The following is a 55,848-nucleotide window of genomic DNA, read 5'->3' as shown; positions in this document are numbered from 1 at the left end:
CGATGCAGTTCTTCGCGCTCGCCTTGGACGCATAGGTCTCCGACCAGACCATCACTTCCGTATTGTACAGGAACTGGATGCGGAACTGGTCGTTAGCGGCCTTCAGAATCTTGAACTTGTGCATTGCAGATACCCTTCCTGGCTCCGAGGCACGACCTCCTCCGGCCATGCGCCTATAAAGGTGTAGTGGAGACAAATGGGGAGTTCAAGTTGCGGGGAAGGTAAGGTCGCCATGGGATATCGGGCTGTCATCCGCAGGGCCTGTGCAGGCCATTTAAAAGCCTTGGAACAGAAAGTCCGTTGCCGCGGTGACCAAATCAGCGTCGCGTCGCCATGACGTACAATTCCCCATTAATCTGGACGCGCGGATTGAGCCGAGAAATAGACCATGACATGTCCCGCACCGGCTAGAGAGGCACCATCATCCTAGAAGGCAGCTCACTCAATATATTTGCCTCAAGATCGATGACCAGAACAGGCTCCGATTTCAACCTGTAAACATGAAATCTTGCCATCAGAACTGGCGATACCTGGCCAAAGGCATGCCATTTTTCTCTACATATTCAGTCTCTTGCCGGATCGCCTCGGCATTCTCGATCCGCCAGAGACGCTCGCGCTCGCTTCTGACTGCACGTTCGATGCCTTCCTCCGCCGCACGCGACAGATTGATGTTGAGATCGCGCGCTTGCGAAACGAGATTACTATCAAGAGAAAGATTGGCTGGCTTGCGGAGAGGCTGGGGCATCGTCAACTCCATTGGACATGCACCTAATTTATGCGCATGTCCAATGGAAGAAAAGCCCTACTCGTCGCCCATCTTCAGCGCCGCGATGAACGCTTCCTGCGGGATTTCGACCTTGCCGAACTGGCGCATGCGCTTCTTGCCGGCCTTCTGCTTGTCGAGCAGCTTGCGCTTGCGGGTGGCGTCGCCGCCGTAGCACTTGGCGGTGACGTCCTTGCGCAGCGCCGAGATGGTTTCGCGGGCAATGACGTTGCCGCCGATGGCCGCCTGGATCGGGATCTTGAACATGTGCTTCGGGATAAGCTCCTTGAGCTTCTCGCACATCTCGCGGCCGCGCTTTTCGGCGGCCATGCGGTGCACCATCATCGACAGCGCATCGACCGGCTCGCCGTTGACGAGGATCGACATCTTCACCAGATGGCCCTCCTGATGGCTGGTGATGTGGTAGTCGAAGGAGGCATAGCCCTTGGAGATCGACTTAAGCCGGTCGTAGAAATCGAACACGACTTCGTTGAGCGGCAGGTCGTAGGTCAGCATCGCCCGGGTGCCGACATAGGTGAGTTCCACCTGGATGCCGCGCCGGTCCTGGCAGAGCTTGAGGATGCCGCCGAGATAATCGTCCGGCGTCAGGATCGTCGCGCGGATCCAGGGCTCGTGGATTTCCTTGATCTTGACGACATCGGGCATATCGGCCGGATTGTGCAGTTCGCGCTCGGTGCCGTCGGTCATGTAGAGCTTGTAGACAACCGACGGCGCCGTCGCGATCAGGTCAAGATCGAATTCTCGCTCGAGGCGCTCCTGGATGATTTCCAGATGCAAGAGGCCGAGGAAGCCGCAGCGGAAACCGAAACCGAGTGCGGCCGAGCTTTCCATTTCGAAGGAGAACGAGGCGTCGTTCAGGCGCAGCTTGCCCATGGCGGCGCGCAGATCCTCGAAATCGGCGGCATCGACCGGGAAGAGGCCGCAGAAGACCACCGGCTGGGCAGGTTTAAAGCCTGGCAGCGCCTCAGCCGTGGGGCGCTTGTCCTCGGTGATGGTGTCGCCGACGCGGGTATCGGCGACTTCCTTGATGCTGGCCGTGATGAAGCCGATCTCGCCGGGACCCAGCGCATCGACCGTCACCATCTTCGGCGTGATGACGCCGACGCGCTCGACCTGATACTTGGCGTCGGTGCCCATCATGCGGACCGTCTGGCCCTTCTTGAGCACGCCATCGAGAATGCGCACGAGAACGATGACGCCGAGATAGGTATCGTACCAGCTGTCGACGAGCAGCGCCTTCAGCGGCGCTTCCTCGCCGCCCTCGCTCTTTGGCGCCGGCAACTGATGAACGATCGCTTCGAGCACGTCGGGAATGCCGAGGCCGGTCTTGGCCGAGATCAGCACCGCTTCGGATGCATCGATGCCGATGACTTCCTCGATCTGTTCCTTGATCCGCTCGGGTTCTGCGGCCGGCAGGTCGATCTTGTTGAGGACGGTGACGATCTCGTGGTTGTTGTCGATCGCCTGGTAGACGTTTGCAAGCGTCTGGGCTTCGACGCCCTGGGACGCATCCACGACCAGCAGCGAACCTTCGCAGGCCGACAGCGAGCGCGAGACTTCATAGGCGAAGTCGACGTGGCCGGGTGTGTCGATCAGGTTGAGAACATAGGTCTCGCCGTTGTTGGCGACGTAGTGCAGGCGCACCGTCTGCGCCTTGATGGTGATGCCGCGCTCCTTCTCGATGTCCATGCTGTCGAGGACCTGCTCGGACATCTCGCGCGCGGCAAGACCGCCGGTCGACTGGATCAGTCGGTCAGCCAGCGTCGACTTGCCGTGGTCGATATGGGCGACGATCGAGAAATTGCGGATGTGCGAAAGGGGTGTGCGGGTCGAATTTGTGCTCATGCGCCCGCATACAATGGAACCTCCCAAACTGCAAAGAATTTTACCGATTGCGGCCGGCCAAATGCATGGAGGCCGGCCATCTGCCGCAAGACGGCTGCAAAAGTCGAAGCGCGCGATCAACCAGGTGGCGGGCCTCAGAAGATCAGGAAATCGTCGGCTGTCAGTTTGAGGTGGCTGTCGAGCCGCGCGATCTGGATCGCCGCACCGTTGCCCACGCCATCGGCGTCGTAGAGAAGTTCGCCGGTCCGGCTGTCGTATATTACGCGATCGCCAGCATCGGCCGCCTTCGTACCGATGACGAAGGCCGAGGCTTTGAGCGCGCCGACCGGCAGCCTGGAAAAAACGTCATGGTCCAGGAGAAGCCGATCGTCGGCAACGCTGAAATCGACCACCCTATCGATATTGCCGGCGGCGAACCTGGTGTCGAAGACGAATTGATCCTTGCCGCTCCCGCCGCTGAGCGTGTCTTTTCCCGCTCCGCCATAGAGCTTGTCGTTCCCGGCTCCGCCGGAAATCGTGTCGTTGCCTTCACGACCGGCAATCTTGTCGTCACCGCCCAGACCGCCGATCTTGTCGGCGAGCTTTGAGCCGCGCAGGGTGTCCGCCTGCGCAGTGGGCCGTATATAGGCCGGGTCGCCATCATGAGTGCCGACCAGCCTGTCGAGATCGCGCTCGGGGGCGGCAAACGGAATGAACCCGTCTGCCAGGACCATCTTGTTGAACGCGTCGACGCGCGCGCTGCCACTGATATAATCCACAACAAAGACCGGTATGCCCTTGTCGACAAAGTCGCGCTTCAGGATTGCGATCGTCTCTTCGTCGGGCCTCAGTGGATTGTTCTCGTCCTTGTCGCCGCGATAATAAAGATCTTCGACGGCGATGCCGCCGATGACATCGAGATAGGCCTGCTTGCGCGCGCTGTCGTTGCCCAGGTCATTGAGGATCCACGCGCCATTCTGGGGGATGACGAAAAAATCCGGATTGGTTTTACGGGCATGTTCCGTCAGGGCGACGACGAAATCGACCATGCGCTGTGCGGCCTGTTTCTGGTTGACCGGATCACCGGCGTGGCGATCACCCCTGGAGACTTCGGCGCCCCAGAAATAATAGGCGTCGATGATGTCGAGATAGGCCGCATCGAACCCGGCCTTGACGATGGCGTCGAGATCGCCGCTCTTCTGGTCGTTGAACATGGTATTCTGCCAGTCCGGATCCCAGTACCGCACCTTGCGCGATTCCGGCCAGTCGGGATTGACAGGTCCAAGCCAGTCCGGCGCCTCGTCGGTCAGTTTGCCGGTGGCTCTGCCCGTGGTGGTCCAGTCCTTGTCCCAGTAGTCGCGGAAATCGGATGCCTCGCCGATGGAGATATACGACACGACCACGGACCGGCCGCCCATGCCATCCTTCATGCGGGTCACTTCGTCTGCGGTGAAGCGCCCGCTGTTCGTGCCGTCGCGAGAGGAATCGATGACGAGCAGATCATGGGTGGCGGAGACGAGCAGGTCGAGGCTTTGCGGGTCGCCGCCCAAGCCCTGCAACTGATAGCCCCAGGTATCGACATTGACCACCCCGGTAGAAGTCTTGAACGTGAGCATTACGCAGTCCCGGTTTCCTGTTTCCGACGGCATGAGTAGGCGATTTCCGGCGGATGGGGAAAGCGGGTTATGCGATTAGCCTCAACGAGGTCTTTCAGTTTCTAGTTGACTCCACTATAGGATCATTTAATTCTCCTATCATGGAATCAACTTCGGGCACGTTTGAAACAGATATCGGCGCGCGGATGAAAACGCTGCGCCTTCAGCTATCCCTGACACTCGACGAGCTCGCCGGCCGCTCAGGTGTCAGCCGGGCCATGATCTCGCGCATCGAGCGCGGCGAGGCGAGCCCCACCGCGCAGCTGCTTGCCCGGCTTTGCAGTGCGCTCGAGACGACGCTTTCGCGCTTCTTCGCCGGCGAACAGCCGGAAGGAAGGCCGCTTCTGCGGCGCGCAGAGCAGCGCGTCTGGCGTGATCCGGACACGGGTTACCTGCGTCGCTCGGTTTCGCCGGACGGCACCGGCTCGCCCGTCGATATCGTCGAGGTCGAGTTCCCGCCGGGCGCCCGCGTGGTGTTCGAGCAGCAACAGCTCGATCCCGGCTGGACCCAGCATCTGTGGCTTTTCGAGGGAAGGCTCACCATGACCGCCGGTGAGGAAACCCATATGCTGGAGGCGGGCGACTGCCTGTTCATGCGCCTTGCCGAAGCCCACATCTTTCACAATCCGCATGGCTCGCCGGCCCGCTACGCCGTCATTCTCAACCGCAGCAAAGTCTAGCCCATGCCCCAGATCTCGATCCGCACCCTTGCCCCGTCTGAAATTGCTGCTGCCTTGCCGGCGCTGGCCGAGGTTCTCTCGGACTGCGTCGAGGGCGGTGCGTCCGTCGGGTTCATGTCGCCATATTCGCCTGCCGACGCCATGCCCTATTGGGAGGGCGTCGGCCGCGCCGTGAGCGAGGGACAGACGCTGCTGATCGTGGCGGAAAGAGATGGCGATATCCTCGGCACGGTGCAGCTCGGCATCGGCACGATGCCGAACCAGCCGCATCGCGCCGACCTGAAGAAACTGCTCGTGCACCGGAAGGCGCGCGGCCATGGGCTTTCGCGATTGCTGATGGAAGCCGCCGAAAGTGAGGCGGCCAGCCATGGGCGGCATGTGCTCGTGCTCGACACGGCAACCGGCAGCCCGGCCGAATCGATTTATGAAAAATTCGGCTGGCAGCGCGTCGGCGTCATCCCGCAATATGCGCTGATGCCCGATGGCAGCTTCTGCGGATCGACCTTTTTCTACAAGTCCTTAGCAAGGGTTGACCTCGCATCTTAAAGGCGAAATTCGTCGCTTATTCCACCTTTACTTGTTCCCAAAAATGGTGTCGAAAAATCTGCGTCGCCGGCCCCAGTCGACCGTTTCGCAGTTGTTATATTCATGCTAGCTGAATTTTGGCCGCACGGCCCACAATTCAGAGGGGATTCATGAAAACCATTCGTCAACGCGCGGGTCTTGCCGCGCTTTCCATAGTCGTGCTTTTGGGCGGCGTCTGCGCCGCCTCTGCCGCCGACGTAACCTTCCAGATGATGAACAGCCATCCGAATGCCGTCGAAGTCGAGCTTTACAGCCAGGACCGCGATCATGTCTGGCCGGGCAACAATCAGGTCTATCTGCTGGACGACGGCGAAACCAAGCAGATTCCGCTCGCTTGCGACGAAGGCGAGAAGATCTGCTACGGCGCCTGGGTTTCCGGCGACAAGACGACCTATTGGGGCACCGGCCCTGACAATGCCGAGACCTGCAGCGATTGCTGCTACACGTGCCAGGGCGGCAGCACGGAAGAGATCAACCTGACGGAATAGCCACCAGGGAAGCGGGAGCGCTGTCAGCGGCCTTCCCGCGCCTTACCCAACGGATTTGATCCCTGATGAACCCTTGCTCTTCATCTTCCTGCCGCAATCAGTAGTATGAAACAGACAACACCATTGGGGACCCCTGATTCCATGATCAAGAAATTTGCCGTACTGGCCATCGCCGCTGTCTATCTTTCCGGTTGCACCACCACCGATCCGTATACGGGCCAGCAAAAGATGTCGAACACCGCCGGCGGCGCGCTGATCGGCGCGGGCCTCGGCGCCGCGACCGGCCTTCTGGTCGGCGGAAGTGCTGCCGGCCGCCGTGACGCGGCCCTTGTCGGCGCCGGTATCGGTGCGCTCGGCGGCGGCCTGATCGGCAACTACATGGACAGCCAGGAATCCGAACTGCGCGCCCAGTTGCAGGGCACCGGCGTTTCCGTGACGCGCGCCGGCGACCGCATCATCCTCAACATGCCCTCGAACATCACCTTTGCTACCGACCAGGACCAAGTGAACCCCGGCTTCTATTCGACGCTGGACTCGGTGGCGATCGTCTTGCGCAAGTTCAACAAGACGCTGATCGATGTGGACGGCCATACGGATTCGACCGGCAGCGCCAGCCACAACCAGGGCCTTTCCGAGCGGCGCGCCATTTCGGTCGCCAACTATCTCGGCTCGCGCGGCGTCGACCAGCGGCGCATGTCGGCAGTGGGCTATGGCCCTGACCGTCCCGTCGCCTCGAATGCGAGCGAAGCCGGGCGGGCGCAGAACCGCCGCGTCGAAATCTCGATCGCGCCGATCAGGGAAAGCTGATCCGGCTTTTGAATTGCAAATCAGCCGGTCACCGCGCGGTGGCCGGGTTTTTTGTGTTGACCGTCTGGCGGCGGTGCACTGCACCAAAATTGGCTCGCAGGCGCGAGAAAAACCCTATCCTTCGCCATTGACGCACGGAGCAATCCAAACCTAAATTTGGTTATTGCGAACGTGAGCAGATACAAATGCGCGTTAACGCCGGAGCACTCGCACAGGCCCTCGATCACGTCCAGGCGGCGGTTTTCGAGCCGTCGCGCTGGCTGGACACCGTGGAGGCCATCAGCAATGCGACGGGCGCAGTAGGCGCCAATATCATGGAACCGACCGGTCGCGGCGCCTTTGGCGCGGCGTTATGCACCGAGAGTCTCGGCGATCTTCTCGACGGCTATATGCGGGAAGAATGGAACACGCGGGATTTTCGCGCCCAGCTGCTGCCGCAAATCCACCAATCAGGCGTCGTGCTGGAAAGAAACTTCATCTCCACGCAACACTTCGAGCAGCACGAATACTATCGATTCCTGAGAGGATACGGAATCCGCGATTCCGTGCTCATGGATATCTCCTCAGGCACTGACGAGCTCTATTTCGTCCTGCAAAACAAGGCGACGGAAGCGTCTCCGCCTCCGGAAGACACACCGCATTTCCACGCCATTCGATCACGGCTGCTCACAGCCATGCAGCTCGCCAGGCATATCGACGCCAGCAAGGTGATGGGCATGGCGGCAGCCTTCGAGACATCCAGCATCGCCTGCATCTTCTTCAATCGCAAAGGTCTCGTCACGCTGACCAATCGGAAAGCAGACGCCCTGTTTACCGGGGGATTGCGCATTTCGCGAGGCGTGGTGCGGACCTGCCTTGCGAGCGAAACCGCGCGCTTCAACCGCGAACTCAAGATCGCCATCCAGGCAAACGGAGACACCGCTGAAAGCCTGTCTGCGGTGCGTCTCTCACGCCCCGGAAAACGACCGCTGATCGTTCGTTTCGAACGGTTCGGGCCCAATCTCTCCGACGTGTTTTCCCATTCCTGTGCCGTCGCGCTGATCGAGGATCCCGACGAGGACATTCGGCTGAAGCCGGAAACGCTGATGGCGCTGTTCGACCTGACGCCCGCCGAGGCGAGGATATCGCTACTCGTCGCCAGCGGCCTGAGCGCCGTCGATATCGCCGCCCGGCATACGACCGGCTACGAAACAGTCAGAAGCCATATCCGCGCGATCTTCCAGAAAACAGGAACCAGCCGGCAATCCGAGCTGAGCGCCCTGTTCGGGAAAATTCGCCTCTAAGCAGGTTTGGCAAACCCCGGGACTTTTCCGAAACCTGCTTAGTCCGCCGCGACAGGCGGATAGGCGTGCGTCTCGCCCTGGAAATCCGCGACAGTATAGCAACCGCCACCATTGTCCGCGATCGTCGAGGCGCTGATGAGCGTCTTGCCGTGACCCCCGGGGATATCGAGGACATAGGCCGGCTGGCAGAGCCCGGAGACGCGGCCGCGCAGCGATGCGACCAGCGCCTGCCCCTCCTCGATCGTCAGGCGGAAATGGCTGGTGCCGGGCGCGAGATCGGGATGGTGCAGGTAATAGGGCTTGATCCTGTTTTCGACGAAGGCCTGCATCAGCGCGGCGAGCGTGTCGGGATCATCGTTGACGCCTTTCAGCAGCACCGATTGGCTGACCATCACGATGCCGGCATCGACCAGCCGGGCGCAGGCGGCACGGGCATCCATCGTCAGTTCGCGCGGGTGGTTGGCATGCAACGCAAGATAGGCGGTCTTGCCGCTTGCTTTCAGGGCGGCGATCATCGCCGCATCGACGCGCTCCGGCTCGACGACCGGCACGCGGGTGTGGAAGCGCACGATCTTCACGTGATCGATCGCTGCCAGCCGTTCCATGACCGAGGCCAGCCGTCGCGGCGACAGCACTAGCGGATCTCCGCCGGTGAGGATCACTTCCCATATTTCCGGATGATCGGCGATATAGGCGAAGGCTCTGTCCATCGCCTGCGATGCAAGTGTGCCGAGCCCCTGCGGCCCGACCATTTCGCGGCGGAAACAGAAGCGGCAATAGACCGGGCAGACATGCACGGCCTTCAAGAGCACGCGGTCCGGGTAGCGATGGACGATACCCTCGACGGGGCTGTGCGCTGTGTCGCCGATCGGATCGGCGCGCTCTTGCGGCAGGCGGACAAGCTCGGCCGCGTCGGGAATGAACTGGTGGGCGATCGGATCGTTCGGGTCGCCGGGGTCGATCAGTGCCGCCATGGCGGGGGTCACGGCGATAGCGTAGCGGGCGGCAACGTCCGACAGCTGCGCGTTGCGGCTGCCGGCGATCAGGCCCGCCTCTTCGAGATCATCGATCGTCTTCAAAGCGCCTATGATGGTCACGACCGGCCCCCTCTTCGGTCGCTGGTTTCGGCCACGGGCGCCCAGATGACCTGATCGATCCGCGCCGCCCCCGTCGCCAGCATCACCAGCCGGTCGAATCCGAGCGCGCTGCCGCTTGCCTCCGGCATAATGTCGAGCGCCTTGAGGAAATCCTCGTCCAGCGGATAGGTTTCGCCGTAGACACGGCTCTTCTCGGCCATCTCCATGGTGAAGCGGCGGCGCTGCTCGGCGGCATCCGTCAGTTCACCGAAGGCATTGGCGAGCTCGACGCCGCAGGCGTAGAGCTCAAACCGCTCCGCCACGCGCGCGTCATGCGGCGTCGGGCGCGCAAGGGCGGCTTCGGCGACCGGATACTCGTAAAGGATCGTAGCGCGGCCGAAACCGAGATTGGGCTCGACCTTGTCGACGATCACCCGGCTGAAGAGATCAGCCCAGGTATCGTCCCGGGCGACGCGCAGACCGGCGCTGCGGAGACTTTCCGCCAGACGCTCCCGGTCGGTTTCACCACTGCGATCGATCGAGGCGATGAGATCGATGCCGGCGAAACGCTCGAAGGCTTCGGCGACGGTGATCCGCTCCGGTTCCAGATAGGGATCGGCCGCGGCGCCGCGATACGCCAACTGCTTCGCCTGCGCGGTCTCGGCGGCAAGCCCAAGGATATCGGCGCAATCGCGCATCAGCACCTCGTAGCTTTCGCCGGCGCGATACCATTCGAGCATGGTGAATTCCGGATGATGCAGCGGCCCGCGCTCGCGATTGCGATAGACATGGGCGAAACAGGCGATGCGCTGCTCGCCGGCGGCCAAAAGTTTCTTGCAGGCGAATTCCGGCGAGGTGTGCAGATAGAGCGGCACCCGGCTGCCATCATGATTGACAGCCTGCGTCGCAAAGGCATGCAGATGCGCCTCGTTGCCAGGCGACACCTGCAGCGTCGCGGTATCCACTTCGATGAAATCCCTGGCTGCGAAGTAGGCGCGCAGAGCGGCCTGAATCCGGTTGCGGCCGAGGAGGAAACCTCGGCGATCGGCATGGACATCGGGCGTCCACCAGGGGGAGGCAGCGGGCATGAGTTCCTGTATCCAGATTTCTCGAGTAGTCGATCTTTCGCGCAATTCGGCGGTTTCTTCGGGCGGACCCTGCCGTCGCACTGGCAATTTGCACAAATATAGGATAGGTGCGGCCCGAAAACGCATTCTGGCGTCTTTGACGCGCATGTTTCGTGCGCTCCTCTACGACGCATCAAGCTCAGTTACAAGGAAGACTTATGGTCAAGGTAATCGCCTCTTCAGTCCGCAAGGGCAATGTTCTCGAAGTGGACGGCAAGCTTTACGCCGTTCTGACCGCCCAGAACTTTCATCCGGGCAAGGGAACGCCGGTCACCCAGGTCGACATGCGCCGTATCTCCGATGGCGTGAAGGTCTCCGAGCGCTGGCGCACGACCGAGCAGGTGGAGCGCGCCTTCGTCGAAGACCGCGAGCACACGTTCCTCTATGAAGACGGCGAAGGCTTCCACTTCATGAACCCGGAAACCTACGATCAGGTTGCCGTTGCCCCCGACGTCATCGGCGACGACAAGGCCTACCTGCAGGAAGGCATGGCGGTGCAACTGAAGATGTTCGAAGGCGTTGCCCTGGCAATCGAGCTGCCGACCCGCATGACGCTCGAAATCGTCGAGACCGAGCCGGTCGTCAAGGGCCAGACGGCATCCTCGTCCTACAAGCCGGCGATCCTGTCGAATGGCGTTCGTACCATGGTCCCTCCGCATATCGGCGTCGGCACTCGCGTCGTCATCCTGACGGAAGACGCGTCCTACGTCGAGCGCGCCAAGGACTGAGCCTTCTTAACCGCGGCCATGAAAACGGGCGCGGCCTCGGACCGCGCCCGTTTCCGTGTCCGCCGCAAGCTTTCAGTGTTTCAATTCCGGATAGGCCTCGGAAACCTCGCCGAGGTCGCTCAGCGTGTCGTCATAGCCTTCGAGCGTGACGCACACGCTGGAATGCGCATCAAGCACACCGTCACGCCGCACCGCGATGCGCGAACCGTTGCTGCGCACCAGAACCGCATCGCCGGTGAAACCCTGCTTCAGCAGCCAGTCGCGCGGAGCATTCAAGCGAATGCGCACCTGGCTGCTCTGATCTTCTTCGCGCGCCACGATCAACTCGTAGGAAACCGGCTCGGAATGGCCGTTGATTTCCAGCCTGCCCTGGCCGCTGCCCTCGGCTGCGAATGTCAGCATCGTCGCTCTCCTCGGTGACCTACCTTCGCACGGCGCGTCCGGCCGCGATCAGCAGGCAAGCGCCGACGAAGCCGATGACCAGATAGGCGAGCCAGCCGGTGAAACCTATTCCCGCAAACGCCAGAATGGCGTTGAGGACGACGGCGCCGATAATCCCCAGAATGATGTTCATGAACATGCCCATTTCGGATTTCATGAACTGTTCTGCGAGCCATCCGGCAAGACCGCCGATGACGATGGCCGCGATCCATCCTACACCGTTGACATCCATGTGGGTTCCCTCGCTTAAGGTTGCAGTGCGACGATAACGATCCTGCAGCGATTATGTTCCGGTCGTCACTGGCGAGCATCAAATGCGGTGAAGCTAAGCTCCACAAATATGAATTTGCCGGTTGCGCCAGCCTCCATTAGAGCCGACGCCAACAAACGACAGCAACCTGGAGGACGAGGACTTGGATCAGCGGACGGCCACACCGGCCTATGGCAACGAGACGGCGATGCCGGTGGCGGCACCCTTGACGACGGGGACAAGCGCCGCGCTGACTGGCGGCGTCTTGTGCCTTCTGTCGATGTCGAGCGTGCAGTTCGGCTCGGCGTTTTCGGCATCGGCAATCGCCGCCTATGGCCCGTTCGGCACCACCTGGCTGCGGCTGATCTGGGCCGCAGCACTGCTGGCCATTGTCGTGCGTCCGCCGATCCTGCGCTATTCGCGGGCACAATGGCAGACGGCCGGGCTGCTCGGCGCATCCATGGCGGGGATGACGCTGTGTTTCTTCGCGGCGATCGAGCGCATCCCGCTCGGCCTTGCCGTCGCCATCGATTTTCTCGGACCGCTGGCCGTCGCAACCTTTGCCTTCGGCCTCGGCTGGCGGCTTGTCTGGCCGCTGATCGCCGGCGCCGGCGTGCTTTTCCTCGCCCATGACGGGCATAGCTGGGTCGGCGATCCCACCGGCATACTCTTTGCCTTTGGCGCCGCCACCGGCTGGGGGCTCTACATCATCCTGATGAAGAAGGCGGGGAATGCGTTCGAGGGCCTGCAGGGTCTTTCCATGTCGCTGATCGTGGCCGCCATCGTCGCCACGCCATTCGGGCTTCTGGAAGTCTCGCGCCTGACGGTCGAGGGCGTCGTTGCTGTTGCGGGTCTCGCCCTCCTTGTGCCGCTGATCCCTTATGCGCTGGAAATGATCGCCCTGCGGCGGATGAGCACCTCGTCCTTCGGCATCCTGATGAGCCTGGAACCGGCCATCGGCGCCCTTGCGGGCTTTGTCGTGCTCAGCCAGCCGATGACGGCGCTGCAGATCGCCGGCACTGTTCTCGTCGTTGCCGCAAGCGCCGGAGCGACCGCTTCAGGCCGTTGAATATTTGCGAATTTGGGCCGCGCATTTTGCAAACCCGGTGATAGAGTGGCGCGTACCGAGCTGCTTTATCCACCGAGGTGTGCATGTTTCCACTGTCGCATATGATGAAATCCTTCATTCGCAAGGGCAAGCTGACGGTCATAGACGCAAACGGGCAGCCGCATGTCTTTTCGGGCGAGCCCGGTCCCGAAGTAACCATGCGGCTGACGGATCCGAAGCTTTACCGCACTCTTGTGTTCAACTCGGAACTTGCCGCCGGCGAGGCCTATATGGATGGGACGCTGCGGTTCGAGGACGGCTCGAGCCTGCGTGATTTCCTGACGCTGTTTTCGATCAACCGGCTGGCGCTCGGCTCCTACCCGATCCAGAAGGCGTTGCGGGCGATCAAGATGCGCTTTCGCAAGCGCCAGCAATCGAACGTCAAGGGCGAGGCGCAGCGCAACGTCGCCCATCACTACGATCTCGGCAACGAGTTCTACAAGCTCTTCCTCGACGAGCACATGCTCTATTCCTGCGCCTATTTCCGCGAACCGCAAGAAACGCTGGAACAGGCACAGCGCAACAAGCTCAGGCTGCTTGCCGCCAAGCTCTGCCTTCGCCCCGGCATGAAGGTGCTCGACATCGGCTGCGGCTGGGGAGACCTGGCGCTCTATCTCGCCCAGCTCGAGGCCGTCGAGGTGCTTGGCGTGACGCTGTCGAAGGAGCAGCAGGCGCTGGCGACGCAGCGCGCCAAGGATGCCGGGCTCGATGGCCGGGTGCGCTTCGAGCTGCGTGACTACCGGGACGTCAACGAACCCTTCGACCGCATCGTTTCCGTCGGCATGTTCGAACATGTCGGCGTGCATCACTATGACGAGTTCTTCAAGAAGCTGAATGCGCTGATGCCGGATGACGGCCTCGCGGTGCTGCATTCCATCGGTCATATGAGCCCGCCCGGCATGGCCAGCGCCTGGCTGCGCAAATACATCTTCCCCGGCGCCTACTCGCCCGCCCTGTCGGAAGTGTTCGAGGTGGTGGAGAAGAACAGCCTGTGGGTGACGGATCTCGAAATCCTGCGCATCCACTATGCGACGACGCTCAAGCACTGGGGCGACCGCTTCGAGAAGAACCGCGACAAGGTCATCGAGATGTATGACGAGCGGTTTGCCCGCATGTGGGAATTCTATCTGATCAGTGCCGAGATGATGTTCCGCACCGGCAGCCAGATGGTCTTCCACATGCAATTGTCGCGGTCGCGTGACGCCGCGCCGATCGTCCGCGACTACATCACCGACAGGCAAAAGGCCTACATCGTGCGCGAGCAGACGCTCAATATTTCTCTATGAGAGGCCGGTCATCTTTGCTCTCCCACTGCAACCGTTTGGAAGAATCAAGGTCAGTTCCGCCCGGAATTACACGCCGGTATCGCCGGACAGTCACGGCGGCAATCGTTTCGCCGGGGCGGCAGTTCCGTTTCCCTCATCTTGAGGGGCGGGCGGGTCGATGATCGATCCGGTGGTCGAAAATGCAAGAATAGCGGGCGCGAACCTGTCAGGCCATGAGAGGATTCTCGCGCGTTCGATTTTGGGGCGCGTTGCGCGATCGAGAGTCCAGCGCCAAGATGCGTCGGACGCCGCGATCGGTCCTCAGTGGGCCTCGTCCCAGTTATGCGCGGCGCGGGCATCGACCTTGAGCGGCACCTTCATGTTGAGCGCCGGCATCGCGGCGTTCTCCATGACCGAGACGATCAGCGGGATCGAGGTTTCGACATCGCCATCTTCGACCTCGAAGATCAGTTCGTCATGCACCTGCAGCAGCATGCGCACGCGCTGAGAGAGGCCGGCCTTTTCCAGCGCCGGCTCCATCTTGATCATTGCCCGGCGAATGATGTCGGCGGCGGAGCCCTGGATCGGGGCGTTGATTGCCGCGCGCTCGTTGAAGGCGCGGTGCGAGGGATTGGAGGAGCGGATGTCCGGATAGTGGGCGCGGCGGCCGAAAATGGTCTCGACATAGCCGTTCTCGCGGGCAAACGCCTTGGTGCTCTCCATGTAGTCGCGGATGCCGGGGAAGCGCTCGAAGTATTTCTTGATGTAATCGCCTGCCTCCGAGCGCTCTATCGAAAGCTGGTTGGCCAGGCCGAAAGCCGAGATGCCGTAGATGATGCCGAAATTGATCGCCTTGGCGCGGCGGCGGATTTCGCCCGGCATGCCCTCTACCGGCACGCCGAACATTTCCGAGGCGGTCATAGCGTGAATGTCGATGCCGTCGGAAAAAGCCTGCTTCAACTGCGGGATTTCCGCGACATGGGCAAGCACCCGCAGCTCGATCTGGCTGTAGTCGGCCGAAACCAGTTTATGCCCAGGCGTCGAAATGAAGGCGGTGCGGATCTTGCGGCCTTCGGCGGTACGCACCGGAATGTTCTGCAGGTTGGGATCGGACGACGAGAGCCGGCCCGTGGTGGTGGCGGCCAGCGCATAGGACGTGTGCACGCGCTTGGTCTCTGGATGTACGAAGCCGGGAAGCGCATCGGTATAGGTGGATTTGAGCTTGGTCAGTTGCCGCCAGTCGACGATCTTGCGCGGCAGTTCGTGCCCCTCGGCGGCCAGGTCCTCGAGCACCGAGGCCGACGTCGACCATTGGCCAGTCTTGGTCTTCGCGCCGCCGGGCAGGCCGAGGCGGCCGAACAGGATATCGCCGAGCTGCTTCGGCGAGCCGATGTTGAAGCTCTCGCCGACAATGGCGTAGATTTCGTGTTCGAGGCCGGCCGCACCTTGCGCCAGTTCGCCCGAAAGGCGCGACAGGATCTGCCGGTCGATGGTGATGCCGCGCTCTTCCATTTGCGCCAAAACCGGGACCAGCGGCCGCTCCAGCCGCTCATAGACCGTGTTGAGGTTCTTCGCTGCAAGGCGCGGTTTCAGCACCTGCCACAACCGCAGCGTCACGTCTGCGTCTTCCGCGGCGTAGGCGGTGGCCTTGTCGATATCCACATAGTCGAAGCCAAGCACGGATTTGCCGCTGCCGGCGACATCCTTGTAGGGAATCGGCTGGTGGCCGAGCCATTTTTCCGACAGCGTATCCATCCCGTGGGCACCCGCACCCGCGTCAGCCACGTAGGACATCAGCATCGTATCGTCGAAGCTGGTAATGGTCATGCCGTGGCGGCGTGCCACCAGGTAGTCGTATTTGAGGTTCTGCGCCACCTTCAGGACCGACGGATCCTCCAGCAGGTCCTTCAGCCGTTCGAGGGCAAGAGCGGCCGGGATCTGGTCCGGCGCCAGCTTCACGCCGTCGCTGAAAAGATCGTGGCCGCCCGTCTTGTGAAGAATTGGCACATAGGCGGCGCGGATATCGGTGCCGGTCGGGTTCTTGCTGTTGTCGGGGATTGCCAGCGAAAAGCCGACCAGTTCGGCCTGCATGGCGTCGAGCGATGTCGTCTCGGTATCGAAGGCGACGATGCCGCTCTCGCGCGCCATGGCGATCCACGCGTCGAGCGTGGCGATATCCCGGATTGTCACATAGGTGCTGCGGTCGATCTTTGCCGCGGCAAAGGCTTCGGCGCGCGCTTGGGCAAGGGTTTGCGGTGTTGCGGCCGGCTCGGCCGTCTTGACGGCAGCAAGGGTGGTTGCGGCTTCGGCGGCGCTCCCGCGCGCCGGCGATGTTGCCGACGACAGTTCGGACGGCGGCGGGGGTGGCGAGAGCTCGCCCTTGTCGAGATCGGGTCCGTGGGCCGCCGCGCCCCATTCGATAGGCACGATTGCGGCCTCTACCGCATCCGCATCCGTTTCAGTCGCGGCGGCGACGCGACGGGTCAAAGACGTGAATTCCATCGCCTTGAGGAAGGAAATGAGCTTTGGCCCGTCCTGTGTGTGAAGTTGGAAGTCCTCGAGCGGAACGTCGATCGGCGTGTCGGTTTTCAGCATGACCAGCTGGCGCGACAGCCGGGCAAGCTCGGCATTGGCGAGGATGTTCTCGCGGCGCTTCTGCTGCTTGATCTCGCCGGCGCGGGCAAGCAGCGTGTCGAGGTCGCCGAATTCCTCCAGAAGCTGCGCCGCCGTTTTCGGGCCGATGCCGGGGATGCCGGGCACATTGTCGGTCGAATCGCCGGTCATCGCCTGCAGGTCGATCATCTTCTCCGGCGGCACGCCCCATTTCTCGATCACGTCGGGAATCGAGATCTGCTTGTCCTTCATGCTGTCATACATCGACACGTTCGGCGTAACGAGCTGCATCAGGTCCTTGTCGGACGATATGATGGTGACGCCGGCGCCTGCTGCCTCCGCCATTCGCGCATAGGTGGCGATCAGGTCATCGGCCTCGAAGCCTTCCTTCTCGATGCACGGAAGGTTGAAGGCGCGCGTCGCCTGCCGGATCAGGCCGAATTGCGGGATCAGGTCTTCGGGCGGAGCCGTGCGGTTCGCCTTGTACTGCTCGTAGAGCGCGTTGCGGAACGTCTTCGAGGAATAGTCGAAAATCACCGCGAAATGGGTCGGCGTCACCCCGACGGAGGTATCGCGCGCATCGGTCAGCAGCTTCCACAGCATGTTGCAGAAACCGGAAACGGCATTGACCGGCAGGCCATCCGACTTGCGGTTGAGTGGCGGAATGGCATGGAACGCCCGGAAAATGAACCCGGAGCCGTCGACGAGGAAGAGATGATCACCTTTTTTCATGGCGACAAGGGATAGCGTGAGCCGCGTTGGGCGTCCATATTTCATTCCGGAACACGAGGAATTTTATCGCCGGGGGAAAAATTGAGGGCCCTCACGGAGACGTTACCAATTTGTAATGTCGTCTCGACGCAAGTCTCCCTTGAAAAGCCACATTTCACACCACAAATCATGGGCAACGGCAAATTGAACACGCCGTCGTCTGGCGCAAGGCCTGTCCCCCGCCGAAGCCAGATGTTAGGACAAAGGCCTATCCCCCCTCTCCGGGCCTTTGTCCGAATTCTGACAAGACCGCCGTGGCCCCGCCTCCGCCATGGCGGTTTTTGTTTGTGTACGGGAGCCGTCGCATCCTTGTGAACGGCACTCCCGCCGGAGTGCATCGCCTGCAATGTAACTTGTGTTCCAGTTTGGTGAGAGGTACCCATATCCATGGCCTTCGACCGCATGGATTCGGCGACATACCTGGCGAGCCTCCTGGCAAAAAGCTTCTCGCGTGCCTTGCAGCAGAGGGGCCAGAAGCTCGGCTTCGCACCCGGCCAGTTTCCCGTTCTTCTGGAACTCTGGAGCGAAGAGGGCCTCACCCAGAAGCAGCTACTCGATCGCCTCGACATCGAGCAGGCGACGATGGCCAATACGCTTGCGCGGATGGAACGCGACGGGCTGATCCTCCGCAAGAAGCACCCGACCGACAAACGCGCCCAGCAGATTTTCCTGACCGACAAGGCGCGGGCGATGGAGGCGGAAGCCAAGGCGGCAGCGATTGCCGCGGACCAGTCGCTTTTCTCCGGCTTTCGGCACTTCGAACGGGAGCTGATGCTGGAATATATGCGCATGGCGATCGCCAATGGCGCGCGCGATTGAGAAATCGGCCCCGTCGCCAGCCATGATCGGACGATCAAAATATTTTGCTTAAAGCCGCTGCGATCTTTGTCTAGGTTTCGCCCGCACAACAAGGATTCGGACATGACAGACACGGCCAACATTCTCACCCGCGCGGACGATAATCTCCCCCAGAGCCTGGAGCGGCTTTTCGAACTGGTGCGAATCCAGTCGATCTCCACCGACCCGGCCTACAAGGCGGAATGCCGCAAGGCGGCGGAATGGCTTGTGGCCGAACTGACAGGCCTCGGTTTCGACGCCTCGCTGCGCGATACGCCCGGTCATCCGATGGTGGTTGCCCACCACGCAGCCGGCAAGGCCGGCGCCCCGCATGTGCTGTTCTACGGCCATTACGACGTCCAGCCGGTCGATCCGCTCAATCTATGGGACACGGCGCCTTTCGAGCCGTCGATCAAGGAACTGGACGGGGGCCGCAAGGTCATCACCGGCCGCGGAACGGCCGACGACAAGGGCCAGTTGATGACCTTCGTCGAAGCCTGCCGCGCCTATAAGGACATCAACGGTTCGCTACCCTGCGAAGTCACGATCCTGTTTGAAGGCGAGGAGGAATCCGGCTCACCATCGCTGAAGCCCTTCCTGGAAGCCAATGCGGCTGAGTTGAAGGCGGACTATGCGCTGGTCTGCGATACCAACATGTGGGACCGCGACACGCCGGCCATCGCGGCCGGATTGCGTGGCCTGGTGGGCGAGGAGATCGTCATCACCGCGGCCGACCGCGATCTGCATTCCGGCTATTTCGGCGGCGCTGCGGCCAATCCGATCCATATCCTCGCCAATATTCTTGCCGGCCTTCACGACGAGACCGGCCGCGTCACGCTCGACGGTTTCTACGATGGCGTCGAGGAAACGCCGTCTGAGATCAAGGCGGCCTGGGAAACGCTTGGTATGTCGACCGAAAAATTCCTCGGCGAGATCGGTCTTGCCATTCCATCCGGCGAAAAGGGCCGTTCGGTGATGGAACTGACCTGGGCCCGGCCGACGGCCGAGGTCAACGGCATCTGGGGCGGCTACACCGGTGAAGGCTTCAAGACGGTGATCGCGGCGCAGGCGTCCGCCAAGGTTTCGTTCCGGCTTGTCGGCACCCAGAACCCCGACAGGATCCGGGCCGCCTTCCGTTCCTATGTGGCGTCGAAAATCCCTGGCGATTGCTCTGTCGAATTCCACGAGCATGGCGGCTCGCCGGCAATCCAGCTTCCTTACGATTCGGCTCTCCTGAACGCGGCGAAATCTGCCCTGTCCGACGAATGGCCGAAACCGGCCGTGTTGATCGGCATGGGCGGATCGATCCCGATCGTCGGCGATTTCCAGAAGATGCTCGGAATGGAATCGCTGCTGGTCGGCTTTGGCCTCTCGGACGACCGCATCCATTCGCCGAACGAGAAATACGAGCTGCAGTCCTTCCACAAAGGTATCCGCTCGTGGATTCGGATTCTCGCCGCGCTCGCCGGCTGATGGCTGTCATCGGGGTGCGCTGCCGTATTGCTTCCGCGCGCCACAAGGGCTGTTGTTAACGGTTAGCACCCTTGACCCGTTTGGCTGGCGGTGTACTCATCGTCAGGATGATGTCTTGCCTGCAGCCTTCAAGAATTCCTGGCTCATGAACCTGGTGCGTAAATTCGCCTGGCCGGTCATAGGGCTGGCCGCGATTCTGTTTTCGGTCTACGGCCTCTATCACGAACTGCATGGCCTTTCGGCACATGATTTCGTCGAAAGCCTCAAAGCTGTGTCCCTCAAGGGGTGGATGCTGGCCGGCTGCGCAACCCTTGCCGCCTATGCCGCTTTGGCGGCTTATGATCACCTGGCGCTGGAGCATCTCGGTCACAGGATTTCGCTGTGGTTCATCACCATCTGCTCCTTCACTGCCTATGCGCTGTCGCACACGGTAGGCGCATCGGTTTTTTCCGGCGCGGTGGTGCGTTATCGCGCCTATGGCTCTAAGGGGCTTTCCGTCGGCGAAACCGGTGTCCTCGTCGCCTTCTGCTCCTTCACCTTCCTGCTCGGAACCTTGATGCTGGCCGCCATCGTGCTGTTGATCGAGCCGGAGATCACCGCCCGCTTTGCCGCCTTCCTGCCGATCGGTGCGTCGCTCTCGACGGGGCTGATCATTCTGGCGCTGATCACGCTTTACGTCGTCGGCAGCCTCGTCGGCTTCCAGCCATTGAAAACCCGCTGGTTTCAACTGGAATACCCGAAGCCTTCGCTGGCGCTGCGGCAATTGCTGATCGCGCCCGTCGAGCTGATCGCTGCCGCGGCCATCATCTACTTCGCGCTGCCGGAAGCCGGAAATCCGGGCTACATGGTGATTCTCGGTGTCTTCCTCGCCTCCTTTTCGGCCGCACTATTGTCGCATGCGCCCGGCGGGCTTGGCGTGCTGGAACTGGTCTTCATTGCCGGCCTGCCGGAAATGGATCCGGCGGGTGTTCTGGCCGCACTTGCCATTTTCCGGCTGTTCTACCTGATCGTGCCCTTTTTCTTCGCGCTCCTCGTGGTGATCGTTTTCGAGCATTCGCAATTCCTCGCCGGCAGACAGGCAGGCAGCGGGCGCAAGCGGGACGAATAGCCTCCTTTCACGAGGGCGGATAGCAAACCTTCGGCAACGCCTTCTCCAGGGGCCCATCGACCTCCTCCAGTTCGGCGCTCTCGATATGCAGCGGTGCGAAGGGCGGCTCCTGGATCGCGGCGTTGGCGATGCGGGTGACGTAGCAGCCGGCGAAAATGCGTTCCTTGCCATCCTCTTCCGTCGATTTGATCGCGACCGGCACTGGCGCGTAGATGCTTCCCGCCGCACCTTCTGGCGTTACCGTGCCGGTGATCACCTGGACACCCACCGTCTTTGCATAGCCCTGAACAAAGGACCGGTAGTCGGCGAACGGTTTCCGGTCGGCGAAATAGCTGTAGGCGCGCGCATATTCCTTGCGATTGATCGCATTGTAGAGCGAGCGGATCAGCGCCGGCCCATCGGAACGGTCATCGACATAGGCGGTCTTGTCCTGCGCCGTTGCACTGATGCAGAAAACGGTCAGCATGGCCGCGGTCATCAGGGAAGTAGGGATGGTTTTCATCGCATTGCTCCTGGTGTCCAGGGAAGTTTCAATGCGGATACGGCGATTTGAAGGTCGTGGCCGATTTCTGGAGGCGGATGCGCCACTCACAAAGACAAAAAAGGCCGGGAAAACCCGACCTTTCACAACGCGCTTCGACACACCTGCCAGTACATCCGTGGTCAACCGCGGAAGCGCATTTCTCCGGCGCGGATAAACGCGCCAGATTGGTATCAGGCAGCCTGGAGGCCGTCTGCCGACATCTTGCCGGACTTGCGGTCACGAACCAGCTCGAAGCTGATCTTCTGACCGTCGTTGAGGCTGCGCATTCCAGCGCGTTCGACAGCCGAAATGTGGACAAAAACGTCCTGGCTGCCGTCGTCCGGCTGAATGAAGCCGAAGCCCTTGGTGGAATTAAACCATTTTACAGTGCCAGTGGCCATAACGATCCCTTTCTCTAGCAAATTATAGTGAACCAAGCCGTAGATATTACAGCGAGGCTTGATGTTCGAATCTGAAGGAAAGTTCGTCCGATTGCGCTCAATGTCGCAAAAACCAAAGTCATCTAACAAATATCGACCAAGGCTCAGATAGGTTATCGGGAGTGCGCAGTCAAGTTTTATTATTTTTATTTTGCGATGATCGCTGTTTTCGTTTGGCTTTTATAAATCCGGGACCGAAGATCCGCAGAGTTTATTTTCCGGCGCCGGGGAGTCGCTGTTTCTGAAGGCGTCGGGAAGAATGCCAGTTTTTCGGGTCTACCGAATTGATTTCTCCGCGCCGCGCATCATCTTTCTCTCATTGCCGAAGTCACGGGAGGAGAACCATGTCGAAAGTCGTGATCGCCGTTGCCTGCCTGTCGTTATTAACGCTTGCCGCATGCGGCAACACCGCGCGCGGTTTAAAGCAGGACGGCGTGCAGGCCAGCAATGCCCTCGATGACGCAACGCGCCGCGTCGCGAAGGCGGACGCAAACTGAGAAACCTGCGAGAAGCTGCGGTGCACTGCGAACGTGCGGCGCTCGATGGTGCGCGCTGTGCAAACGCCGCGCCATACCCGCATTCGCGTCGGGAGCGCACCGGATACGGTTCCGCGCAAGGAGTTGAAAGAGCACGATTTTATTCGAGCGGAAATTTAACTCCCCCTTAAATCGCCGCAATTACACTTCATCGCACTGTTTGAAATCGGCGTGGCGGCGGAATGGCCGGCCTGGCTTCCCGAAACGCTCATCTGGAGCAACCCTACCCCGGCATGGCAGGAAATCGCAAATCACCGCAGAGAATAGAACCTTCTTTCGAGGGCGGGCGGGGCCGTGACGATGGTGAACTGCGGGTCGATGCCGCGGATCGCGTCGGTGGTGGAGGCCGCAAGTCTGGACACTCCAAATCGGCGGCGAAAACGAACAGATCGAAGAGAGGCTCCGGCCGCGGCGGCTCGCGCGGCGGCGGCGGAGTGACCGGCCTGATCCGCTCGATGATCTATTGGTGTGTCGTTCTCGGCATCTGGGGTGCCATCGGCGTCGGCGGGCTGGTGCTCTATTACGGCTCGCGCATGCCCAGCGCCACGAGCTGGGCAATTCCCGACCGTCCGCCAAACGTCAAGATCCTTGCCGTCAGCGGCGATATCATCGCCAATCGTGGTGCCACCGGCGGCGAGGCGCTGTCGCTCGAAAACATGTCGCCATATATCCCGCAGGCGGTCATCGCCATCGAGGACCGGCGGTTCTATTCGCACTTCGGCGTCGACCCGCTTGGCCTGGCGCGCGCGATGCTGACCAACATCACCACCGGGCGCATGGTGCAGGGCGGCTCGACCCTCACGCAGCAGCTTGCCAAGAACCTTTTCCTCTCGCCGGAGCGCACGCTCGAGCGCAAGGTGCAGGAAGTGCTGCTCGCCATCTGGCTGGAGCAGAAATACACCAAGGACCAGATTCTGGCGATGTATCTGAACCGGGTGTTTTTCGGGTCGAATGCCTATGGCGTCGAGGCGGCATCGCGGCGCTATTTCAACAAGTCGGCGCGGGACGTGAACCTCGGCGAGGCGGCGCTTCTTGCGGGCCTGCTCAAGGCGCCTTCTCGCCTGTCGCCGGCGCGCGATCCGAAGGCTGCCGAAGAGCGCGCGCAGGTGGTGCTTGGCGCCATGCGGGAGGAAGGCTTCATCACCGACGCCGAGATCAAGACGGCCATGTCGCAGCCGCCGACCAAGGCAAAGAGCTTCTGGTCCGGTGCGCAATACTATGTGGCCGATATGGTCATGGACCAGTTGCCGGGCATGGTCGGCGAAATCAGCCAGGACCTCGTCGTCGATACCACGCTTGATCTCGACCTCGAGAAGAAGGCGGAAGAGACGCTTGCCGCGAGCCTCGAGGAATCGGGCGAGAAGCTCAACGTCAGCCAAGCCGCCCTGGTATCGATCGACGGCACCGGCGCCATTCGCGCGTTGGTCGGCGGCCGTGATTATGCCGACAGTCAGTTCGACCGCGCCGTCAAGGCCAAGCGCCAGCCAGGCTCCGCCTTCAAGCCCTTTGTCTATGCCGCCGCCATGGAAATCGGCCGTACGCCCATGTCGATCCGCAACGACGCGCCGGTCAGGATCGGCAACTGGACGCCGGAGAACTATGACGAGAAATATCGCGGCGAGGTCTCGCTTGCGACGGCACTTGCCAATTCGCTGAACACGATCGCCGCCCAGCTCGTCATGGAGGTCGGACCGCAGAACGTCATCAAGCTCGCCCACAGGCTCGGCATCGAATCGGAAATGCAGGCCAATGCCTCGATTGCCCTCGGCACCTCGGAGGTCAGCTTGGTCGAACTCACAGCCGCCTATGCGCCCTTCATGAATGGCGGCTTCAAGGCGACGCCGCACGTCATCAAGCGGATCTCGACGGCCGATGGCACGGTTCTCTACGAGAACACCTATGACAATCCGCCGCGCGTGCTTGATCCCGCCGTCGTCAGTGAGATGAACCAGATGATGGTGGGCGTGATCGAGCATGGGACCGGCAAGAGCGCCAAGCTCAAGGGCTGGCAGGCGGCAGGCAAGTCGGGCACGACGCAGTCCTTCCGCGATGCGCTGTTCGTCGGCTTCACCAGCAATCTGACGACCGGCGTCTGGTTCGGCAATGACGACGGCAAGTCGATGAAGAAGGTGACTGGCGGGGGCCTTCCGGCCAAGGCCTGGCATCACTACATGACGGCTGCGCATGAGGGCCTTTCGCCTGCGCCGATTTTCGGTATGGGCGGCATCCAGCCGACCTTCGATGGTGGTGAGGCATCCCCCGAGAGTATCGAAAATGTCATTTCGGGAGGCTCGGTGGACGAGTTCCCGCAGGCGCCGGTCTCCGATGGCCAGATCGCCACTGGTCAGGGCATGCAGCAACCGGCGGATAGCGCCAATTCCGGCCTCCTGCCGCCGGCCGATGTCGGCGAAACCACCGGCGCCACCCGGCGGACGACCCTGTTCGAAATCCTGACCGGCGGTTGAGCTACCGCCATGCGATTGTCTACCCCCAGGCGATAACGACGTTTTCTGGCTCTGTCGGGTGATCGATCCAGATTCTGATGCGTGTTTTCGCGGATGGCACTTGCGCAATCGCAAATTCAGGCTCGATAGCATCAAACAAAATAGGTTCGTTGTTGGGCGTGTTCAGGATGCCGTCGAAATCAGGTGCCCTTGTGCCTGTAACTTCAGATGCGGGGCCAAGAGTTACGTTCGTATCCCCGTCGTTCCAATAAAGGGCTGGGATATTGATGCAGTCGTCGGAAGAAAGAACGCCTTTTCGATCCATATGCAGGGGAATATCGACATTCCTGCGGCCTGCGACGTAAAAGCTGAGATACTCAGGGGCTATCGACAGATATTGCACGGTCACAGCGTCAAAACCTCCCTTTTGATAGAAGCCCACCTTGTGAGTTGCTGCACCATACGCAGTGTGGATAAATCCTGCTTGGTTTGCCCATCGATTTCGGCACCTGATGGTCGCCGATAAAATGACCTTTCTTGGAGCCTGAGTCCTTGTACCACACCGATGGCATCCGTAAGTACGGCCGATGCGATCGATTTCCGCCTGTTCGGCCCTGGTCAGCCGCCTGTTGGTTCTTGGTGCGACAATCCACTCCTTTCCGTGTGGCCCTATCCCAGTCCGCGGCAACCTCAACTGCAGCGCGCGAAGCATCGCCTCCTGCGCCACAAATTCATTCGCTCGTATCAACCCCTCGACCGTCTCGTAGGCTTGCGGCGTCGGCCGCCAGTTCGGCTCACGTCTGTGGACGGCCCGCATCGCCTCCTGCATCCGGCCGATACTCACCGCCAGCCGCGCCTCCTGCGCGGGCGTGACGGCCTGCCATCGTCCAAGGATACGGACTTGTCCCCCGCCTCGAGGTCCACGGCGACTGACGAGTCGTCGGGCGGGTTTCGGAACCGTCTCCGACTCATTGGCCACCGTAAGGATTGCCTGCCGGCACCCGTGGTTGCTCAGGGCGGAAGCCTGCCTTCAAATGAAGGCATAGAGTCAGAGCGCGAAGCTCAAGGGCGATTGCTGCAAACCTATAGCTGGATTGTAAGATGCTTGCTTCAGTTCGGTCTGTCGAATTCATTGTGGCCGCTGCCCGCTTTCATCTCAGCGGGGCAATTATGCGTGGGCTGGCAGAGGCGGGATAAAAGGGGGACGCACAAAGACATTCGGTCGAATCGGATAAGGTGCGGCCGTTTGATTGAAGATGACGGCTGCGGTATGCGAATTTCCTTCACAAAACACGCTGATTTCGCACGCTTTGCCGTTCCGTAATGCCTTGCAGTCCGAAACGCTGCTCCTTATATACGCCCCATCACCGCGGCTTCCGCTGCGCAATATTCCACAGACCATCCCGTTAGGGGCTGTCAAACGAATGCCTGACCGGGTTCCGACAGTCCGCTGCAAGGAGAGAACGACATGGCTAAAGTAATCGGTATTGACTTGGGAACGACCAACTCCTGCGTTGCCGTCATGGACGGCAAGGACGCGAAGGTCATTGAAAATGCGGAAGGTGCGCGCACGACCCCATCGATCGTTGCATTCAACGATGATGGCGAGCGCCTGATCGGCCAGCCGGCCAAGCGTCAGGCCGTCACCAACCCGGAAAACACGCTTTTTGCAATCAAGCGCCTGATCGGCCGCACGTTCGCTGATCCGACCACGCAAAAAGACAAGGGCATGGTCCCCTACAAGATCATCAAGGCAGACAATGGCGACGCCTGGGTCGAAGCGCACGGCGAGAAGTATTCCCCGTCGCAGATCTCTGCCATGATCCTGCAGAAGATGAAGGAAACCGCCGAATCCTATCTCGGTGAAAAGGTGACGCAGGCCGTCATCACGGTCCCCGCTTACTTCAATGACGCCCAGCGCCAGGCGACCAAGGATGCCGGCAAGATTGCCGGTCTGGAAGTCCTGCGCATCATCAACGAGCCGACGGCAGCGGCGCTCGCCTATGGCCTAGACAAGAAGGATGGCAAGACCATCGCCGTCTACGACCTGGGTGGTGGCACGTTCGATATCTCGGTTCTTGAAATCGGCGACGGCGTCTTCGAAGTGAAGTCGACCAACGGCGACACCTTCCTCGGCGGTGAAGACTTCGACATGCGTCTGGTCGAATACCTCGCATCCGAGTTCAAGAAGGATCAGGGCATCGACCTGAAGAATGACAAGCTGGCCCTGCAGCGCCTCAAGGAAGCTGCCGAAAAGGCAAAGATCGAGCTGTCGTCCTCGCAGCAGACCGAAATCAACCTGCCGTTCATCACGGCAGATGCTTCCGGTCCGAAGCACCTGACGATGAAACTGTCGCGCGCCAAGTTCGAAAGCCTGGTCGACGACCTCATCCAGCGCACCGTTGCTCCCTGCAGGGCAGCTCTCAAGGACGCCGGCGTCACGGCGGCCGAGATTGATGAAGTGGTTCTGGTCGGCGGCATGAGCCGCATGCCGAAGGTACAGGAAACCGTCAAGCAGCTGTTCGGCAAGGAACCGCACAAGGGCGTCAACCCGGATGAAGTGGTTGCCCTCGGCGCCGCCATCCAGGCCGGCGTTCTGCAAGGCGACGTCAAGGATGTTCTGCTCCTCGATGTCACCCCGCTGTCGCTGGGCATCGAGACGCTGGGTGGCGTCTTCACCCGCCTGATCGAACGCAACACGACGATCCCGACGAAGAAGAGCCAGACGTTCTCGACGGCCGAGGACAGCCAGTCCGCCGTGACCATCCGCGTCAGCCAGGGCGAGCGCGAAATGGCGGCCGACAACAAGCTGCTGGGCCAGTTCGACCTCGTCGGCATCCCGCCGGCACCGCGCGGCGTTCCGCAGATCGAAGTCACCTTCGATATCGACGCCAACGGCATCGTGCAGGTTTCGGCCAAGGACAAGGGCACCGGCAAGGAACATCAGATCCGGATCCAGGCATCGGGCGGTCTGTCCGACGCGGACATCGAGAAGATGATCAAGGATGCCGAGGCCAATGCCGAAACCGACAAGAAGCGCCGCGAAGCCGTCGAAGCCAAGAACCAGGCTGAAAGCCTGATTCATTCCTCGGAAAAGTCGCTGAAGGAATATGGCGACAAGGTCACGGAAGCTGAGCGCACCGCGATCTCCGATGCGATCGCCGCATTGAAGACCGCCGTCGAAGCCTCGGAGCCTGATGCTGAAGACATCAAGGCCAAGACCCAGACGCTGCTCGAAGCGTCGATGAAGCTCGGCCAGGCGATGTATGAAGCCCAGCAGGCGGATGCGGCCAATGCCGATGCGGCCGCTGACGCTGCCCGCGATGGCGATATCGTTGACGCCGACTATGAAGAAGTCAATGACGAGGACGATCGCAAGAAGTCCGCATAAGCCTTCTTCGACTGGAAATTATCGAGCCCGGAGCCACCCGCTCCGGGCTTTTCCTTTGCTCAAACCGGTGGCCTTGAAATGCGCCGCGTGCCTTGACAGAGGATGTTGCCGCCGCTGTTTGGCGGCGACAGGTGCTCCGACCGGTGCCGGAGCGCAGATGCGACGGCTTTAATCTGCGCTTTTTCGACAAAAACCTGCACGGATAGTGTATTGCCTATGGTATCGCGCTTGAAGGTTCACTAAATCGTGTTGCAAGGAATTCAGGCGACCAACGGGCGGCCTTTTTCGGCTTGCCTATTCAACAGGACAACCTGCAAGTATGAAACGTGATCTTTACGAAACGCTCGGCGTTGGGAAAACAGCGGACGAGAAAGAGCTCAAGGGCGCTTTCCGCAAACTGGCGATGAAGTATCACCCGGACAAGAATCCCGGCGACGCGGAAGCGGAAAAGAATTTTAAGGATATCAGCCACGCCTATGAAACCCTCAAGGACCCGCAGAAGCGGGCTGCCTATGATCGCTATGGCCATGCTGCCTTCGAAAATGGCGGCATGGGTGGTGGCGGCGGTTTCGGCGGCGCCGGCGCCGGTGGCTTCTCCGATATATTCGAGGACATTTTCGGCGAGATGATGGGGGGCGGCCGCCAGCGGCGGTCGTCGGGCGGACGCGAACGCGGCGCCGATCTGCGCTATAATATGGAAATCTCGCTGGAAGAGGCCTATTCCGGCAAGACCGCACAGATCCGTGTACCCACGTCGATCACGTGTGATGTCTGCTCGGGGTCGGGCGCCAAGCCGGGTACGAAACCTCAGACCTGCGGCACCTGCCAGGGCTCGGGCCGCGTACGCGCTGCCCAGGGTTTCTTTTCCATCGAGCGGACTTGTCCGACCTGCCATGGTCGCGGCCAGACCATCACCGATCCGTGCGGCAAATGCCACGGCCAGGGCCGCGTGACCGAGGAGCGTTCGCTGTCGGTCAACATTCCGGCCGGCATCGAGGACGGAACACGGATTCGCCTTTCGGGCGAAGGCGAGGCAGGCCTGCGCGGCGGTCCCGCCGGCGATCTCTATATCTTCCTGTCGGTCAAGCCGCATGAGTTCTACCAGCGCGATGGCGCGGACCTCTATTGCAGCGTGCCGATCTCGATGACGACGGCAGCACTTGGCGGCAAGTTCGATGTGGCGACGCTCGACGGCACCAAGTCGCGCGTCTCGGTGCCGGAAGGCACGCAGGCCGGCAAGCAGTTTCGCCTGAAGGGCAAGGGCATGCCGGTACTGCGTTCCAGCCAGGTCGGCGATCTCTACATCCAGATCCAGATCGAAACGCCGCAGAAGCTCACCAAGCGCCAGCGCGAGCTGTTGCGGGAGTTCGAAGAGCTGTCTTCGAAGGACAACAATCCGGAATCCGCCGGCTTCTTTTCCCGCATGAAGGATTTCTTCGACATCGAGTGACTGGCCAAGCCGACAATCGGCAATATATCCCGGCCGGAGGCAGCAATGCCTCCGGCTTTTTTTGTCCATTCGCCGGTGCCGCCGGCCTGGCGTTCGCAAGCGAAAGGTTTTCCCATGACCTATGAGCTCTTTTATTGGGACGGCATACCCGGCCGCGGTGAGTTCGTCCGTCTCGCACTGGAACAGGCGGGTGCAGACTACATCGATGTCGCCCGCACGGAGGGCGGCACGGGCCGCATGATGGCGATGATGAAAGGCAAAGCGGGAACATTCACGCCCTTTGCGCCGCCCTTCCTGAAGGATGGAAATGTCGTCGTTTCCCACGTTGCCAATATCCTGCTCTATCTCGGCGGCAGGCTCGGGCTTGCGCCCAAGGACGAAGCGGGGCGGCTCGAGGCAAACGGGCTGCAACTGACCATCACCGACTTCGTCGGCGAAATTCATGACGTCCATCACCCGATCGGCGTGTCGCTCTATTATCATGAACAAAGGGACGAGGCGCTGCGGCGGGCCGAAAATTTCCGCGACGAACGCCTGCCGAAATTCCTCGGCTACTTCGAAAAGCAGCTCGGCAAGAATGGCGACGGGCAGGTCCATGCCGTCGGCGGTGCGCTCACCTATGTCGACCTGTCTCTGTTTCATCTTCTGGAGGGGCTGCGCTATGCCTTCCCGAACGCGATGCAGGCGGCCGAACCGAACTATCCGCTTCTCGTCGCGCTCAACGCGCAGGTCAGCGAACTGCCCCGGATCAAGGCCTATCTGGCGTCCAAGCGCCGGCTTGCCTTCAACGAGGAAGGCATCTTCCGCCACTACCCGGAACTCGACCTTTCCTCTGGCTGACGTGCCCCGCATTGGATGTCCGCTGCGGTGTGTGTTGGCCGCCCGTGCCGGTTGCGATGCAGGCCAAACAGGCGCAAGATCCCGGAGGGAAAAGAGGAGGCTGGTCGATGACTGATCGACGCACACTTGAACTCGCAATTGGGGAAATCTATCGGGCGCGCGATGCCGATGACATCGACGCCTTGATGAACTGGATCGATCCCGCCTGCAGTTTCCGCATCGTGGGGTCTGGCCGCCTGGGACCGATGACCCAAAAGGTGGTTGATCCGGTATCTCTACGCGCAACCTTGACGGCGCTCATGCAGACCTGGGACCTTACGGCTGTCGGAAATACCTGCCTTTGCATTGATGGCGACACGGTATTTGTCCATCGCGCCGGAACGGTTCGGTTCATCCCGACGGATACGCGTTTCGATACCGAGTTCGTGGACAAGTTCACGTTCAGAGACGGACGCGTCACCGAACTGACCGAGTTCGTCGATACGCTGTCGGTGGCCGAAGCTGCTGGCCTCGTTACGCCGGAGCTGGCTCTGACCGTTTCGGCGGCTGGCGCGGCAAATATTCACGCCTGATCCGCGCAAGCCTATCGGCGTTTGTCATTGCCTTCCGGGACGTTCCTGGAGGGGATGTAGGCGCCGCTGGCAATAGTCCGCGCAACGCGCCAGCGGCGTCCGGTCCTGGCCGCGTCGCCCTTTCGTCTTGCCATCCGCCGCTGTTCGGCATAGCTCTCAGCCGGATACGCAACCGGATAAGCCATGCCGCACAAGGTCTTTCTCAGCCGCCTGAAGCTCAGCGATTTCCGCAATTATGCGGGCCTGTCGCTGCAGCTTGATGCGCGCCACGTGGTGCTGACGGGCGACAATGGCGCGGGCAAGACCAACCTGATGGAAGCCGTTTCCCTCCTGTCTCCCGGGCGAGGCCTACGCCGAGCCGCCTATGCCGATGTGGCCCGGGTCGGCGCGGAAACCGGGTTTTCCATCTTTGCGGAGCTGGACGGCATGGATGGTCCGGTCGAGATCGGTACCGGTACGGCCGGGGCCGAGGAGGGGCAGGCGCGGCGCCTGCGCATCAACGGAACAACGGCAAAAACCGTCGATGAGCTTCTGGATCATCTGCGGGTGCTCTGGCTTACACCCGCCATGGACGGGCTTTTCACCGGCGGCTCCAGCGACCGCCGCCGCTTCCTTGACCGATTGGTTCTGTCGCTCGATCCGGAACATGGTCGTCGCGCCAGCGACTACGAGCGCGCCATGCGCAGCCGCAACAAGCTCCTGTCCGAGGGCCGGGCGGATCCCGCCTGGCTGACGGGACTGGAGCGCCAGATGGCCGAACTCGGGATATCGATGGCCTTGGCGCGGCAGGAGATGCTGGGTCTTCTGGCAGCCCTGGTGGACAAGAATGACGCGGGCGGCATCTACCCGGCTGCCGATCTTGCGTTGTCCGGTTTTCTCGACGGCGAATGGCATCGTCCCGCGTTCGATCTGGAGGAACAGTATCTGGAGATGATGAGAAACGGCCGTTATCGCGACGCCGCCGCCGGTCGCACGCTCGATGGCCCGCATCGCAGCGACCTTCTGATCCGCCACCGGGCGAAGAACATGGAAGCCGGGCGGTGTTCGACCGGCGAGCAGAAGGCGCTCCTCGTCGGCCTTGTGCTTGCCCACGCCCGCCTCGTTGCCAACATGACCGGTCATGCGCCCGTGCTGCTGCTCGACGAGATCGTCGCGCATCTCGATGAAGGCCGGCGCGCGGCACTGTTCGATCTCGTCGACGATCTCGGTGGCCAGGCCTTCATGACCGGCACCGACCAGTCGATGTTTTCGGCGCTCGGCGAGCGGGCGCGTTATCTTACGGTTGCCAATGGCACCGTTTCCGGGTGACATTCCGCCATCATGACGACAGAGCCTCTCAATTCCGAAGAAATCCAGCGCTATGCGCGCCACATCATCCTGCCGGAGATCGGCGGCGCGGGTCAGCAGGCGCTGAAGGCCGCGCGCGTACTCGTCATCGGTGCCGGTGGTCTTGGCGCGCCGGTGCTTCAGTATCTGGCCGCGGCCGGCATCGGCACGCTCGGGATTGTCGATGACGATACCGTTTCGCTGTCGAACTTGCAGCGGCAGGTAATCCACGCCACGCCCGATATCGGCAGGCTGAAGGCCGATAGCGCAGCCGAGTTCATTGCCCGCATCAACCCGCATGTCGCGGTGATCGGGCATAACGTACGACTTGACGCCCCCAATGCGCAGGAGCTGTTTTCCCGCTACGATATCGTTGTCGACGGCTCCGACAATTTCGAGACCCGTTACCTTGCAGCCGATACGGCCGAGCATCTGCAGATCACGCTGGTGACCGGTGCCGTCGCTCGCTTCGACGGCTCGCTCACCGTCCTCCAGCCATGGAAAAGCGGGAGCGATGGGCGGCAGAACCCGTCCTATCGCGACCTCTTCCCCGCGCCGCCGCCGCCCGGCGTCGTGCCCAGCTGTGCGGAGGCCGGCATCGTCGGCGCGTTGACCGGCGTGATCGGCACATTGCAGGCGATGGAGGTCATCAAGCTCGTTACCGGCGCCGGCGAACCGCTGGTCGGCCGCCTGCTGATGTATGACGCGCTTTCGGCTCGATTCGATATGATCAGATATGGCCGGAAGGTCAGATGAAGCTCGTGCCGATCGACCGGGGATTCGAGGAATGGGATGCGCTGTTGTCGCTGATCCTCGCCTCATTCGCCTACATGCATCTCCGGATCGATCCGCCCTCATCGGCCCTTCGCCTGACGCGGCAGTCGCTGAAGCAGAAAGCCGAGACCGAGAAGGCCTATGCAGCCGTGGAAAACGGTCATGTGGTCGGCTGCATCTTCTGCAAGCCGGAACCACCGGCATGCCTCTATATCGGCAAACTTGCAGTCGCGCCGGATTCGCAGGGCAGAGGCGTCGGGCGAATGCTGTTGCAGGCCGCCGAGGGTTGTGCCGTCGAATACGGCTTGTCATGCCTGCGCCTGGAGACGCGAATCGAGCTTGAAGAAAATCACCGCCTGTTTGCGCGGTGGGGCTTTGTCAGGACCGCAGAAGCGTCGCATCCCGGCTTTACGCGCCCCACCTTCATCGAGATGCGCAAGGCGCTGTAATCAGACCCTGCCCGGCAGGACGCGATCCGGCGGTCGGTGTCCATCGAAGAAGGTGCGGATGTTGATCACCACCTTGTCGCCCATGTCGATGCGCCCCTCCAGCGTCGCCGAGCTCATATGCGGCAACAGCACGACCTTGCCTTCGGTCGCCAGCTTCAGCAGCTTCGGGTTCACGGCAGGCTCGTTTTCGAACACGTCGAGACCGGCGCCGGCGATCTTGCCCTCGCGCAGGCATTTGATCAGCGCCGTTTCATCGACGATGCTGCCGCGCGCGGTGTTGACGATGTAACTGGTCGGTTGCATCAGCGCGAGCCGCCGTGCCGACAGGAGGTGAAAGGTGGCGGGCGTCGAGGGACAATTGACCGACACGATATCGACGCGGGCGAGCATCTGGTCGAGGCTGTCCCAATAGGTCGCCTCCAACTTCTCTTCGGTCTCGGCGCTGACGCGCTTGCGGTTGTGATAGTGGATCGAAAGCCCGAAGGCCTTGGCGCGGCGGGCGACGGCCGTACCGATGCGGCCCATGCCGACAATGCCGATACGCTTGCCGGATATGCGTCGTCCGAGCATCCAGGTTGGCGACCAGCCCGCCCAATCGCCGCGCGGGTCGGTCAGGATGTTGGCGCCTTCGATCAGGCGGCGCGGAACGGCAAGGATCAGCGCCATGGTCATGTCGGCCGTGTCTTCCGTCAAAACGTTCGGCGTGTTGGTGACGGTGATGCCGTTGCGTGCGGCGGCATCGATGTCGATGTGGTCGACGCCGTTCGAAAAGCTGGCGATCAGCTTCAGCTGCGGTCCGGCCTGTTCGATCAGTGCCGCATCGATCCGGTCGGTAAGGGTCGGAACCAGCACGTCGACCCGCTTTACCGCAGCGACGAGCTCCGGCTGGCTGCGCGGTGTGTCATCGATGTTGAGCTCGGCGTCAAACAGTTCCCGCATGCGCGTTTCGACCACATCGGGCAATCTGCGGGTGATATAGACCTTGGGCTTTTTCTTGTTTGTCATCGCTGCTGCCGAGCCCTTGTTGACGGGTTTTTAACCAAGATGAGTGATCATTCTCCCTGCAGTTCATTTTCTACCAGACCCGGTGTGGAAGACAAACAAAACTCTAGGTGCCCCTGACGATTTGCCCGTCTTTGGCAGAACCGGTCAGAGATTTGGCTGCAAGTCCCTGAATCTTTACGGAAAACGGATTTCGTCATGCGTCAGTTCATTTCCAGGCTCGCTGTCGTCACAGCAGCCCTCCTGTCTGTCGTCGCAAACGATGCAATGCCGGCTTTCGCCCAGGCCGCCAAAGGCGCAAGCGGCCTGCCGCTGCCGCGCTTCGTCAGCCTGAAATCCAAGAGCGTCAACCTGCGTGTCGGACCGAGCGTCGACTACGCTGTCGCCTGGCGTTACATGAAGGCCGGCGTTCCGGTGGAAATCATTCAGGAATATGACAACTGGCGGCGCATTCGCGACGCGGACGGCACGGAGGGCTGGGTCAACCAGGCACTGCTCTCGGGGGACCGCACCGCAATCACGGCGCCGTGGATGCGCGGCAAGGGCCAGGGCATTTTCGTCAACATGCGGCACGATCCGCAGTCCAACAGCGCCATTGTCGCGCGCATGGAGCCGGGTGTCGTCGTGCATGTCGGCGAATGCAACGGCGACTGGTGCCGCGCCGAGGCGCAAGGGGTGGAGGGCTGGATCGCCCAGGGCGAGATCTGGGGCGCCTATCCGGGTGAAGCTTTCAAGTAAACGAGCGGCTGTCGGCCTTCAGAGAAGGCCGGCTTCCTTTGCCGCTGCCGCCAGCGAAACCATCGGGCGCGGGCCGATCTGCTCGATGACGATGCCGGCAGCCAGGCTTCCAAGCCTGCCGCAGTCGGCAAGCGTCCTGCCGGTCGTGTAGCCGTGCAGGAAACCGGCCGCATAGAGATCGCCGGCGCCCGTCGTATCGACGACGTTGGTGATCGTCGTTGCCTCGACCTTGACGCGTTCGGATCCCCTGGCGATGATCGACCCTTCTTCGCTGAGCGTCACCACGGCAAGCTTGCAATCCCTGGCGATCATCGAAAGCGCATGCTCGAAATCGTCCGTCTCGTAGAGTGCCAGGGCTTCGGCGCGGTTGGCAAAGACGATGTCGACGGTGCCGGAGCGCATCAGCTCGAGGAATTCCGCCCGGTAGCGATGGACGCAGAAACTGTCGGACAGGGTCATTGCCACTTCCCGGCCGTTTTCATGGGCGATGCGGGCACAGTCGCGGATCGCGTCCTTGGCAAGCGGCGGATCCCAGAGATAGCCTTCGAAATAGGTGACGGCTGCGTCCGCAACCACGGCGGGTTCGACATCGCCTGGTCCGAGCTCGACGCATGCGCCGAGATAGGTGTTCATCGAGCGCTCGCCGTCCTCAGTCACGAAGATCATCGAGCGGGCGGTCGGCGGATGCGTGTCGAGCGGCGCCGTTTCGAAATGAACGCCCTGCGCGCGTATATCGTGGGTGAAGATCTCGCCGAGCTGATCGTTGGCCACCTTGCCGAAATAGGCGGCCCGGCCGCCGAGGCTGGCGACACCCGCGGCCGTGTTGCCGGCACTGCCGCCTGAGGCTTCCAGGGCCGGTCCCATCCGCGAATAGAGCAGCTCTGCCCGCTCCGCATCGATCAGGTTCATCGCGCTCTTGATGATGCCGTTGTGGACAAGAAATGCATCGTCGCAGCGCGCAATGATATCCACGATGGCATTGCCGATCGTGAGCACGTCGAATCTGGTCATTCGGAACCGCCTGAAGTGTTTGTGTCAGCCGGTGACCGGTAATAGCGGATTTTCCGCGGTTGGGAAGGGAAAAGAACGCAAGAGCGCCACAGTCCGGATTTTGCCCGGATATTTTGACCTGCGCGGCATGTGGCGCCGCCACCGTGTTTCGTCAGACGGGCAAGACGGAGGCGTCAAACTGCGCCGCATATTCCTCGGTCGGCGGGATCGGCTTGATCACGTCGATCAGCACGCCGTTCGGGTCGGCCGTGATGAAGTGCCGCTGACCGAAATCCTCGTCGCGGAGGGTTTGAAGGATCGGCAGGCCTGCTGCCTGGAATTCGGCATAGAGTGCGTCCGGGTCTTCGACCTCGAAATTCAGGAGCAGCCCGGAAACGATGCCGCGGCCGCACTCCGGAATAGTGTGGTGGTTTCCATCGAGGACAGCCAGCGTGACGTGATCGTTAAGGGTCGATTGCAGGTGGACGTACCAGTCGCTGGTAAACTGCGCCTCGAAGCGAAGATGGCTCTTGTAGAATTCGACTGTTGCCCTGACGTCGCCGGTCATGATGACGGGATAGTAGCCGGTGATCTTCATGGCTTTCTTCTCCTTTGAAATCCACATACAATCTGTTTGTATCTTTAAATAACATACATACAGATTGTATGTAAAGGTGAGAAATGCGGCGTAGCAACAGCGAACGGACGGAAATGATGCGGGCAGCGCTGATCGCGGCGGCCCGGAGCCTCTTCATCGAGAAGGGCTATGCGGACACGACGACCCCGGACATCGTCGAGGCGGCGGGCGTCACCCGCGGCGCGCTCTATCATCACTTCGAGGACAAAAAGGCGCTCTTCGCTGCCGTTGTTGCCGACGAGGCAAGGAAAGTCAGTGAAGAAATCGAAGCGGCCTCGGCAGCTTCGGCGACAGCGCGCCAGGCCATTCTCGACGGCACGCGTGCCTATTTCGATTCCTTGGCCGTGCCGGGGCGCACCCGGCTCTTGCTGCTGGAGGGGCCTGCCGTTCTTGGATCAACCGCCATGCGGCAGGTGGACGAGAGATATTCGGAAGCCAGCCTCAGGCAGGGCCTGAAGGAACTCCTCGCCGTCGGCGGCAAGGCCCCGGACCTGCTCGACGCTTTCACAGGTCTTCTCGCAGCAGCGTTTGACCGGGCTGCACTCGCCATCGAAGCCGGCGGAAATCGCGAGGACTATGAAAGGGCGATCGCCGCGCTGATCGACGGCATTTCGGTCAAATGACCTGCGCCGGCAGCTCGACCAGCGGTGCGGGAATTTCGTTGGTCTTTTCCGCCGACTTGCAGATATCGGCAATGACGCAGCGCTGGCATTCGGGTTTGCGCGCCTTGCAGCAATAACGTCCGTGCAAGATCAGCCAGTGGTGTGCATGGTAGAGATAGTGATCCGGAACGATCCGCATCAGCTGCTCCTCGACCTCGTCCGGGGTTTTGCCCGGGGCAAGACCGATCCGGTTGGCGATGCGGAAGATGTGCGTGTCCACTGCCATCGTCGAATGTCCGAAGGCCATCGAAAGCACGACGTTGGCGGTCTTGCGGCCGACGCCGGGCAGTGTGATCAGCTCTTCGCGCGTGCGCGGCACCTCGCCGCCGAAATCGGCGATCAGCTTCTCGCTGAGCGCAATGATGTTCTTCGCCTTGTTGCGATAGAGCCCGATCGTCGTGATGTATTCGCGAACCTTCTCCTCTCCCAGAGCAACCATCTTCTCCGGCGTATCGGCTGCGGCAAACAGCGCCCGCGTCGCCTTGTTGACGCCCGCATCCGTCGCTTGTGCCGACAGGGCCACCGCGACGACGAGCGTGAACGGGTTGACGTGTTCCAGCTCTCCCTTCGGCTCAGGACGTTGGACGGAGAAGCGGCGGAAAATCTCCTCGATTTCCGCCTTGCTGTAGACGGTCTTCGGCTTGGTTCTGGCGCGGCTCGCCGTCGCTGGTCTCGCTTTCACCGCCACAATCGCCGATTTTGATTTCGCGTTTTTCATGATGCATCTATAGTCATTGGTCATGAACGATGGCAACGCCGAGATAGCGACAGACGAGCAGCCGGTTTTCGCCGCCGAGCTGACGCCCCATCGTTCGCTCGGTCTCAAGGGCTTCAAGGTCTTGCTTTTGATCGCCGGCCTGCTCAGCCTCGTCCACATCGTCGTCTTCGTCGTCATCGGCGCCTGGCCGATCGTTTTCTTTTTCGGGCTCGATTTCCTGCTGCTCTTCGGGGCGTTCTGGCTGAACTACCGGTCGGCCCGCGCCCGTGAAGAGGTGAGTGTCTCGCGCACGGACGTGTCCGTGCGCAAGTTCACGCCGGCCGGCCGCATGACCGAGCATCGTTTCAACACCTTCTGGGCGCGGTTCAACATTTCCCGCCACGAGGAGATCGGCATCGTCTCCATGCAGATCAGCGACCGGCGCCGGGCAACCGATGTCGGCTCCTTCCTCAACCGCGACGACCGGGAAACCTTCGCCACCGCCTTTGCCTGCGCGCTGGCGACAGTCAAGCGCCGCTAGAGCAGGATGCCGAGAAGTGTAAGCGGCTTTCGGACGACATCATGCTCAACCGCGTTGATCTGGTGCCGGCTGATTTTAGGTCGATTCCACCGAAAACCATCAGGTACCAGGGCAGGAATCGGGTGGCGGAGACCCGGTTGCGATGATTATCTCTGCCCTTGAGGAGATATGATCATGAATATCACGACATCGCTTGCTGCCGACATAACGCCGCATGGCAGCGACTATGAGATTGTCAGCCGGGTGGTCGAGATGTTGACCGAAAACTACCGCGACCAGCCGTCGCTGGAGGTGATCGCCGCTGAAATCGGCCAACCGCCGACGCAATTGCAGAAGACGTTCACACGCTGGGCCGGACTGTCGCCGAAGGCATTCCTGCAGGCGGTCACCCTTGACCACGCCAAGCGCCTGCTGCGGCAGGAAGAACTGCCGCTGCTCGAAACCAGCTTCGAGGTCGGCCTTTCCGGCCCGGGCCGCCTGCACGATCTCTTCGTGACCCATGAGGCAATGTCCCCGGGCGAATGGAAGCAGCGCGGCAGCGGCTTGACGATCCGCTACGGCTTCCATCCCAGTCCCTTCGGCGTGGCGTTGGTAATGGTGACCGATCGCGGCCTTGCGGGTCTTGCCTTCAGCGATGCCGGTGGTGAAAAAGCCAGTTTCGAGGATATGGCAAATCGCTGGCCGAATGCGCAGTACGTCGAAGACAGCGCAGCGACCGCCGCCTATGCGGCCCGCATCTTTGATTCCCGCGAGTGGCGTCCGGAGGAGCCGTTGCGCATCGTGCTGATCGGGTCCGACTTCCAGATCCGCGTCTGGGAAACCCTTTTGAAAATTCCGATCGGCAAGGCGGTCACCTATTCCGATATCGCCTGCAATATCGGCCAGCCGACTGCCTCGCGCGCCGTCGGCGCTGCAGTCGGACGCAATCCGATCTCCTTCGTCGTGCCCTGCCACAGGGCGCTCGGCAAGAGCGGCGCGTTGACCGGCTACCACTGGGGCCTTACCCGCAAGCGGGCGATGCTCGGCTGGGAAGCCGGCAAGGTTTGACAATGAAAAAGGGCCGCATCGGCGGCCCTTTCGTCATCTGTTGGTCTCTGTGCTCAATGCGCGCCCGACATGTCGCCGAGAACCTCCTTCGAGGCGACGGTGGAGTCGGCGTTCAGCTTGTAGACCATCGGCACACCGGTCGCGAGGTTGAGCGCGAGTATCTGCTCCTTGGTGAGCCGGTCGAGCACCATCACCAGCGAGCGCAGCGAGTTGCCGTGCGCCGCAACCAGGACCTTCTCGCCTCTCAGCACGCGTGGCAGGATGTCGGTGAGGTAATAGGGCCAGACGCGGGCGCCGGTGTCGCGCAGGCTTTCGCCGCCCGGCGGCGGGACGTCATAGGAACGGCGCCAGATATGCACCTGCTCTTCGCCCCATTTGGCGCGCGCGTCATCCTTGTTGAGACCGGACAGGTCGCCATAGTCGCGCTCGTTCAGCGCTTGGTCGCAGATCGTCTCGAGATCGGGCTGGCCGACATTGTCGAGGATGATCTTGCAGGTCCGCTGGGCGCGGGACAGCACGGAGGTGAAGGCGATGTCGAACTTGATGCCGTATTCGGCAAGCGCCTTGCCGCCGGCATTGGCCTCTTCGACGCCGAGCGCTGTCAGGTCCGGATCCTTCCAGCCGGTAAACAGGTTTTTCAGGTTCCAGTCGCTCTGGCCGTGGCGCACAAGGACGAGGGTGCCGCTCATGATAATGTTTCTCCGGGATTTTAAGGTTCAGGACAGCCCGAGCACGTCGAGCATGGAATAGAGGCCGGGCTTCTGGCCACGGGCCCAAAGGGCTGCAGTCACGGCGCCGCGCGCAAAAATCGAGCGGTCCGTGGCGCTGTGCGACAGCGTCACCTGTTCGCCTTCGCCGGCGAGGATGACCGAATGCTCGCCGATCACCGAGCCGCCGCGCAGCGTCGCAAAGCCGATCGTGCCGGCGACGCGAGGGCCGGTATGGCCGTCGCGTACGCGCACGGACTGGCTGGCGAGATCTATGGCGCGGCCTTTTGCGGCAGCTTCGCCGAGTAGGAGGGCAGTGCCGGACGGCGCGTCGACCTTGTGCTTGTGGTGCATTTCGAGGATTTCGATGTCCCAGTCGGCCGGCCCGAGCGCGCGCGTGGCTTGCTCGGTGAGAACGCCGAGAAGATTGACGCCGAGGCTCATATTGCCGGATTTGACGATCCGCGCATGCCGCGCTGCGGCCTTGATCTTCTCGTCGTCATCGCTCGAGCAGCCGGTCGTGCCGATGACATGGACGATGCGCGCCTGCGCGGCGAGACCGGCAAACTCGACGGAGGCTGCCGGTGAGGTGAAGTCGAGCACACCTTCGGCCTCGACGAAGGCCTCGAGCGGCTTGTCGCTGATCGCCACGCCGATCGGCCCCAATCCTGCAATCTCGCCCGCATCGCGGCCGATGAATGCCGAGCCCGGCCGTTCCACGGCGGCAAAGAGTTGTGCGCCGGGCATCGCATTGATCGTGCGGATCAGCGTCTGGCCCATCCGCCCGGCGGCGCCCACCACCACGAGTTTCATCTCCGTCCCGCTCATGCCTGCCCTCAATTCCTGGTTCAAACCTGCGCTTCCACCGCCGGCTGGGCCGTGCTGCCCTGCAGATTGTGCAGTCGAGCGTAAAGACCGTCCGATCGCTTCGCAAGCGCCTCGTGGGTGCCTTCCTCGACCACCAGCCCATCCTTCATGACGATGATCTTGTCGGCGTTGACGACCGTTGAGAGCCGGTGGGCGATGACGACCACGGTGCGGCCGCTCATGGCGTGGTCGAGCGCCTTCTGCACGGCGGCTTCCGATTCGGTATCCAGCGCCGAGGTTGCCTCGTCGAGCAGCAGGATCGGTGCCTGGCGTACCAGCGCGCGGGCGATGGACAGCCGCTGGCGCTGGCCGCCGGACAGCGTCACGCCGTTTTCGCCGACCGGCGTATCGTAGCCCTGCGGCTGGGCGCGAATGAAGTCATGCGCATAGGCGAGCCTTGCCGCTTCCTCGACCTCGGCGTCCGTCGCTTCCGGGCGGCCATAGCGGATATTGTCGCGGATCGAGCCTTCGAAGAGGTAAGGCTGCTGCGACACATAGGCGAGGCCGTTGCGCAGCGATTGCTTGGTGACGTGGGCGATGTCCTGCCCGTCGATCAGGATCTCGCCGCCGGAGGGGTCGTAGAAGCGCGGAATAAGGCTGATCACCGTCGATTTTCCGGCGCCGGAGGGGCCGACGAGAGCCGTCGTCTTGCCGCCTTCCGCAACAAAGCTGACACCCTTCAGAATGTCGTCGCTCTGGTTATATCCGAAGCGGACGTTCCTGAACTCGATCGTCGCCTGCCGGAGCGCGAGATTGCCGGCACCCGGAAGGTCGCGCTGATGCGGCACGGTGTCGAGGATCTCGTAGATCATCCGCGCATTGACGACGGCGCGCTCGAGCGACACCTGGAGCCTCGCAAGGCGGCGGGCCGGGTCGTAGGCCATCAGCAACGCGGTGACGAAGGCGAAGAAGGCTCCCGGCTGGATGCCGTTGTAGATCGACCGGAATGCCGCATAGGCAAGTACGCTGGAAATCGCGAAGCCGGCGAAGGTCTCCGTCATCGGGGCGGTGCGTTCGCTGAGGCGGGCGATGCGGTTGGCGCGGTTTTCGGCCCGGTCGATAATCGCCTCGACCTTGGTTTTCAGTTGCTTCTCCATCGTGAAGGCCTTGACGATGGTAATGCCCTGAATGGTCTCCTGCATGGCCCCGAGCACGTGGCTGTTGATTTCGACGGATTCCCGGGTTGCCTGCTTCAGCCGCCGCGAGATGTAGCGAAGGCCGATCAGCAATGGTGGCGCGATGACGAAGACGATCAGCGTCAGCAGCCAGTCCTTGCTGATCATCACGCCGATCAGCGCAATGAGCGTCAGGAAATCGCGCGCCAGCGATGTGACCGTCATGTTGAGGACATCGCGGATGCCGGAGACGTTCTGGCTGATCTGCGCCGAGATGCGGGCGGAGCGGGTTTCGCTGAAATAGCCGACGCTCAGTGCCATCAGATGCGAATAGAGCCGGCGCTGGTAGCTGGCGACGATGCTATTGCCGATCTTGGAGAGCGCCACGGCCTGGCCGTAGGTGGCAAAGCCGCGCACCACGAACGCAATGAAGATCGCGCCGCATATGTAGAGAACGATATCGGCCCGCTTGTTGGCGAAGGCCTCGTTGACCACCGCTTCCATGATCCAGGCGGTGAAGGCGGTCGTGCCTGCGACAAGCCCGAGGCAGGCGATGGCGAAAATATAGCCGCGCATATGGGCGCGTCCGTTTTCGGCAATGACCCGCTTCAGGACGCTGGCAATGGTCTCGCGGTCAACGGGTGGCAGCTTTGTCTTGGCTTGTTTCAAGCAGGTTTCCTTAAAGCCCGACGCGCTTGCAGGCGCTTTATTTCAGGGCTCTATAGTCCCTTGATCCCGCTTTGGCGAGTCCTTGACGCTGGCTTGCCCTTCAAGTTCTCCAGCGCCGTCCCTCTGTTGCCACACCAAAGCGCGACGGGGTGCGCGAATAGGCGGCAAGGCCTGAAAGCGCGGCCGTCGGATGGGTGACAACGAAAGTCGGGACCGTCCGGAGCAACGCCGAATGCGGCGCCTTGTCTTCGAAGGCGACGCGGAACTGCGGTTTTCTCAAGGCAGGCAGGATTTTCTGGGAAATGCCGCCGGCAAGAAAAACGCCGCCGCGTGCCATGAAGATCATCGCCATGTCACCGGCTACGCGGCCGAGATAGGTGCAAAACAGCGAGATGGTCTCCACCGCCGCCTCATCGCGTTCGGCGAGTGCACCGGTCGTCACGGCCGCCGGGTCGGGCAACTCGGGATACCAGGCTTTCGATTCGCAGACCGCGCGGTAGATGTTCATGATGCCGCGGCCGCAGAGCAGCTGCTCTGCCGAAATGCGGCCCTCGATCGGCTCGAGGAAGGGCCAGATCTGATAGTCGCGCTCCGTGCGCGGACCGACATCGATATGGCCGCCTTCGCCGGGAACCGGAATCCAGCTGTGTTGCGCATGCACGAGGCCGGCCACGCCAAGACCGGTGCCCGGGCCGAGTACGGCGCAGGAGGCGTCTTCGAGAATGCTGCCGGGACCGATCTGCTCGCGGCCTTCCTCGCCGATCGAGGCGATCGCCAGCGCCTGGGCCTCGAAATCATTGATAATGATCACGTCCTCGAGCGAAAGCGCCGTCAGCATGTCTTTCGGCTTGATCACCCAGCCAGCATTGGTGAGCGGAATATCGTCGCCCTTGACCGGGCCGGCAACCGCGATGATCGCCGAGCGCGGCTGCACCGAGGTCTTGTCGAGGATGCTGGTCTGCAGCGCTTCCTCGATGCTCGCATAGCTCGTCGTCGGGATGATCGGGAACATCTTCGGCTCGGCGAAGGCGTCGACAAGCAGCGCAAACCGCGCATTGGTTCCGCCGATATCGCCGATCAGGATCGGAAAGGTGAGGCTGCTTTCGGTGTCTGTGAGCGTGGGCATGGGACATTCCGTTGTGATCGTGCGGGCTCAAAGAGAGCTGTATCAGGGATGATGGAAGTCGATCAACTGTTCTGCCGTTGCCCGGTTCAGCGCCATCGGAATATCGTAGACGGTGGCAAGGCGCATCAATGCCTTCACGTCGACGTCATGTGGCATGGCGGTAAGCGGGTCGGTGAAGAAGATCAGCATGTGCACCTCGCCGGTGGCGATCAGCGCGCCGATCTGCTGGTCACCGCCGAGCGGGCCGCTCTTCATGCGAATGACATCGAGGCTTGGACAGGCATCCTGCACCCGGCCGCCGGTCGTGCCGGTGGCGACGATCTTCCAGCGCGCAAGTACGGCTTCGTTCGCCTTGGCAAAGGCTGCGATGTCGTCCTTCTTCTGGTCATGCGCTATCAGCGCCACGCATTTTTGACTGGTCATCCCCGATCCCCAGCGTCAACCGACCATGACGGTCTCGATTTAAATCGATTTGATCTCCTGTACAGCACAGTTTCGCGGATGGAAAGCGCTTAAGGGCCACGCCCCTACAGCCTATTGCAGGGAGGGGCGCGATAGCGGGATCGGAATCGTGCCATCCGGCAGATCGTTGGTGCCGGCATTGATCACCTGCTGGATCGCTGCATCGCCGGACTTCGCCGCTGGCTGGACCTGGGGCGCGACATAGGCGGTGCCGAAGGTCGCCGACTGCTCGGAGGCTGCCGGAGCGGCCAGCACCGCGGCACAGGCCTTCGGCAGGTCGGAAAGCGTCGCAAACCTTGGCTTCACCGGTTTGTCGCCAGGCTTCTTCACCGGCTTTGCCCAGGGTTCCTTGGTGAACCACCAGGCCAGCGACTTGTCGCAGCCGTCGCCGCCTGCCACCGGCGCCTGCGCCTTGCATCCGGAAGCGCCGGGCGGGCAGTGCATGCGAATGTGGAAATGTTCGTCATGGCCATAGATCGGGCGGACCTTGCCGAGCAGCGAGCGGTCGCCGGTCCATGTGTCGCACAGTTTTTTCTTGATCGCCGGATTGACGAAGACCCGCTCCACCTGCGGATAGCTCGCAGCCTGCATGACGACCTTGGCATGGGTCGGCGTCCAGCGCTGCGGGCTCACGGTCAGGAATTTGCTCTTGTCGAGCATGGAGGTGAACGGCAGATCTTCGCGCGCTTGCGCCGAGAGCCGCTGTGCCGGCATCGGCGTGAACCAGATATCCGCGTCGAGCCCGATCTGGTGGGAGGAGTGTCCGGACAGCATCGGCCCGCCCCGCGGCTGGGAAATGTCGCCGATCAGGATGCCGGAGCCCCAGCCGAGCCGGGCGGCGTCCTTCGAGAACTGTTCCAGAAGCGTGATCATCGCCGGATTGCCCCAGCGGCGGTTTCGCGACAGCCGCATCGCCTGCCACGTCGGCCCGTCCGTCGGGATGGCGACGGCGCCGGCCATGCAGCCTTTGGCATAAAATCCGATCGGGCTCGCAGCCGAGTTGCTGGGAAGCTGAACCTTGCCGAAAATCTGCTTGGCCGGCGTGCCGTCGGCTGCGGTTGCGTCGCCGAGGACGAGGCTCGAGCCTGCCAGCGCCGCCAGTGCCATCGATCCCAGATGCCGAAAGAGTCCTGCCATTCTCACTGCCATTCCCCGCTGATTCCCCGGTCGTCATAATGCCGCATCCCGAAGCACAGCTCCAGTCGCGATTGTCCTCGCCTGGCTGACAAGGTGTCGTTGTGTCGGCCTTGCGCAGGTTGCGATGCTGACCCAAAAAAAATGCCTGATTTGAGGCGGCTTCTGTCAATTGCCCGGATTTTGCCTATTCTGTTATTCAAGCAAGAAAAAAAGGAAATGCTTGGATGCGGCGAATTGGCATGAACTTTAGAGACGCACTGACTTTGGCGGCAGTACTTCTGCCCCTGGCTTCGCCAGCAATCGCTGAGGAGCCGGAATGGCATGGCGGTACCGCGACGGTGGGCGAGTTGAAATACAAGGACGGATTTGCCCGCTTCGACTACGTCAATCCCGATGCGCCGAAGGGCGGCAATGTGAACCTGACGGCTTCGGGCACGTTTGATACGCTGAATTCGTTGCTTGCCAAGGGCGAAATCGCTGCGGGAATGGCATCGCCGCCGGCAGCCAATCTCGTTTACGACAGGCTGATGACGCCCTCTATGGACGAGATCGCCTCGGATTATGGTCTTCTGGCGGAGGCCATCGCCTATCCGGACGATTTCGGCTTTGTGAAGTTCCGGCTGCGGGCCGAGGCCAAATGGGCAGATGGTCAGCCGGTGACGCCGGAGGATGTGGTCTTCAGCTTCGAGAAAACCAAGGAACTCGACCCCCAGAAGGAATTTTACTACAAGCATGTGACCAAGGCCGAAAAGACCGGCGACCGCGAAATCACGTTCTCCTTCGATGAGAAGAACAATCGGGAACTGCCGAAAATCGTCGGCGAACTGATGATCGTTCCGAAGCACTGGTGGGAAGGCAAGGACGCCAAGGGCGTTCAGCGCGACATCTCGAAAACCACGCTCGAAATCCCGATGGGCTCGGGGCCTTACAAGATCGCGGCAATGACGCCGGGCTCAACCATCCGCTACGAGCTGCGTGACGACTATTGGGGCAAAAACCTCAACGTCAATATCGGTCAGAACAATTTCGGTTCCTACACCTATTCCTACTATGCCGACCTTGATGTCGCCTTCGAAGCGTTCCGTTCCGGCAATGCCGACTATTGGGCGGAAAACTCCGCCAAGCGCTGGGCGACAGCCTATAATTTCCCTGCCGTCAAGGATGGCCGAATCAAACGCGAAATCGTTGACAATGATTATCGCAACAGCGGCGTTCTGGTCGGTTTCGTTCCCAACCTGCGCCGTGCGAAGTTTCAGGATCAGCGTGTGCGCGAGGCGCTCAACTACGCCTTCGATTTCGAGGAGCTGAAGCGGACGATCTTCTACAATCAGTACGACCGCATCGACAGCTACTTTTTCGGATCGGAACTCGCTTCCAGCGGCTTGCCGCAGGGCCGGGAATTGGAAATCCTGACTGAGATGAAGAATCAGGTTCCGCCCGAAGTCTTCACCAAGGAGTACAAGAATCCGGTCGGCGGCGACCAGAAAAAGCAGCGGGATAATCTGCGCGAGGCGATCGCCCTGTTCAAGGAAGCCGGCTACGAACTGAAGGGTAACCGGATGGTCAACTCCAAGACCGGCGAACCCTTCGGTTTCGAAATTCTGCTTGACGGGCCGACGATTGAGGTCGTGGCGCTGCCTTTTGCGCAAAATCTCAAGAAGATCGGTGTTCAGGTCAGCGTTCGCACGGTGGATGCGTCGCAATATACCAACCGCTGGCGCTCGCGCGATTTCGACATGATCTATACCGGCTGGGGACAATCCCTGAACCCCGGCAACGAACAGGCGGAATATTGGGGCTCGGAATCTGCCAAGCGCGACGGTTCGCAGAACTATGCCGGCATCAGCGATCCGGGCATTGATGCCCTTATTCGAAGGATTATCTTCGCCAAGGATCGCGATGAACTCATTGCCACGACCAAGGCGCTCGATCGTGTCCTGCTCGCCCATCACTTTGTTGTGCCCAGCTATACCGCGCGCTATTCGCGGCTCGCCTATTCGGCCAAGCTCGAGCATCCAGCGGAACTTCCCAAATACGCCGTTGGCTTCCCGGCGATCTGGTGGTCGAAGACAGCCGGCGCGCAATGAAAGCCTTGCACAGGGCTCGCTGTGTACTCCAAATGCACATATGCGAATCAGGTTGAGCGCCGGAGCCGGTCGCGGCAAGCGGCGCCTTGAGGGAGACCAGCGGATTGATGGATGACAGAAGGGTTGCCGATAGCGCATCGAATCTGACTGCCGGAACAAGCGGCAAGCGGGGGGTTCGCTGATGGGTGCCTATATTCTGCGGCGGCTTCTGCTGATGATCCCGACGATCGTCGGCATCATGGCCATCTCCTTTGCCGTCGTTCAGTTCGCCCCCGGCGGGCCGGTGGAACAGGTCATTTCCGATCTGACCGGCCAAAACCAGGGCGGCGATCGGCTGTCCGGCGGCGGTGGCGATCTCGCTGTCCAGCCTCTCGGTGACGAGTCTTCGGGAAAATATCGCGGCGCGCAGGGGCTCGATCCGGAGTTCATTGCGAAGCTGGAAAAGCAGTTCGGTTTCGACAAGCCGCCGCTCGAGCGCTTCGGCCTGATGATGTGGAACTATGTCCGGTTCGATTTCGGCGAGAGCTTTTTCCGCAACACCTCGGTGATCGACCTGATCCTCGACAAGATGCCGGTCTCCATCTCGCTCGGCCTCTGGATTCTTCTGGTTTCCTACGCGATCTCCATTCCGCTTGGCATCAAGAAGGCCATCTCGGACGGCTCGACCTTCGATGTCTGGACGTCCGGCATCATCATCATCGGCTATGCGGTGCCGGGGTTCCTTTTCGGCATTTTGTTGATCGTGCTCTTTGCCGGCGGCTCGTTCTTCGACTGGTTCCCGCTGCGTGGCATCGTCTCGGATAATTTTGCCCAGTTGAACTGGTGGCAGAAGATCCTCGATTATTTCTGGCACATGACCCTGCCGTTGATCACGCTGCTGATGTCGGCCTTTGCAACGACAACGCTTTTGACGAAGAATTCCTTCATCGACGAGATCAAGAAGCAATATGTCATTACGGCGCGCGCCAAGGGCCTGAACGAGCGACAGGTCCTCTACGGACACGTTTTCCGCAATGCCATGCTGATCGTCATCGCCGGCTTTCCGGGCGCCTTCATCACGGCTTTCTTTACCGGATCGCTGTTGACGGAATACATTTTTTCGCTCGATGGCCTTGGCCGGCTTGGTTACGAATCCGTCGTCAAGCGCGACTACCCCATCGTCTTTGCCACTCTCTACATCTTCTCGCTGATGGGCCTGCTCGTCGGCCTCTTGTCGGACCTGATCTATACCTGGGTCGATCCGCGCATCGATTTTGAGCGGAGGGATGTCTGATGGCAGATGTCATCTCCACCAATCCGGCCCTGGTCACCGGCGCGCCCGGGCGGCTGTCGCCGATCAACCAGCGCCGCTGGGAGAACTTCAGGGCGAACCGGCGCGGCTACTGGTCGTTCTGGATATTCATGGTGTTGTTCGGCCTCAGCCTCTGCGCCGAATTCATCGCCAACGACAAACCGGTCCTTGCCTCCTATAAAGGCGAAATTCTAGTGCCGGTGCTGGTCAACTATCCGGAAGAGAAGTTCGGCGGCTTCCTGGCCGAAACGGATTACCGCTCCGACTATATCCGAGACGAGATCAACGCCAATGGCTGGATGATCTGGCCGCCGATCCGCTATTCCTACCAGACGGCCAATTCCAACATTCCGCATTCGGCTCCCACGGCACCCTTCTGGCTGATGGACAAGGCGGAACGCTGCTCCGGCTATCCTCAAGGGGAGAACGATCCCGGCTGCACGCTCGGCAATCTCAATTGGCTCGGCACCGACGACCAGGCCCGCGATGTGGCGGCCCGGATGATCTACGGCTTTCGTATTTCCGTGCTCTTCGGTCTCGCCTTGACCGTTCTCTCCGCCATCGTCGGTGTTACCGCCGGTGCCGTGCAGGGTTATTTTGGCGGCTGGACGGACCTACTCCTGCAGCGGTTCATCGAGATCTGGTCGTCAATGCCGGTGCTCTATATCCTCCTGATCATCGCTGCGATCCTGCCGCCCGGCTTCTTCGTGCTGCTCGGCATCATGCTTTTGTTCTCCTGGGTCGGTTTCGTCGGCATTGTGCGGGCCGAGTTTCTGCGAGCCCGAAATTTCGAATATGTCCGCGCCGCCCGGGCGCTCGGCGTCAACAACCGGACGATCATGTTCCGCCACTTGCTGCCCAATGCCATGGTGGCGACTCTGACATTCCTGCCGTTCATCCTCTCCGGCTCGATCACCACGCTCACCTCGCTCGACTTCCTTGGCTTCGGCATGCCTCCGGGCTCTGCCTCGCTCGGCGAGCTGATCTCGCAGGGCAAATCCAATCTGCAGGCCCCCTGGCTCGGGCTGACCGCCTTCGTCGTCATGTCCGTGATGCTGTCGCTCTTGATCTTCATCGGAGAAGCGGTCCGCGACGCGTTCGACCCGAGAAAGACGTTCAGGTGATCAGCTCGATGACAGATACCCTCCTCTCGGTCCGCGACCTCTCCGTGTCCTTCCACCAGGGCGGCAAGACGTCGGTGGCTGTGGACCGCATATCCTTCGACATCAAGCGCGGCGAAGTCGTCGCGCTTGTCGGTGAATCCGGCTCGGGCAAGTCGGTCTCGGCCAATTCGATTCTGAAGCTCTTGCCCTATCCGGCGGCAAGCCATCCGAGCGGCGAGATCCTGTTCAACGGCAAGGACCTGATGAAGGCGTCCGAGGCCGAACTGCGCCAGGTGCGCGGCAACGACATCACCATGATCTTCCAGGAACCGATGACGTCTCTCAACCCGCTGCACTCGATCGAGCGGCAGATTGCCGAAATCGTTGAACTGCATCAGGGCCTTACAGGAGCCGCTGCCAGAACCCGTGTTCTGGAATTGCTCAATCAGGTGGGAATCCGCAAGCCGGAGAAGCGCCTCGCGGCCTATCCGCATGAGCTCTCCGGCGGCCAGCGCCAGCGTGTGATGATCGCCATGGCGCTCGCCAACCGGCCGGAGCTTCTGATCGCCGACGAACCGACGACGGCGCTCGACGTGACCGTGCAGGCGCAGATCCTCGAGCTTCTGAAAAAGCTCAAGGACGAGCACGGCATGTCGATGCTGTTCATCACCCATGACCTCGGCATCGTCCGCAAGATCGCCGACCGCGTCTGCGTCATGACCAGGGGCAAGATCGTCGAAACAGGACCGACGGCGGAGATTTTCGCCAATCCGCAGCACGCCTATACCCGCCATCTCCTCGCCTCGGAACCAAAAGGTGTGCCGCCGGTCTCAGACACCACGAAGCCGGTGGTGATCGAAGCGCAGGATGTGAAGGTCTGGTTCCCGATCAAGGCGGGTTTCCTGCGCAGGGTCGTCGACCATGTGAAGGCCGTCGACGGGATCGACGTGACGCTGCGCGCCGGTCAGACGCTCGGGGTGGTCGGCGAATCCGGCTCGGGAAAGACGACGCTTGGCCTTGCCCTGACGCGCCTGATTTCCTCCAGGGGTCGCATCAGCTTTGTCGGCAATGAGATAGCCGGCTACTCGTTCACACAGATGCGCCCCTTGCGCAGCCGCATGCAGATCGTCTTTCAGGATCCCTATGGTTCGCTGAGCCCGCGCATGTCCATCAGCGATATTGTCGGCGAAGGCCTGAAGGTGCACGAGCCCTCGCTGTCTGAAAAGGAGCGCGATGCGCGCGTCGCGGCTGCCCTTGAGGAGGTCGGGCTTGATGCGGCAACGCGGTGGCGCTATCCGCACGAGTTCTCCGGCGGCCAGCGCCAGCGTATCGCCATTGCCCGCGCCATGGTGCTCAAACCGCAATTCGTCATGCTCGACGAGCCGACCTCGGCGCTCGACATGAGCGTGCAGGCGCAGGTGGTGGACCTGTTGCGTGACCTGCAGGCAAAACATTCGCTCGCCTATCTCTTCATCAGCCACGACCTGAAGGTCGTCAGAGCGCTCGCCAACGACATGATCGTGATGCGGTTCGGCAAGGTGGTCGAGCAGGGACCGTCGGAACGCATCTTCACGGCCCCCCAGGAAGATTATACCAAGGCGCTGATGGCCGCCGCCTTCAACCTGGAGGCGGTCAACCTGCCCGCCATCAATCAATAGAGTTCCGTTTCATGCCTGCGAAAAGCCCCGTCATCATCGATCTGAAGTTCATTCCGCAGGAGGTCGAAGACGGCCTGAAAGGTGCCTTTGCCGGCCGCGAGGTCATCAATCTCGCCGATCCCGCGCACAAGGGCCGCGACCTCTCCGGCATCGACTATGCGGTCGTCTGGAAATCCGCTCCGGATCTGTTTTCGCGTGCGCCGGATCTGAAAGTCGTCTTTTCCGGCGGGGCCGGCGTCGATCACGTCCTGACGCTTCCCGGCTTGCCGGACGTGCCGCTGGTCCGCTTCGTCGATCGCAGCCTGACGACGCGCATGAGCGAGTGGGTGGTGATGAACTGCCTGTTGCATCTGCGCCAGCACCGCGCATACGAGGCGCGCGCCAAGGCTCGCGTCTGGGAAGATCTGAGCCAGCCCGAAGCCGCCGAGATCACGGTCGGTGTTATGGGCCTCGGCGTGCTGGGTCAGGACGCCATCCGCAAGCTCGGCGTCATGGGCTTCAAGACCATCGGCTGGTCACGCTCGAAGAAGGAGATCGACGGCGTCCAGACGTTCGCGGGCGATGAGCTGGATGTGTTTCTCGCCAGGACCGATTTCCTTGTCGGCTTGTTGCCGTTGACCGACGAGACGCGCGGCATCTTCAACGCCGTTGTATTCTCAAAGCTCAGGCGCGGCAGCCCACTCGGCGCGCCGGTCTTCATCAATGGCGGCCGCGGTGGCAGCCAGGTCGAGGCCGACATCCTGGCAGCGCTGCAGTCGGGCGTGCTCGGCGGGGCCTCGCTCGACGTGTTCGAGCAGGAACCGCTGGCCAGGGACAGCCCCTTCTGGGACATGGGCAACGTCTACGTCACCCCACATGTCGCTGCCTCGTCAGACGTCAAGGCGCTGTTTTCCCATGTCGAGCAGCAGATCGACCGTTTCGAAAGCGGTCTTCCGCTTCAGCATCTGGTGGATCGCAAAGCCGGCTATTGATCAGGGCCGGCGATACCCCGTCGGCTGATCATAGAGCCAGCCGATGCGGGCGATCGCATCTTCCAGTCCCTCCAGGGCGACGTTCATCGTATGGCCGTTGGCATGCAGCAGTGTCCGCTCATCGAGCATGATGGCCACGTGACCCTTCCAGAAGACGAGATCGCCGCGGCGAAGTTCGTCGCGGGCAATGGCGGTGCCAAGTCCCTTGGCCTGCATGTCGGTGTCGCGCGGTGCGGTCGTTCCAGTCATCATCATCGACAGTTGGACAAGACCGGAGCAATCAATGCCGAAGCCGGAGCGCCCGCCCCAGAGATACGGCGTTTCAAGGAATCGTGCTGCCACGGAGACGTAGTCTCCAAAGGGCGGCTTTCCCAGTTCCGAGCAATGATTGGCAATGACGGCCTGTCCACCTTCCAACAGGAAATAGCGTGTGCCGCGGGTCTCGCGCTCGTCGACCACGGCAATGCGGCTGCCCATTGAAAGTGCCTGCACCGTCGGAAATTTGAGATCAGGGCCGGAATAGAGGAACGTGCGGGGCGCGGTGACGATATGCGTTCGTCTGTGAACCACAGGCGAAACGGCATAGTCCGGAACATACCCGACATAGCCGTCAAAATCGGACTTCACCCAGGCCCAGCCACCCGCGCTGTCGAAGACATGGACCGTTTCTCCGAGCAAAAGTTCCGTGTCGGTGCCGCATTCGAGTTCCGGACGGGCTCGCATCTGCACCACCGGGACGGAGATGACGCCCAGCGAGCCGCTCAGATAATTGGCGGCCTCGACAATGCCGCGCAACCGCTCCTCGGCAAGGTCGGGGCGATAGGCGTTCAGCCGGCGGTCGGGAAGATCAGGCATGCGTCCTCAGATAGACAGTTTGCGTCCCTGATCAATGATCAGATCGCCCAGTTTTTCAAGATAAAGTGCGCCCTCGACCGTGCGTTTGATGATCACATTGCGCTTGTCGCGCTCATCGCGCGCGCGGGCCACGAGGCCGAGATCGCCCATCGTGTCGAGCGCACGGGTGATTACCGGTTTGGTGACGCCCAGAATGGCGGCCAGCCCGCGTACGGTATGCGGTGGCGGCACGAGGTAAATATGCAGAAGAATGGAGATCTGGCGCAGAGTGAGGTCGCGTTTGTCGATACGCACCTGCTCCAGCGAGACGGCATGCCAGAGATTCAGCGCCTGAGAGGCTGTGAGTTCGACAGGCATCCGGCGCCCCCTGGTTGCGAGTGGTCAAATGTACCGGCGGGTTCGTTACGGAAGCGTTTCTTTTCAGGCCTCAGGCCTTTTCAAATCCGCGCGATCGCCTTTTCAATCTTCGCCAGATGTGCCGTGCGCTGCTTGGCAGTCGCTCGGTCCATGTCATGCAGCGAGATCATCCGGAATTGTACATCCCTGGAGCAAAAGGCGGCGATGCCCCGCTTCAACAGGCGGCGGACCGGGTCGCCCATATAGAGTTTGACGACCCACCACGGCGACCCGGTCGTTGTCAGCGCCCAGAAGAGCTTGATATTGGTCAGTCGTGGAATGATGCGGCCGCCGGCATGGTCATGATCGAAGGCGATGCCGGGGGCAAAGACCCGGTCGAAGAAACCTTTCAGGATCGCCGGGAAATTGAACCACCACTGCGGAAACACAAGCATCAACCCGTCCGCCGCCTTGAGCCGTGCGACGATATCATCGACGCCGGACGCATCGTAGGGAACGTCGAAATAGCCGCGGCGTTCCGTCTCGCTCAGGCAGGGGTCGAAATCCTGTCTGTAGAGATCGAGCAGATCGACACTGTGGCCGTTCTTCTCCAGTGCCGCCGTGGCCGCAGCGGCAACGCTCGAGGCGAAACTGCCGGCCAAGGGATGAGCGAGAACAATCAGAAAGCGCACGCGGTTTCCATGCTTAGAACAGGCTCCCTTGCTTCGGCGGTTCGGGCGACGCGTGCTTTTCCGCTCGCTTCCTGGCAGGTTGCGGCGGCGTTGGCGCGCCGCTTTCCGTGGTCATGGCGTTTACAGACCCGTCGGCAAATTCGATCGCGATCGCCTGATTGAGCGATAGGGCCGAGGCTGCCTTGACCGGGGCACCCGTCATGTCGCGGACCAAGGCATAACCGCGCTTCAGCACGTTGCGATAGGACAGCGACTGAAGGATGCGGTCCTGCGCGATGATGGCGCTGCGTCGTCGCCGCAGATCGGCCAGAAGCGCGTTGTCGGCTCGGCCTGCGAGGCCCGTCAGGCGATCCTGGGTACGGTGAACCTGGCTAAGCAGCCGGCCGGGCAGGGTTCTGAGTGAGGCATCAGCCGACGATACCCTGGCAGCCGAGCGATGGATCAGGCGCTCGACGATGCGTTCAGCGCGGATCATATGCTCCGACAGCTTCTGCCGCCGCTCGTAGATCCGGCTCGACAGCACATCCGGGCGCAGATGCGCGGCCGTGCGCTCGAAGGCGCGCCGCTTGTTTGCCGTGTTCATCTGCAACCCGCGCCCCAGCCCTGCCGACGCCTCGTCGAAGCGGCGGCGCGGCAAGGCGAGCAACTGGTCGAGCGAGGGCAGCGCCCGTGTCAGCGCACGAACGTTGTGCCGCCGATTGTCCATCTGCCGTGTCACCGCTGCCTTCAGGCGCGCGGAGAGGCCGGAGACGCTCGCCTCCAGATCGGCCTTCGCCGGCACGGCCATTTCTGCAGCACCCGTGGGCGTCG

At 61.5% G+C, this 55,848-nt stretch carries 54 protein-coding genes and 1 pseudogene (2 of these 55 running past the window's edge); 29 read left to right on the top strand and 26 right to left on the bottom strand.

Annotated elements, in window-relative coordinates; translation table 11 throughout:
• From JNB71_RS24410 to JNB71_RS07730, 4 genes and pseudogenes are all read right to left on the bottom strand, one after another.
• Nucleotides 1-124: pseudogene (locus JNB71_RS24410) on the bottom strand (YegP family protein); its annotated part reaches 29 nt to the left of the window's first position; the annotation flags it as partial.
• 390 nt (nt 125-514) lie between these two features.
• Nucleotides 515-745, bottom strand: a complete 231-nt coding sequence (locus JNB71_RS07740; RefSeq protein ID WP_220372206.1) for a type II toxin-antitoxin system CcdA family antitoxin — start codon at nt 743-745, stop codon at nt 515-517.
• A gap of 57 nt (nt 746-802) precedes the next feature.
• Nucleotides 803-2,629: a translation elongation factor 4 gene (gene lepA / locus JNB71_RS07735; RefSeq protein WP_220371276.1), complete on the bottom strand. Its 1,827-nt coding sequence runs from the start codon at nt 2,627-2,629 to the stop codon at nt 803-805.
• A gap of 134 nt (nt 2,630-2,763) precedes the next feature.
• On the bottom strand, nt 2,764-4,224 hold the full coding sequence (locus JNB71_RS07730; protein ID WP_220371275.1) for an MJ1477/TM1410 family putative glycoside hydrolase: 1,461 nt from the start codon (nt 4,222-4,224) through the stop codon (nt 2,764-2,766).
• Between the two features lie 185 nt (nt 4,225-4,409).
• Here JNB71_RS07730 and JNB71_RS07725 point away from each other — a divergent pair, with 185 nt between their 5' ends.
• From JNB71_RS07725 to JNB71_RS07705, 5 genes are all read left to right on the top strand, one after another.
• A complete protein-coding gene (locus JNB71_RS07725) occupies nt 4,410-4,943 on the top strand; it encodes a helix-turn-helix domain-containing protein (protein ID WP_431028393.1) in 534 nt (177 codons plus the stop codon).
• Nucleotides 4,944-4,946: 3 nt separating this feature from the next.
• A complete protein-coding gene (locus JNB71_RS07720; RefSeq protein WP_220371273.1) occupies nt 4,947-5,489 on the top strand; it encodes a GNAT family N-acetyltransferase in 543 nt (180 codons plus the stop codon).
• Nucleotides 5,490-5,638: 149 nt separating this feature from the next.
• A complete protein-coding gene (locus JNB71_RS07715; RefSeq protein ID WP_220371272.1) occupies nt 5,639-6,016 on the top strand; it encodes a hypothetical protein in 378 nt (125 codons plus the stop codon).
• A gap of 141 nt (nt 6,017-6,157) precedes the next feature.
• The gene (locus tag JNB71_RS07710) at nt 6,158-6,823 is read left to right on the top strand and encodes an OmpA family protein (RefSeq protein ID WP_220371271.1); all 666 of its coding nucleotides are present in this window, start codon (nt 6,158-6,160) and stop codon (nt 6,821-6,823) included.
• Between the two features lie 185 nt (nt 6,824-7,008).
• A complete protein-coding gene (locus JNB71_RS07705) occupies nt 7,009-8,106 on the top strand; it encodes a helix-turn-helix transcriptional regulator (protein WP_220371270.1) in 1,098 nt (365 codons plus the stop codon).
• Nucleotides 8,107-8,144: 38 nt separating this feature from the next.
• Here JNB71_RS07705 and JNB71_RS07700 read toward each other — a convergent pair whose 3' ends face one another.
• Together JNB71_RS07700 and epmA are read right to left on the bottom strand one after the other, a co-directional pair.
• Entirely contained in the window at nt 8,145-9,203 is a 1,059-nt protein-coding gene (locus tag JNB71_RS07700; RefSeq protein WP_220371269.1) for a lysine-2,3-aminomutase-like protein, read from the bottom strand.
• Nucleotides 9,200-10,270 (bottom strand): EF-P lysine aminoacylase EpmA, encoded by a 1,071-nt coding sequence (epmA, locus tag JNB71_RS07695; protein WP_220371268.1) that lies wholly within the window; start codon nt 10,268-10,270, stop codon nt 9,200-9,202. The genes JNB71_RS07700 and epmA overlap by 4 nt, the downstream gene beginning before the upstream one ends.
• Before the next feature lie 197 nt (nt 10,271-10,467).
• Here epmA and efp point away from each other — a divergent pair, with 197 nt between their 5' ends.
• On the top strand, nt 10,468-11,037 hold the full coding sequence (efp, locus tag JNB71_RS07690; protein WP_220371267.1) for an elongation factor P: 570 nt from the start codon (nt 10,468-10,470) through the stop codon (nt 11,035-11,037).
• A 72-nt stretch (nt 11,038-11,109) separates the two neighbouring features.
• Here the strand turns inward: efp and JNB71_RS07685 are convergent, their stop codons facing one another.
• Together JNB71_RS07685 and JNB71_RS07680 are read right to left on the bottom strand one after the other, a co-directional pair.
• Nucleotides 11,110-11,439, bottom strand: a complete 330-nt coding sequence (locus JNB71_RS07685) for a hypothetical protein (RefSeq protein ID WP_220371266.1) — start codon at nt 11,437-11,439, stop codon at nt 11,110-11,112.
• 19 nt (nt 11,440-11,458) lie between these two features.
• Complete coding sequence (locus JNB71_RS07680) at nt 11,459-11,710, bottom strand: GlsB/YeaQ/YmgE family stress response membrane protein (protein WP_220371265.1); 252 nt, start codon at nt 11,708-11,710, stop codon at nt 11,459-11,461.
• Between the two features lie 226 nt (nt 11,711-11,936).
• On the opposite strand from JNB71_RS07680, the gene JNB71_RS07675 reads away from it, so the two are divergent.
• Both JNB71_RS07675 and JNB71_RS07670 read left to right on the top strand, forming a co-directional pair.
• Complete coding sequence (locus JNB71_RS07675) at nt 11,937-12,797, top strand: EamA family transporter (protein WP_223215825.1); 861 nt, start codon at nt 11,937-11,939, stop codon at nt 12,795-12,797.
• A gap of 83 nt (nt 12,798-12,880) precedes the next feature.
• The gene (locus tag JNB71_RS07670; protein ID WP_220371263.1) at nt 12,881-14,122 is read left to right on the top strand and encodes an SAM-dependent methyltransferase; all 1,242 of its coding nucleotides are present in this window, start codon (nt 12,881-12,883) and stop codon (nt 14,120-14,122) included.
• Nucleotides 14,123-14,422: 300 nt separating this feature from the next.
• On the opposite strand, the gene polA is transcribed toward JNB71_RS07670, so the two are convergent.
• Nucleotides 14,423-17,446, bottom strand: coding sequence for a DNA polymerase I (polA, locus tag JNB71_RS07665; RefSeq protein ID WP_220371262.1), 3,024 nt, complete (start codon nt 17,444-17,446; stop codon nt 14,423-14,425).
• A 426-nt stretch (nt 17,447-17,872) separates the two neighbouring features.
• On the opposite strand from polA, the gene JNB71_RS07660 reads away from it, so the two are divergent.
• The 3 genes from JNB71_RS07660 (at nt 17,873) to JNB71_RS07650 (ending at nt 20,903) form a co-directional block, all read left to right on the top strand.
• On the top strand, nt 17,873-18,304 hold the full coding sequence (locus JNB71_RS07660; RefSeq protein WP_220371261.1) for a MarR family winged helix-turn-helix transcriptional regulator: 432 nt from the start codon (nt 17,873-17,875) through the stop codon (nt 18,302-18,304).
• Between the two features lie 66 nt (nt 18,305-18,370).
• Entirely contained in the window at nt 18,371-19,795 is a 1,425-nt protein-coding gene (locus JNB71_RS07655) for a M20/M25/M40 family metallo-hydrolase (protein WP_262927094.1), read from the top strand.
• A gap of 145 nt (nt 19,796-19,940) precedes the next feature.
• The gene (locus JNB71_RS07650; protein ID WP_220372205.1) at nt 19,941-20,903 is read left to right on the top strand and encodes a lysylphosphatidylglycerol synthase transmembrane domain-containing protein; all 963 of its coding nucleotides are present in this window, start codon (nt 19,941-19,943) and stop codon (nt 20,901-20,903) included.
• Nucleotides 20,904-20,910: 7 nt separating this feature from the next.
• Here JNB71_RS07650 and JNB71_RS07645 read toward each other — a convergent pair whose 3' ends face one another.
• Nucleotides 20,911-21,405, bottom strand: coding sequence for a hypothetical protein (locus tag JNB71_RS07645; protein ID WP_220371259.1), 495 nt, complete (start codon nt 21,403-21,405; stop codon nt 20,911-20,913).
• Between the two features lie 212 nt (nt 21,406-21,617).
• Nucleotides 21,618-21,827 carry a cold-shock protein gene (locus JNB71_RS07640; protein ID WP_220371258.1) on the bottom strand — a complete coding sequence of 70 codons (210 nt, stop codon included), beginning with the start codon at nt 21,825-21,827 and terminating at the stop codon, nt 21,618-21,620.
• A gap of 383 nt (nt 21,828-22,210) precedes the next feature.
• Here JNB71_RS07640 and JNB71_RS07635 point away from each other — a divergent pair, with 383 nt between their 5' ends.
• Nucleotides 22,211-22,363 (top strand): entericidin, encoded by a 153-nt coding sequence (locus JNB71_RS07635; protein WP_220371257.1) that lies wholly within the window; start codon nt 22,211-22,213, stop codon nt 22,361-22,363.
• A gap of 272 nt (nt 22,364-22,635) precedes the next feature.
• Nucleotides 22,636-24,867 carry a transglycosylase domain-containing protein gene (locus JNB71_RS07630; RefSeq protein ID WP_220371256.1) on the top strand — a complete coding sequence of 744 codons (2,232 nt, stop codon included), beginning with the start codon at nt 22,636-22,638 and terminating at the stop codon, nt 24,865-24,867.
• Between the two features lie 19 nt (nt 24,868-24,886).
• Here the strand turns inward: JNB71_RS07630 and JNB71_RS07625 are convergent, their stop codons facing one another.
• Nucleotides 24,887-25,690 carry a hypothetical protein gene (locus tag JNB71_RS07625; RefSeq protein ID WP_220371255.1) on the bottom strand — a complete coding sequence of 268 codons (804 nt, stop codon included), beginning with the start codon at nt 25,688-25,690 and terminating at the stop codon, nt 24,887-24,889.
• 624 nt (nt 25,691-26,314) lie between these two features.
• On the opposite strand from JNB71_RS07625, the gene dnaK reads away from it, so the two are divergent.
• The 7 genes from dnaK (at nt 26,315) to JNB71_RS07590 (ending at nt 33,648) form a co-directional block, all read left to right on the top strand.
• Entirely contained in the window at nt 26,315-28,237 is a 1,923-nt protein-coding gene (gene dnaK / locus JNB71_RS07620) for a molecular chaperone DnaK (RefSeq protein WP_220371254.1), read from the top strand.
• 319 nt (nt 28,238-28,556) lie between these two features.
• Nucleotides 28,557-29,687: a molecular chaperone DnaJ gene (gene dnaJ / locus JNB71_RS07615; protein ID WP_220371253.1), complete on the top strand. Its 1,131-nt coding sequence runs from the start codon at nt 28,557-28,559 to the stop codon at nt 29,685-29,687.
• 114 nt (nt 29,688-29,801) lie between these two features.
• Complete coding sequence (locus JNB71_RS07610) at nt 29,802-30,527, top strand: glutathione S-transferase (RefSeq protein ID WP_220371252.1); 726 nt, start codon at nt 29,802-29,804, stop codon at nt 30,525-30,527.
• A gap of 107 nt (nt 30,528-30,634) precedes the next feature.
• Nucleotides 30,635-31,099, top strand: a complete 465-nt coding sequence (locus JNB71_RS07605; protein ID WP_220371251.1) for a nuclear transport factor 2 family protein — start codon at nt 30,635-30,637, stop codon at nt 31,097-31,099.
• A 183-nt stretch (nt 31,100-31,282) separates the two neighbouring features.
• A complete protein-coding gene (gene recF / locus JNB71_RS07600; protein WP_220371250.1) occupies nt 31,283-32,407 on the top strand; it encodes a DNA replication/repair protein RecF in 1,125 nt (374 codons plus the stop codon).
• Nucleotides 32,408-32,419: 12 nt separating this feature from the next.
• Entirely contained in the window at nt 32,420-33,181 is a 762-nt protein-coding gene (locus JNB71_RS07595; protein ID WP_220371249.1) for a molybdopterin-synthase adenylyltransferase MoeB, read from the top strand.
• Nucleotides 33,178-33,648: a GNAT family N-acetyltransferase gene (locus tag JNB71_RS07590; RefSeq protein ID WP_220371248.1), complete on the top strand. Its 471-nt coding sequence runs from the start codon at nt 33,178-33,180 to the stop codon at nt 33,646-33,648. The genes JNB71_RS07595 and JNB71_RS07590 overlap by 4 nt, the downstream gene beginning before the upstream one ends.
• On the opposite strand, the gene JNB71_RS07585 is transcribed toward JNB71_RS07590, so the two are convergent.
• Entirely contained in the window at nt 33,649-34,653 is a 1,005-nt protein-coding gene (locus JNB71_RS07585) for a 2-hydroxyacid dehydrogenase (protein WP_220371247.1), read from the bottom strand.
• Between the two features lie 195 nt (nt 34,654-34,848).
• Here JNB71_RS07585 and JNB71_RS07580 point away from each other — a divergent pair, with 195 nt between their 5' ends.
• The gene (locus tag JNB71_RS07580; RefSeq protein WP_220371246.1) at nt 34,849-35,388 is read left to right on the top strand and encodes an SH3 domain-containing protein; all 540 of its coding nucleotides are present in this window, start codon (nt 34,849-34,851) and stop codon (nt 35,386-35,388) included.
• Nucleotides 35,389-35,406: 18 nt separating this feature from the next.
• Here JNB71_RS07580 and JNB71_RS07575 read toward each other — a convergent pair whose 3' ends face one another.
• Nucleotides 35,407-36,399: an adenosine kinase gene (locus tag JNB71_RS07575; RefSeq protein WP_220371245.1), complete on the bottom strand. Its 993-nt coding sequence runs from the start codon at nt 36,397-36,399 to the stop codon at nt 35,407-35,409.
• A gap of 151 nt (nt 36,400-36,550) precedes the next feature.
• Nucleotides 36,551-36,976: a VOC family protein gene (locus JNB71_RS07570; RefSeq protein WP_220371244.1), complete on the bottom strand. Its 426-nt coding sequence runs from the start codon at nt 36,974-36,976 to the stop codon at nt 36,551-36,553.
• An 83-nt stretch (nt 36,977-37,059) separates the two neighbouring features.
• Here JNB71_RS07570 and JNB71_RS07565 point away from each other — a divergent pair, with 83 nt between their 5' ends.
• Entirely contained in the window at nt 37,060-37,638 is a 579-nt protein-coding gene (locus tag JNB71_RS07565) for a TetR/AcrR family transcriptional regulator (RefSeq protein ID WP_220371243.1), read from the top strand.
• Here JNB71_RS07565 and nth read toward each other — a convergent pair.
• A complete protein-coding gene (nth, locus tag JNB71_RS07560; protein ID WP_220371242.1) occupies nt 37,631-38,395 on the bottom strand; it encodes an endonuclease III in 765 nt (254 codons plus the stop codon). The genes JNB71_RS07565 and nth overlap by 8 nt on opposite strands.
• Before the next feature lie 22 nt (nt 38,396-38,417).
• Between nth and JNB71_RS07555 the strand changes: the two genes are divergently transcribed.
• Nucleotides 38,418-38,915 (top strand): DUF2244 domain-containing protein, encoded by a 498-nt coding sequence (locus tag JNB71_RS07555; RefSeq protein ID WP_220371241.1) that lies wholly within the window; start codon nt 38,418-38,420, stop codon nt 38,913-38,915.
• 174 nt (nt 38,916-39,089) lie between these two features.
• A complete protein-coding gene (locus JNB71_RS07550) occupies nt 39,090-39,962 on the top strand; it encodes a methylated-DNA--[protein]-cysteine S-methyltransferase (protein ID WP_220371240.1) in 873 nt (290 codons plus the stop codon).
• Nucleotides 39,963-40,015: 53 nt separating this feature from the next.
• Here JNB71_RS07550 and JNB71_RS07545 read toward each other — a convergent pair whose 3' ends face one another.
• The 6 genes from JNB71_RS07545 to mepA form a co-directional block, all read right to left on the bottom strand.
• Nucleotides 40,016-40,651, bottom strand: coding sequence for a 2,3-bisphosphoglycerate-dependent phosphoglycerate mutase (locus JNB71_RS07545; protein WP_112851643.1), 636 nt, complete (start codon nt 40,649-40,651; stop codon nt 40,016-40,018).
• A gap of 27 nt (nt 40,652-40,678) precedes the next feature.
• Nucleotides 40,679-41,497, bottom strand: coding sequence for a 4-hydroxy-tetrahydrodipicolinate reductase (dapB, locus tag JNB71_RS07540; protein ID WP_220371239.1), 819 nt, complete (start codon nt 41,495-41,497; stop codon nt 40,679-40,681).
• A 20-nt stretch (nt 41,498-41,517) separates the two neighbouring features.
• On the bottom strand, nt 41,518-43,320 hold the full coding sequence (locus JNB71_RS07535; RefSeq protein ID WP_220371238.1) for an ABC transporter ATP-binding protein: 1,803 nt from the start codon (nt 43,318-43,320) through the stop codon (nt 41,518-41,520).
• 100 nt (nt 43,321-43,420) lie between these two features.
• A complete protein-coding gene (locus tag JNB71_RS07530) occupies nt 43,421-44,446 on the bottom strand; it encodes a glucokinase (protein WP_220371237.1) in 1,026 nt (341 codons plus the stop codon).
• A gap of 42 nt (nt 44,447-44,488) precedes the next feature.
• Nucleotides 44,489-44,869: a methylglyoxal synthase gene (locus tag JNB71_RS07525; protein ID WP_220371236.1), complete on the bottom strand. Its 381-nt coding sequence runs from the start codon at nt 44,867-44,869 to the stop codon at nt 44,489-44,491.
• Between the two features lie 111 nt (nt 44,870-44,980).
• Nucleotides 44,981-46,057 (bottom strand): penicillin-insensitive murein endopeptidase, encoded by a 1,077-nt coding sequence (gene mepA, locus JNB71_RS07520; protein ID WP_431028375.1) that lies wholly within the window; start codon nt 46,055-46,057, stop codon nt 44,981-44,983.
• A gap of 227 nt (nt 46,058-46,284) precedes the next feature.
• On the opposite strand from mepA, the gene JNB71_RS07515 reads away from it, so the two are divergent.
• The 5 genes from JNB71_RS07515 to JNB71_RS07495 all read left to right on the top strand — a co-directional run bounded on the left by JNB71_RS07515 (nt 46,285) and on the right by JNB71_RS07495 (nt 53,155).
• Complete coding sequence (locus JNB71_RS07515) at nt 46,285-48,132, top strand: extracellular solute-binding protein (RefSeq protein WP_223215802.1); 1,848 nt, start codon at nt 46,285-46,287, stop codon at nt 48,130-48,132.
• Between the two features lie 181 nt (nt 48,133-48,313).
• Complete coding sequence (locus tag JNB71_RS07510) at nt 48,314-49,405, top strand: microcin C ABC transporter permease YejB (RefSeq protein ID WP_220371233.1); 1,092 nt, start codon at nt 48,314-48,316, stop codon at nt 49,403-49,405.
• Nucleotides 49,405-50,547: an ABC transporter permease gene (locus JNB71_RS07505; RefSeq protein ID WP_220371232.1), complete on the top strand. Its 1,143-nt coding sequence runs from the start codon at nt 49,405-49,407 to the stop codon at nt 50,545-50,547. Before JNB71_RS07510 ends, JNB71_RS07505 begins: the two co-directional genes overlap by 1 nt.
• 8 nt (nt 50,548-50,555) lie before the next feature.
• The gene (locus JNB71_RS07500) at nt 50,556-52,184 is read left to right on the top strand and encodes an ABC transporter ATP-binding protein (protein ID WP_220371231.1); all 1,629 of its coding nucleotides are present in this window, start codon (nt 50,556-50,558) and stop codon (nt 52,182-52,184) included.
• Nucleotides 52,185-52,195: 11 nt separating this feature from the next.
• Nucleotides 52,196-53,155, top strand: a complete 960-nt coding sequence (locus tag JNB71_RS07495; RefSeq protein WP_220371230.1) for a 2-hydroxyacid dehydrogenase — start codon at nt 52,196-52,198, stop codon at nt 53,153-53,155.
• On the opposite strand, the gene JNB71_RS07490 is transcribed toward JNB71_RS07495, so the two are convergent.
• The 4 genes from JNB71_RS07490 to xseA form a co-directional block, all read right to left on the bottom strand.
• Nucleotides 53,156-54,010: an NlpC/P60 family protein gene (locus tag JNB71_RS07490; protein ID WP_220371229.1), complete on the bottom strand. Its 855-nt coding sequence runs from the start codon at nt 54,008-54,010 to the stop codon at nt 53,156-53,158.
• A 6-nt stretch (nt 54,011-54,016) separates the two neighbouring features.
• Complete coding sequence (locus tag JNB71_RS07485) at nt 54,017-54,367, bottom strand: MarR family transcriptional regulator (RefSeq protein ID WP_112857139.1); 351 nt, start codon at nt 54,365-54,367, stop codon at nt 54,017-54,019.
• Nucleotides 54,368-54,447: 80 nt separating this feature from the next.
• Complete coding sequence (locus tag JNB71_RS07480; RefSeq protein WP_220371228.1) at nt 54,448-55,038, bottom strand: NAD(P)H-dependent oxidoreductase; 591 nt, start codon at nt 55,036-55,038, stop codon at nt 54,448-54,450.
• Between the two features lie 13 nt (nt 55,039-55,051).
• Nucleotides 55,052-55,848, bottom strand: partial view of an exodeoxyribonuclease VII large subunit gene (xseA, locus tag JNB71_RS07475; RefSeq protein WP_220371227.1) — the 3' portion only. Its footprint extends 796 nt past the window's final position; 797 of the gene's 1,593 nt are visible here — the last part of the coding sequence; its start codon lies off the right edge, out of view; the stop codon is at nt 55,052-55,054.

This window comes from Rhizobium herbae (assembly GCF_019511375.1).
Lineage (GTDB): Bacteria > Pseudomonadota > Alphaproteobacteria > Rhizobiales > Rhizobiaceae > Pararhizobium > Pararhizobium herbae_A.
The sequence above is the reverse complement of the archived record's forward strand: the minus strand, read 5'-3'. Positions and strand labels throughout refer to the sequence as shown.

Bases quoted from the DNA above. Each gene is read 5' to 3' on its own strand.
- JNB71_RS07740 (WP_220372206.1), bottom strand. From the start codon at position 745: ATGCCCCAGCCTCTCCGCAAGCCAGCCAATCTTTCTCTTGATAGTAAT.
- lepA (WP_220371276.1), bottom strand. From the start codon at position 2,629: ATGAGCACAAATTCGACCCGCACACCCCTTTCGCACATCCGCAATTTC.
- JNB71_RS07730 (WP_220371275.1), bottom strand. From the start codon at position 4,224: ATGCTCACGTTCAAGACTTCTACCGGGGTGGTCAATGTCGATACCTGG.
- JNB71_RS07725 (WP_431028393.1), top strand. From the start codon at position 4,410: ATGAAAACGCTGCGCCTTCAGCTATCCCTGACACTCGACGAGCTCGCC.
- JNB71_RS07720 (WP_220371273.1), top strand. From the start codon at position 4,947: ATGCCCCAGATCTCGATCCGCACCCTTGCCCCGTCTGAAATTGCTGCT.
- JNB71_RS07715 (WP_220371272.1), top strand. From the start codon at position 5,639: ATGAAAACCATTCGTCAACGCGCGGGTCTTGCCGCGCTTTCCATAGTC.
- JNB71_RS07710 (WP_220371271.1), top strand. From the start codon at position 6,158: ATGATCAAGAAATTTGCCGTACTGGCCATCGCCGCTGTCTATCTTTCC.
- JNB71_RS07705 (WP_220371270.1), top strand. From the start codon at position 7,009: ATGCGCGTTAACGCCGGAGCACTCGCACAGGCCCTCGATCACGTCCAG.
- epmA (WP_220371268.1), bottom strand. From the start codon at position 10,270: ATGCCCGCTGCCTCCCCCTGGTGGACGCCCGATGTCCATGCCGATCGC.
- efp (WP_220371267.1), top strand. From the start codon at position 10,468: ATGGTCAAGGTAATCGCCTCTTCAGTCCGCAAGGGCAATGTTCTCGAA.
- JNB71_RS07685 (WP_220371266.1), bottom strand. From the start codon at position 11,439: ATGCTGACATTCGCAGCCGAGGGCAGCGGCCAGGGCAGGCTGGAAATC.
- JNB71_RS07680 (WP_220371265.1), bottom strand. From the start codon at position 11,710: ATGGATGTCAACGGTGTAGGATGGATCGCGGCCATCGTCATCGGCGGT.
- JNB71_RS07675 (WP_223215825.1), top strand. From the start codon at position 11,937: ATGCCGGTGGCGGCACCCTTGACGACGGGGACAAGCGCCGCGCTGACT.
- JNB71_RS07670 (WP_220371263.1), top strand. From the start codon at position 12,881: ATGTTTCCACTGTCGCATATGATGAAATCCTTCATTCGCAAGGGCAAG.
- polA (WP_220371262.1), bottom strand. From the start codon at position 17,446: ATGAAAAAAGGTGATCATCTCTTCCTCGTCGACGGCTCCGGGTTCATT.
- JNB71_RS07660 (WP_220371261.1), top strand. From the start codon at position 17,873: ATGGCCTTCGACCGCATGGATTCGGCGACATACCTGGCGAGCCTCCTG.
- JNB71_RS07650 (WP_220372205.1), top strand. From the start codon at position 19,941: ATGAACCTGGTGCGTAAATTCGCCTGGCCGGTCATAGGGCTGGCCGCG.
- JNB71_RS07645 (WP_220371259.1), bottom strand. From the start codon at position 21,405: ATGAAAACCATCCCTACTTCCCTGATGACCGCGGCCATGCTGACCGTT.
- JNB71_RS07640 (WP_220371258.1), bottom strand. From the start codon at position 21,827: ATGGCCACTGGCACTGTAAAATGGTTTAATTCCACCAAGGGCTTCGGC.
- JNB71_RS07635 (WP_220371257.1), top strand. From the start codon at position 22,211: ATGTCGAAAGTCGTGATCGCCGTTGCCTGCCTGTCGTTATTAACGCTT.
- JNB71_RS07630 (WP_220371256.1), top strand. From the start codon at position 22,636: ATGGCAGGAAATCGCAAATCACCGCAGAGAATAGAACCTTCTTTCGAG.
- dnaK (WP_220371254.1), top strand. From the start codon at position 26,315: ATGGCTAAAGTAATCGGTATTGACTTGGGAACGACCAACTCCTGCGTT.
- dnaJ (WP_220371253.1), top strand. From the start codon at position 28,557: ATGAAACGTGATCTTTACGAAACGCTCGGCGTTGGGAAAACAGCGGAC.
- JNB71_RS07610 (WP_220371252.1), top strand. From the start codon at position 29,802: ATGACCTATGAGCTCTTTTATTGGGACGGCATACCCGGCCGCGGTGAG.
- JNB71_RS07605 (WP_220371251.1), top strand. From the start codon at position 30,635: ATGACTGATCGACGCACACTTGAACTCGCAATTGGGGAAATCTATCGG.
- recF (WP_220371250.1), top strand. From the start codon at position 31,283: ATGCCGCACAAGGTCTTTCTCAGCCGCCTGAAGCTCAGCGATTTCCGC.
- JNB71_RS07595 (WP_220371249.1), top strand. From the start codon at position 32,420: ATGACGACAGAGCCTCTCAATTCCGAAGAAATCCAGCGCTATGCGCGC.
- JNB71_RS07590 (WP_220371248.1), top strand. From the start codon at position 33,178: ATGAAGCTCGTGCCGATCGACCGGGGATTCGAGGAATGGGATGCGCTG.
- JNB71_RS07585 (WP_220371247.1), bottom strand. From the start codon at position 34,653: ATGACAAACAAGAAAAAGCCCAAGGTCTATATCACCCGCAGATTGCCC.
- JNB71_RS07580 (WP_220371246.1), top strand. From the start codon at position 34,849: ATGCGTCAGTTCATTTCCAGGCTCGCTGTCGTCACAGCAGCCCTCCTG.
- JNB71_RS07575 (WP_220371245.1), bottom strand. From the start codon at position 36,399: ATGACCAGATTCGACGTGCTCACGATCGGCAATGCCATCGTGGATATC.
- JNB71_RS07570 (WP_220371244.1), bottom strand. From the start codon at position 36,976: ATGAAGATCACCGGCTACTATCCCGTCATCATGACCGGCGACGTCAGG.
- JNB71_RS07565 (WP_220371243.1), top strand. From the start codon at position 37,060: ATGCGGCGTAGCAACAGCGAACGGACGGAAATGATGCGGGCAGCGCTG.
- nth (WP_220371242.1), bottom strand. From the start codon at position 38,395: ATGAAAAACGCGAAATCAAAATCGGCGATTGTGGCGGTGAAAGCGAGA.
- JNB71_RS07555 (WP_220371241.1), top strand. From the start codon at position 38,418: ATGAACGATGGCAACGCCGAGATAGCGACAGACGAGCAGCCGGTTTTC.
- JNB71_RS07550 (WP_220371240.1), top strand. From the start codon at position 39,090: ATGAATATCACGACATCGCTTGCTGCCGACATAACGCCGCATGGCAGC.
- JNB71_RS07545 (WP_112851643.1), bottom strand. From the start codon at position 40,651: ATGAGCGGCACCCTCGTCCTTGTGCGCCACGGCCAGAGCGACTGGAAC.
- dapB (WP_220371239.1), bottom strand. From the start codon at position 41,497: ATGAGCGGGACGGAGATGAAACTCGTGGTGGTGGGCGCCGCCGGGCGG.
- JNB71_RS07530 (WP_220371237.1), bottom strand. From the start codon at position 44,446: ATGCCCACGCTCACAGACACCGAAAGCAGCCTCACCTTTCCGATCCTG.
- JNB71_RS07525 (WP_220371236.1), bottom strand. From the start codon at position 44,869: ATGACCAGTCAAAAATGCGTGGCGCTGATAGCGCATGACCAGAAGAAG.
- mepA (WP_431028375.1), bottom strand. From the start codon at position 46,057: ATGGCAGTGAGAATGGCAGGACTCTTTCGGCATCTGGGATCGATGGCA.
- JNB71_RS07515 (WP_223215802.1), top strand. From the start codon at position 46,285: ATGAACTTTAGAGACGCACTGACTTTGGCGGCAGTACTTCTGCCCCTG.
- JNB71_RS07510 (WP_220371233.1), top strand. From the start codon at position 48,314: ATGGGTGCCTATATTCTGCGGCGGCTTCTGCTGATGATCCCGACGATC.
- JNB71_RS07505 (WP_220371232.1), top strand. From the start codon at position 49,405: ATGGCAGATGTCATCTCCACCAATCCGGCCCTGGTCACCGGCGCGCCC.
- JNB71_RS07500 (WP_220371231.1), top strand. From the start codon at position 50,556: ATGACAGATACCCTCCTCTCGGTCCGCGACCTCTCCGTGTCCTTCCAC.
- JNB71_RS07495 (WP_220371230.1), top strand. From the start codon at position 52,196: ATGCCTGCGAAAAGCCCCGTCATCATCGATCTGAAGTTCATTCCGCAG.
- JNB71_RS07490 (WP_220371229.1), bottom strand. From the start codon at position 54,010: ATGCCTGATCTTCCCGACCGCCGGCTGAACGCCTATCGCCCCGACCTT.
- JNB71_RS07485 (WP_112857139.1), bottom strand. From the start codon at position 54,367: ATGCCTGTCGAACTCACAGCCTCTCAGGCGCTGAATCTCTGGCATGCC.